The organism is Nocardioides luteus (genome assembly GCF_014648595.1).
Lineage (GTDB): Bacteria > Actinomycetota > Actinomycetes > Propionibacteriales > Nocardioidaceae > Nocardioides > Nocardioides luteus.
On sequence record NZ_BMRK01000002.1, the window covers coordinates 339,736 to 396,606 of the forward strand.

The following is a 56,871-nucleotide window of genomic DNA, read 5'->3' on the forward strand; positions in this document are numbered from 1 at the left end:
ATCTGACATGGGGGACACCGAAATATGAGCAAGCAGCCGCCGAAGCGTGGTCTCGGACGAGGTCTCGGATCGCTGATCCCGACCGCCCCAGCACCTGCCGAGAACGTGGCGACGGACGACGCTCCTGTCCAGCAGGAGGTCCGCCATTCGGACCTTTCCGCTGGAGCGACTTCTGGCGCATCCGTGGACCCCGGGTCCACCGATCCCACGGAAGGCCGCCAGATCGAGAATTCGGCTCTGGCGCCTGTTGACGGTGCCTATTTCGCCGAGCTGCCGGTCAAGCAGATCCACCCCAACCATGTGCAGCCTCGCCAGGTCTTCGACGAGGAGGCGATGGGAGAGCTGGTCCACTCCATCAAGGAGATCGGGCTCCTCCAGCCCATCGTCGTCCGCAAGGTGGCGACCGACTCCTACGAGCTGGTCATGGGTGAACGCCGTTGGCGAGCCACCCAGCAGGCCGGCCTCGACGTCATCCCGGCGATCGTCCGCGAGACCGACGACACCGACATGCTCCGGGACGCGCTCCTGGAGAACCTGCACCGCTCCCAGCTGAACCCGCTCGAAGAGGCGGCCGCCTACCAGCAGCTGCTCAACGACTTCGAGTGCACCCACGACGAACTCGCCCAGCGGATCGGCCGCTCCCGCCCGCAGATCTCCAACACGATCCGTCTGTTGAAGCTGTCGCCGTCGGTCCAGCGGCGGGTCGCTGCTGGTGTGCTCTCCGCGGGCCACGCGCGAGCGCTCCTCGCGGTCGACGGCGAGGCCCAGCAGGACAAGCTCGCTCAGAAGGTCGTCGCCGAGGGCATCTCGGTGCGTGGCCTCGAGGAGATCGTCGCCCTGGGCGACCCTGACGGTGACGCCTTCGCCACCCCGCGGGTCACCCGGCCCAAGCCGAGCGCTCCTGGTCTCAAGGAGATCTCCGACAAGCTCTCCGACCGATTCGACACTCGGGTGAAGGTCGACCTGGGGCGCTCCAAGGGCAAGATCACCGTCGAGTTCGCCACCCTCGAGGACCTGCGGCGCATCGTCGACCTGATGTCTCCTGCGAGCGAATGATCTATTTGTAGATCAGGGGATAAGGCGTTTTGTCGACAAATGGCTAGAGCGCTCCGGTTCGTCGAGCTTGTCGAGATGACTGGGTTCGCCTGGATCGTTCCCTGTGGGGTGGTCTCGACAAGCTCGACCACCGAGGGCTTTCGGTCATCGAGCTTGTCGAAAGGACCAGGGATGCCGAGGTCGTTTCCTGTCGGGTGGTCTCGACAAGCTCGACTACCAGGGTTCCGGCCATCGAGCTTGTCGAGATGACTTGATTCGCCACGATCGGGTCCTATCGAGTGGTCTCGACAGGCTCGACCACCGGGGTCGAGACGACTTCGGGCGCTTTGGGAGGCTTCTTGTGAGCGATTTCGGCGAGTTCGACCACCGTTGCCGAAACTCCGAATTCGCTTAGAAACGCTCTGAGAGAAGATTTCGGCAGCTTCGACCGCCGGAGATCGCCGGATGTCGAGCTTGTCGAAGATGTCGGGTACGGCACGAGGCGTCGCATGGGGTGGTCTCGACAAGCTCGACCACCGAGGGCTTTCGGTCATCGAGCTTGTCGAGATGACTAGGTTCGGCACGAGCGGTTCCCTGTGGAGTGGTCTCGACAGAATCGACCACCGGGGTCGAGAAGACTCGAGGGACCAGCCGCGCTACATGGGGTGGTCTCGACAAGCTCGACCACCGGGGTCGAGTGATTCGAGGGGCCAGGCGCTACGCGGGGTGGTCTCGACAGGCTCGTCCACCGGTGGTCACCGGTGGACGACTACTGCGTGTTCGTGGAGGGGTGCTCGGCGCCGCGGATGGGGAGGCCGGGGATGGGGCCGGTGGCGCCGAAGGTCTCCAGGAGCTCCATCTCGGCCTCGATGACCCCCGCGAGGCGGCGTACGCCTTCCCGGATCCGCTCAGGAGTCGGGTAGCAGTAGGAGATGCGCATCGAGGAGGTGCCGAAACCGTCGGCGAAGAAGCCGGTGCCGGGGACGAACGCGACGCGGGAGGTCACCGCGCGGGGGAGCATCGCCTTGCAGTCGATGCCGGCCGGGAGCGTTAGCCAGACGAAGAAGCCGCCGTCGGGCTTGGTCCAGGTGCAGGCCGCGGGCATGTAGGCCTCGAGCGCGTCGAGCATGGCGTCGCGGCGCTCGCGGTACATCTCCCGCATCTCCTTGATCTGGCCCTGCCAGTCGTGGTTGGAGAGGTAGGCGGAGACGGCCATCTGGTTGAACGGCGGGGGACAGAGCGTCGCCGACTCCTGGGCGAGCACGAGCTTCTCGCGGATCGCGGAGGGGGCCAACGCCCAGCCGACGCGCAGGCCGGGGGAGAACGTCTTGGAGAAGGAGCCGAGGTAGATGACGCCCGGGTCCTGGGCACGCATCGCCGGCCGCGGCTCGTCGTCGAAGCCGAGGAGGCCGTAGGGGTTGTCCTCGAGGACGAGGATGTCGTGGCGCCGGCAGATCTCGAGGATCTCGGTGCGGCGCTCGGGCGTCATGGTGACGCCGGTCGGGTTCTGGAAGTTGGGGATCGTGTAGAGGAACTTCACCTTGCGGCCCGAGGCCTTGGTGGAGACGATCGCCTGCTCCAGCGCGCTCGGGATCAGGCCGTCCGCGTCGACCTCGGCATGCACCACGTCGCACTGGTAGCCCTTGAAGACACCAAGAGCACCGACGTACGACGGGGCCTCACAGATCACCACGTCGCCGGGGTCGCAGAAGACCCGGGTGACCAGGTCGACGGCCTGCTGGGAGCCGACGGTGACGACGACGTCGTCGGGGTGGGCCTCGATGCCCTCGAGCCGCATGACCTCGCAGATCTGCTCGCGCAGCACCGGGTCGCCCTGACCGCCGCCGTACTGCAGCGCGGTCGGACCCTGGCTCATGATCAGGTCCTTGATCGAGTCGCCGACCACGTCCAGCGGGAGGCTGGAGATGTTGGGCATTCCACCAGCGAGCGAGACGACCTCGGGCCGGGCTGCGACTGCGAAGAGTGCGCGCACCTCTGAGACGGTCATGCCTGCCGTGCGCGCGGCGTAGCGGTCCGCGTAGGGGTCGAGGCGGGTTGATGTTGCGCGCTGGGGAAGATCAGTCATGGTGTCACCATCATGAAGGATCGCATACGCTGAAGACAGAGTCTCAACCGAGGATCAGAGGTGAGACATGGCACGTCGCATACTTCCGCTGACGCTCGACCTCTTCGCCGAGGTCCCGGCGCCGTGCCGCGCCTGTCTTTTCTGGGAGCGCGACCCCGTCGGCCATCGTCGCGTCAGCTCCGCGCAGACCATCGCGGTCAAGGAGGCGTGGATCTCCGAGGTGCTCCGCGAGTGGGGGTCGTGCGGGCGGGTGGCCGTGGTGGACGGTACGCCGGCCGGGTTCGTCCTCTACGCACCGCCGGTCTTCGTCCCACGAGTGGCCTCGTTCCCCTCCGGTCCGGTCTCCGGTGACGCCGTGCTGATGACGACCGTCTGGATCGATCCGCGCCATGTCGGCGGCGGCATCGGCCGGATGCTCGTGCAGGGAATGGCCCGTGACCTGGTGCAACGCGGATCCGTTCGGGCGATCGAGGCGTTCGGCGACGTCGGCCCGCAGAGCGGCATCCACGGTCGTCGCTGTGCCGCGCCCGCCGACTTCCTGGGGCGCGTGGGCTTCAAGACCCACCGCGACCACCCCACCGTCCCGCGGATGCGGATGGACCTCAAGCAGACCGTCAACTGGATCGACGACTTCGAGACCGCGTGGGAGCGGCTGCGCCAGGTCGTACGCCCTCGCAGCCACCCCTCACCCGCCTCCACGGAGCTGCACCGCGACAGCGAGTGAATGTTTCCCGTGAAACGGAACGGTGGTCGAGCCTGTCGAGACCCCCACGCACCCGGTGGTCGAGCCTGTCGAGACCACGACCTCGCCCGTCAGAACTGACGCCTCGCACGCCAGAACTGCCATCTCGCCCGACGCAACCGACGTCTCGGCAAAAGAGACGGCGCGCCACTGCGAACAGTGGCGCGCCTTCAGAGGTCAGCTGAGTGTCAGCCGATGAACTCCTGCAGCTCCTTGAGGAGCGCGGCCTTCGGCTTGGCGCCGACGATGGACTTCACGACCTCGCCGCCCTGGTAGACGTTGATGGTCGGGATGCCGGTCACGCGGTAGGTGGAGGGGGTGACCGGGTTCTCGTCGACGTTCATCTTGGTGAAGGTGACCTTGTCACCGTGCTCGCCGGCGAGCTCCTCGAGAATCGGGGAGACCTGGCGGCAGGGGCCGCACCACTCGGCCCAGAAGTCGACCAGGACGGGCTTGTCGGACTTCAGGACCGTCGAGTCGAACTCGGCGTCGGTCACGGCAGAGATGTTGTCAGCCACGATGGGTTCCTTCTTTGTAGGGACGTATTGAGGGAGGTCTGGTGTAAGAACGCCGAGGTCATGCCGCACATTCCCGGCGCCGGTGGTCGAGCCTGTCGGGCGGTGTATCGAGCTTGTCGAGATGACCACCACCGTAGACGACAGGGTCAGACGGCGACGGCAGCCGCTTCGGAGTGGGCGCGGTGAGCCAGGAACCGCTCCGCGTCGAGCGCGGCCTGGCAGCCGGTGCCGGCGGCGGTGATGGCCTGACGGTAGACGTGGTCGACCAGGTCACCGGCGGCGAAGACGCCCTCGAGATTGGTGGCGGTGGAACCGTCCTTGGTGAGGACGTAGCCGTTGGCGTCGAGGTCGACCTGGCCGGCGAGGAGCTCGGACCGCGGGATGTGGCCGATCGCGATGAACAGGCCGGCGCACTCGAGGTCGCGCAGCTCGCCGGTCTTGGTGTCCTTGACGGTGAGGCTCTCCACCGACAGCTCGCCGTTGATCGACTCGACCACGGTGTTCCAGGCGATCTCGAGCTTCGGGTCGGCGAAGGCGCGCTCCTGCATGATCTTGGAAGCGCGCAGCTCGTCACGGCGTACGAGCAGGGTGACCGAGGAGCCGAAGCGAGTCAGGAAGAGCGCCTCCTCCAGGGCGGAGTCGCCGCCGCCGACGACCACGATGGGCTTCTGGCGGAAGAAGAAGCCGTCGCAGGTGGCACACCAGGAGACGCCCTTGCCGGAGAGCTCGTCCTCGCGCGGCAGGCCGAGCTTCTTGTAGCCCGAGCCGGTGGCGAGGATGACGGACTTCGCGTAGTGGGTGTCGGTGGCGGTCTTGACGACCTTGACCGGACCGGTGAGGTCCATCTCGATGACGTCGTCGGGCTCGAGCTCGGCACCGAAGCGCTCGGCCTGGGCGCGCATGTTGTCCATCAGCTCCGGGCCCATGATCCCGTCACGGAAACCGGGGAAGTTCTCCACGTCGGTGGTGTTCATGAGGGCACCGCCGGCGGTCACCGACCCCTCGAAGACGAGCGGCTGCAGTCCGGCGCGGGCGCTGTAGACCGCAGCGGTGTAGCCCGACGGGCCAGAGCCCACGACGATCACGTTGCGGGGGTCTGTCGGGGACGACGGGGTCGGCATCAATGGCTCCTCAGGTGTGGCTGGCGAACTGCACAACAGATCGTAGGCGACGAACATTCCATCGCCCTGAACGCCGACGACGAGAGATCGATCAGGTCAGGCGGCGGGGGTGCCGAGGACCTCGATCTCCTTGATCTCGGCACGGTAGCCGCCGTCACCAGTGGGGAGACCGGTCAACCAGACGAGTACGTAGCTGCCCTCTGGAGCGCCGTCGAGCTTGATCTCGCCCTCGGTGCCGACGCTGCCCTTGGCGGCAGGTGCGCCGCTGGGGTCGTCGTCCCAGGTGGAGTCGCCCACGTAGACCTCGATGTCGGTGGGCTCGCCGATCATTCGGAACTTCAGGGAATCGACGGAGTAGTCACCCTTGAGGTTGAGCACGACGCCGATGCCCGGCTTCAGTGCACGAGGTCCGTTGCCGATCTGGTCGTTATAGGTCGACGTGCGCCAGTTGGTGGCTGGGTCGTCCTTGCCGTCGACCACGCCCGCTACCAGGTCCGGGTACTCGGTGGGCGGGTCACCATGGGGGTCGAGATCCTTGGCGGTGATGCCCTTGATCGGGGTCGGCTTGACCTCGGCGGTGTTGCCGCTGCCCTTGTCGCCTCCGCCGCCACCGGAGTTGCCAGCGGTCGGGTCGGGACTGTCGCTGATGATGTTCCAGGCGATCGAGCCGGCGATCAGGACCAGCACGATCAGGGCGACGCCCATCGCGATGCGCAGCCAGCTGGCGCCGGGCTTGTCGTTGTAGTCGGGCTCCTCGGCGATCGGTACGTTGGCGCCGGTCCACGGGCCCTGCCAGCCGTTGTAGGAGGCGTCGGGAGCCACCGGCCGCCGAGCGGGGGCGGCAGCCGGAGCCTGCTGAGGACGGGCCGGCGGTGTGTAGCCGGGCGTCTCGTCGGCGAAGAGCGGCTTCGACGGCGTCGGGTCGTGGCTCGGCGGCGGCGTGGACGGGCGCTGCCGCTGAGGGCGTACGACCTCGGGGGCGACGCCGATGGCGTTGGAGACCGGAGCCTCGGCCTGCTCGAGCTTGACCGGCGGCGCCATCGCCTGGGTCTCCTCGTCGGCGGCCGCCGGGCGGTTGATCGGCGCGGTGGGCTCGCCGGAGAAGCCGGCCAGCGCGGAGTGGAGCTCGGCGGCGGTCAGCGGCGGTGAGTCGGCACCACTGCCCAGCACCCGGTCGCACAGGTCGTCGAGCGGGCGGGGTACGCCGGCGCGTACCTGACGGGGACGGAGCACGCGCCCGTGGTCGCGGGGCGCGGGCGGCATCGAGGACAGCGTCTCGCCGGCCCACTTGCCGGTCAGGGCGGCGTAGAGGACACCGACGGCGTCGACACGGTCGCGCCGCTGGGAGTCGCGGGTGTCGGGGTCGATCCCGTGGAGCGCGGCGTCGACACCGAAACCGATGACCCGCACCGCGCCGAGGTCGTCGAGCAGCACGGCCTCGGGGTTGAGCCGGCCGTGGGCGTGGCCCTGGTCGTGGGCGAGAACGAGCAGGTCAGCGACCTCGGAGGCGATCCACGCGGCCTGCTGCGGCGGCAGCGGGCCGCCGGCGGCCAGCGCGTTCTCCAGCGACGCGCCCTCACCCCACTCGTTGACGACGTAGGCGACCTGGTCGGTCTGGGCGGCGTCGAGGACACGCAGCATCCGGGGGTCGCCGACGGCGGCCGAGTTGCGGGCAGCAGCCATCAGGCGCGGGGCGCGCTCGTCCCGCGCATCCAGGACGTGCACGGCGACGGGTCGGCCGAGCACCGCGTCCTGGGCGCGCCAGAAGCGTCCCTCACGGGACTCGCTCAGCAGATCCGTCAGCTGGTATCTGCCGGCGAGGACGTCGCCTGATTGCGTGAACTCCATATCGGACCCATTCTTTCAGACCTTGCCAGACAGTTCGGTCGCTGTCCGATGGTGGTCAACGACGCAGCCGTCGAGCAACCTGTTGCACCATCGCTGTCAGCTCCTTGACCTGGGCAGCCTGCGCCCCGAGGAGCAGCATGCCGAGATGCAGCGCCCCGACGATAGCGGCCCCGATCAAGGCCAGCACCATCGTCGGCTCGTCGTTGAGCATGCCCAGGCCGGTGCGCAGCAGCCACGCGGCGGCCGCGGCGACCAGCGTCACCATGATCAGTCGCGCCAGGAACCCGATCAGTCCACGTCCGTCCAGGTCACCGAGGGTGCGCTTGAGCACGACGTACGAGACGACGGAGCCGACCAGGTAGGACAGCGAGTAGGCGGCGGCCAGGGTCGCGGCGGTGTCGTCGAACGCCCGGGTCAGCAGCACCGCGGCCACGATGTTGGTCGCGGCCACCGAGCACTGGATGAAGAAGACGGTGCGGTTGCGCTCGAGCGAGTAGAAGCCGCGCAGCAGCAGGTAGTGGATCGTGAAGAAGATCAGTCCGGCGCCGAAGACCGACAGCGTCGGGGCGTAGGTCCTGAACGCGTCGGCGCCGGCGCCGTAGCCGAACAGGATGTGGGCGATGTCCTCGGCGAGCACCGGCAGCAGCGCGGCGATCGGGATGATGATGGCGAGCGCGTTGCGCAGCTGGTGGGAGAGCGTACGTCCCAACTCGGGCAGCTCGCCGGCGGCGCCGTGGCGCGAGAGCACCGGCAGGATCGCCGTCGCCAGCGAGACGGTGATGATCGAGTGGGGCACCTGGGTGACCAGGAAGCTGTTGGAGTAGACCGTGTAACCGGTGCCGTCCTCGGCCGAACCGCTCGAGGCGAGCCGCGTCACGATCGTGTAGGCCACCTGGTTGACGACCACGAACAGCATGGTCCACATGCCGAGTCGAGCGGTGTGGGAGAGCCCGGACCCGCGGAAGTCGAAGCGCGGGCGGTAGCGGACGCCGACCCGGCGGAGCACCGGCAGGAGCAGCAGGAACTGCAGCACGATGCCGAGCGTCGAGCCCAGGCCGAGCAGCGTCTCCTGGCCCGTGGTGAAGCCGCCGGTGTTGGAGGGGCCGAAGACGACCAGGTAGAGCACCAGGGTCGAGATCGCGATGATGTTGTTGGCGATCGGCGCCCACATCATCGGCCCGAAGCTGCCGCGGGCGTTGAGCATCTGCCCGACCAGCACGAACATCCCGTAGAAGAAGACCTGCGGCAGGCACCAGCGGGCGAAGTCGATGGCCGACTCGAGCTGGTCGCGGTGGTCGGCGGAGTACCAGTCGGCGCCGAGGTAGAGCCGCATCAGAAGCGGCGCCCCGACCACCAGCACGATCGTGACGACACCGAGGAAGAGCCCGGCGAGCGTGATGATCCGGTCGGTGTAGGCGGCGCCGCCGTCCTCGTCGTTCTTCTGCGCCTTCACCAGCTGGGGCACGAGCACCGCGTTGAAGACGCCGCCCGCCAGCAGGATGTAGAGCATGTTGGGGACGGTGTTGGCGATGTTGAAGACGTCGGCGTGCAGCCCGGACCCCAGGGCGGCGACGAGGAGCGCGGAGCGGATGAACCCGCTGGCCCGCGAGAAGAGCGTGCCTGCGGCCATCACGGCGCTGTTCGCCAGGACCGAGCTGCCGCCGGACTTCTGCTCGGTGGTGGTCACATCTCTCCTGACGTACGGGCCTTCTTGGCTTTCATGATGCGCCGGGTGAGTCGCACGGCGATCGCCGCGAAGAGTAGCGCGCACCCGGTGCCGACGAACCACCAGATCACTCCGCTCACCTGCGAGGGGCGGATCGGGACAGAGGCGTGGGCGCCGAGGGGGTTGCCCTTGGTGTCGGTCACCACGATCAGCGCCGTGTGGGTGCCGGTGTCGAGCATGCTCGCGGCGAGGTTGAAGCTCGCCTTGGAGTTGGCGTCGAGCTGGACCGGCTCGGAGGTCGCTACCCGCAGGGACTCGTCGGTGATCGCGTCGAGGCGCACCGTGACCGGCTCGTCGAGCTCGTTGCTCAGGGTGACCTGGAACTCGCCGCCCTTCATGCTGGAGAGGATCACCTTCGGCGGCACGCTCACCGTGATCGAGCTCAGCTCCGCGCTGATCTGGTCGAGCGCGTCGACCGCCGAGTCGGTGTCGCCCTTGCGAGCGAAGTAGGAGGCCGAGGTCAGCGCCTCCCGGGTGATGTCGGCGGCGACCTCGTCGTTGTGGGTGAGTACGCGCTGGAGCAGCTCACCCGCGCCGATGAGCTCGTTGGCGGTGTCGATCTGGGCGGCGGGGATCTCCGCCTTCATCTCGCGGCGGGGGTAGCGGAGCTTGTCGGGGGTGACCGGGGTCGCCGAGTGGCCGGCCATCGCCTCGGTCAGCGTCGAAGGCGAGATCCACGGGGCCTTCGTCCACGGGGTGACGAACGCGTCCGCGGTCTGCGGCGGGTGCCAACCGTCGGGGAGCACGGCCACGAGCGGCTTGCCGGTGCCGCGGAGCAGCGCCGCCTCGGCGGCCAGCCGCTGACGCACGGAGACGGCGTCGATCGGGTCGTTGGGGCCGGGTCCGCCCGCGGCGGCGGCCGAGGAGGTCACGACCATCTCGCTGCCGTCGAGGTCGGCGATGACCGGGGCCTCGCCGCGGAACATCCGGTCGCTGACCAGATGGACGCCGTCGGGTTCGAGGAGGTTGACCGCGGCCCGGTCGAGGTAGCCGGTCGGCGGCGCGACCGCCGCCGTCGCCTTGATACCGAGCTCGGCGAGCACCTCCGCGGTCTGCTCCCGTGCGGTGGCGAGCAGGTCGGGGTCGGTGGTCGCGAGCGCGGACAGGTCGGGGTCGCCGTAGGGGAGGGCGAGCAGGTTGTGGCCGGCGAGCGCGTCCTCGAGGCGGGCGAGCCAGGTGCGCGCAGCGTCCCGGGCCGCCTCGGCCTCCTCGTCGATCGGCTCCTCGTCGGACTCCGCGCTGGCCGAGGGGCTCGGCACCAGCGCCGAGGTGGACGGCGACGCGCTCTGGCTCCCGCTCTCCTCCGGCTCCTCACCGTCGGTCGCCGACAGGTTGCGGCCGGGGTTTCCCTGGGCGAGGTTGCGTACGGCGTCGATCATCGCCGGGTCGATGGCCCAGGTCAGGGCGGGCATCTCCGCGCCCGTCTCGAGCATCCGGTAGAGGCGCCCGCCCTCGCGCAGGTCACGGGTCCAGCCGGGCAGGTAGTCGACGCTGCCGTCGGCGTCGTAGACCACGCTGCGGCGCAGCGGCACCACCAGCGAGACCTTCTGCGCCTTGGCCTTCTTCTTGGGCTGCTTGACCAGCGGGAGGAACGTGCGGGCGCGGCCGTCGGCGGCGTTCGGCGTGGTGGTGCCGAGCGCGTGCACCCCGAACCAGTAGACGCCGGGCTCGCTGATCTCGAGGAGCTTCCGAGGCACCGTCAGCGACCAGGAGTAGGACTCGCCAGGCGCGAGGTCGGGGATCGTCGCGGACGTCTCCTCGGTGACGATCCGCTCACCGACGAGCGCGTCCGCCGGCAGCTCGGCCGCCTCGGCCAGCTCCTCGCTGGTCGTGATCGGTGTGTCGCCGACGAACGGGTAGACCTTGACCCCGCTCCACTCCTCGTCGGTCGTGTTGACGACCTTGCCGCGCAGGTTGATCCGGCCCTTGGTGCGGCCGTCGATGCCGACCGTGTCGAGCTGGTCGATCGTCATCGCCAGCGGGTCCTTCGTCTCGGACTCCGCGGCCCGTGCCGGCGTGGCCGTCGACAGCATCAGCAGAAGAGGTGCCAGCAGCGTGACGACGAGCGCGGCGGCGACTCGTCCACGCGGCCTCGGCGGCTTCGCCTGGTGCTGGCGGACTGGCATGACTTCGAGAATATCTTTCCGGGGGTGCGGTCCTCGTAGACTGCGGCGTTGTGTCCGACAGCCAGCTTCCCCCGATCAGCGTCGCCGATGTTCAGCGATCGGTGACTGCCGAACTGGACCGTATCGCACCCGTCATCGACTCCCTAGGCGAGGCCTTTGCTCGCGCGGGACACGAGCTCGCGCTCGTCGGTGGACCGGTCCGTGACGCGATGCTCGGCCGTCCCCACAACGACCTCGACTTCACCACCTCGGCCCGTCCCGAGGAGACCGAGAAGATCCTGCGTACGTGGGGTGAGGCGCTGTGGGACATGGGCCGTGACTTCGGCACCATCGGCACCCGCAAGGGCCCGTGGCAGGTCGAGGTCACCACCTACCGCTCCGAGGCCTACTCCGCCGACTCCCGCAAGCCGACGGTCGCCTACGGCACGTCGCTGGCCGACGACCTCGTTCGCCGCGACTTCACCGTCAACGCGATGGCGGTGCGGCTCCCGGGCCGTGAGGTCGTCGACCTCTACGGCGGCGTCGTGGACCTGGCGACCCGGGTGCTGCGGACCCCGTCGACCCCGGAGGAGTCGTTCTCCGACGACCCGCTGCGGATGATGCGGGCCGCGCGCTTCGCGGCCCAGCTCGGCTTCGAGGTCGCCCCCGAGGTCGTCGCAGCGATGAAGGACATGGCCGGGCGGATCGAGATCATCTCCGCCGAGCGCGTCCGTGACGAGCTGGTGAAGCTGATCTGCGCGCCCTACCCGCGCCGCGGGCTCACCCTGCTGGTCGAGACCGGCCTGGCCGAGCTGGTGCTGCCCGAGCTGACCGCGCTGCGGATGGAGCGCGACGAGCACAACCGCCACAAGGACGTCTACGAGCACACCCTCACCGTGCTCGAGCAGTCGATCGACCAGGAGGAGCGGCTCGGCGGCGGGCCCGACTTCGTCTCCCGCTTCGCGGCGCTGATGCACGACGTCGGCAAGCCGCGCACCCGCAAGTTCCACGACGACGGCACCGTCTCGTTCCACCACCACGACGTCGTCGGCGCCAAGATGACCCGCAAGCGGATGAAGGCGCTGCGCTTCTCCAACGACGAGATCGATGCCGTCTCGAAGCTGGTCGAGCTCCACCTGCGTTTCCACGGTTACGGCGACGGTGACTGGACCGACTCCGCGGTCCGTCGCTACGTACGCGACGCCGGCGACCAGCTCACCCGGCTGCACGTGCTGACCCGCGCCGACTGCACCACGCGCAACAAGCGCAAGGCCGACCGGCTGGCCCGCACCTACGACAACCTCGAGGCGCGCATCGAGCGGATCTCCGAGGAGGAGGAGCTGGCCGCTCTGCGGCCCGCGCTCGACGGCAACCAGATCATGTCGCTGCTCGGCATCTCGCCGGGGCGCGAGGTCGGCGCTGCGTACAAGTTCCTGATGGAGCTGCGCCTCGACGAGGGCGTCCTCTCCGAGGACGAGGCGGCCAAGCGGCTCCTGGCCTGGTGGGACGAGCGGACCGAGCGCTGAACCACCTCCTTCCGGAGTTGCCATACTGACGGTACGGTTCCGGCCATGACGACGATCACAGATCTCGAGGCCACCACGACCATCAACGCGACGCCGGCCCAGGTGTGGGCTGCGGTCACCGACCTGCCGCGGATGGCGTCGTGGAGCCCGCAGGTGGTGAAGACGTTCGTGCTCGGGCAGGTCAAGAAGGGCACCCGCTTCTTCAACATCAACCACCAGGGCTGGAAGCACTGGCCCACCACCGCCCAGGTCGTACGCTTCACGCCCCACTCCGACTTCGCGTTCCGCGTCACCGAGAACACCACGGTGTGGTCCTTCCAGATCACCGAGTCGCCCGAGGGGTCCGTCGTCACCCACCGCCGCGAGACCCCGACCGGCATCTCCAAGCTGTCGCTGTCTCTGACGAAGGTCGCCTTCGGTGGTCAGGAGAGCTTCACCGAGGAGCTGCGTACGGGCATGGCGACGACGCTCGCCAAGCTCAAGGCTGACCTGGAGGGCTGAGTCCCTCCTGGGTCAGGCGCGTGCCCTGACCCAGCGGCGGACGCTGCTCTGGGAGACGCCGAACCTGTCGGCCACCTTCGAGACCGGGGCGCCGGCGCGCACCAGGATGCGGGCCGCCTCGGTGCGGTCCTCGGGCAGGTTGTTGAGCAGGTCCTCCTCCTCGTCGGGGAAGGTGTCCGGGTAGTCCACCTCCGGCTCCGGGTCGGGGATGTTCTCCGGGAACGGGATGCGGTCCAGGAGGGTGCCGTCGGGCTCGGACGCCTTGGTGGCGCTCCGTCCGTTGCTGAACTGCGGCGTCATCACGGCGGCCGGGGCCGCGTCGGCGGCGGTGCGGACCGCTTCGCTCACCCGGCTCGAGACCCGGCGCCGCGTGTCGGGCGACGCGAGCGCCGAGGCCGTCTCGCGGGTGCGGGCCTCCGTCGTGGTGAGCACCTCGCGGGGCATGTCGGCCAGATCGTTCGGGACCTGCTCGGCGACCGGATCGATCGTGTCGATCTGCTCGATCTGCTCCGCGGCCATCCGCTCCAGCACCGGCACGCTGAGCGCCTCGTGCACGTCGGGCAGCGTGATCGGCAGCCGGTCGGCCTGACGGGTCCCCTCGGCCACCGCAGCGAACGCGTCGACCCACTGGGTGATCTGGTCGCGCATCGCCCCCGGCGCGACCGATCGCAGCGCCACCGCCTCCGCGCGCCAGTAGCGCTTCTGCGCACGCTCGAGCTTCCGCCGTGAGGAGGCCGTACGCTTCCGCAGCGCCGTGTCGCGGGCCCGCCGCCACTCGACCCGGGTCGCGAGCAGCGAGTGCATCCGGGCGCCCATCCGCAGGTCGGACCAGGAGCGCTCCATGGCCAGGTGTCGGTCGCCGACCAGGGCCAGGTGCCACATCAGCGCGGCCAGCAGCGGCACGATGAACCGGAAGGCCGCGGCGGTGACGGCGTGGCCGAGGTGGATCTCGTGCCAGCCGGCGAAGAACCCCGAGGCGGCCGAGAGCAGCCAGGTCAGGGACAGCAGGGTCTGCGCGGGCCGGTCCTGCTGTGCGGCCTCGCGGGCCATCAGCGCCACGGTGACGAGCGAGAGCTCGAAGACGCCCGCGAAGGCGTAGGCGTTGATCGCGCCCATGGCGAGCACGTCTCGCCCGAAGCCGACCATCGCGACGTACGCAGCGGCGGTCGAGATCAGCGCGACCGAGACGGCGCCGAAGAGGATGAGCCCGCGGCCGCTGCCTGTCGGGGTCGTCCGGTCGGGGGTCGTGTCGTTGTCGGGACGCATGGTGGGGGTCTCCCGTACCTGAGGCGGTAGATCATTCGGGCCACGGGAGTCTAGGGGATGGAACACGTGTTCGACGGAAACGTGGAGGGAGTGTTCCCGACTCGTCGATAAGCGACTCGGCGGCCGAGCCTGTCGAGGCCTCCCGGGATCAAGGAGGGGGCTCGACAGGCTCGACCACCGGGGCGAGCGAGGGTCACTCGGCGCGGATGAAGGCCTCCAGCTGGGCGCGACCCTCGGTGTCCTCGATCTGAACCGGCGGGCTCTTCATGAGGTAGGCCGAGGCCGGGATGATCGGGCCGCCGATGCCGCGGTCCTTGGCGATCTTCGCGGCGCGGACGGCGTCGATGATGATGCCGGCGGAGTTGGGGGAGTCCCAGACCTCCAGCTTGTACTCCAGGTTGAGCGGGACGTCACCGAACGCGCGACCCTCGAGCCGGACGTACGCCCACTTGCGGTCGTCGAGCCACTGCACGTAGTCGGACGGCCCGATGTGCACGTTGCGGTCGTCGATCTTGTCGGCCAGCTCGCCGTGGAGGTTCGAGGTGACGGCCTGCGTCTTCGAGACCTTCTTGGACTCCAGGCGCTCGCGCTCGAGCATGTTCTTGAAGTCCATGTTGCCGCCGACGTTGAGCTGGTAGGTCCGGTCCAGCGCGACGCCGCGGTCCTCGAACAGCTTCGCCATGACGCGGTGGGTGATGGTGGCACCGACCTGCGACTTGATGTCGTCACCGACGATCGGGACGCCCGCGGCCTCGAACTTCGCGGCCCACTCGGGGTCGGAGGCGATGAAGACCGGCAGCGCGTTGACGAAGGCGACGCCCGCGTCGATCGCGCACTGGGCGTAGAACTTGTCGGCCTCCTCCGAGCCCACGGGCAGGTAGGAGACGAGGACGTCGACCTCCTTCTCCCGCAGGACCGAGACGACGTCGACGGGGTCGAGGCCGGACTCGGAGATGGTCTGCTTGTAGTACTTGCCCAGGCCGTCGAGCGTCGGGCCGCGCTGGACCTCGACGCCGGTGAACGGCACGTCGGCGATCTTGATGGTGTTGTTCTCCGAGGCGTTGATCGCCTCGGAGAGGTCCTTGCCGACCTTCTTGTCGTCGACGTCGAAGGCGGCGACGAACTCGACGTCGGAGACGTGGTAGTCACCGAACGTGACGTGCATCAGCCCCGGGACGCTGGCCGCCGGGTCGGCGTCCTTGTAGTACTCCACACCCTGGACCAGGGAGCTGGCGCAGTTGCCGACTCCCGCGATTGCTACACGAACCGAACCCATCGGGGCTCCTTCCAATACTCCCGACCAGATGGCCGGGACGTCTTCACTCGTTCTCTTGGCTGCTCTGCGCTGTGCGCGAGACGTTCGCTTCGTCGCGGACGCCATCGTCATCCCCCAGATCCCCCCGACCCGCCGCCTGCTCGTCGTTCGCAGGCTTGGGGTTGCGCTCGGCATCGATCAACGAGGAGAGCCATCGGACCTCCCGCTCGACCGACTCGACACCGTGACGCTGAAGCTCGCGGGCGTAGGAGTCGACCTCTTTCTGGGTCATGGCAAGGTCACGTTGCACCCGGTCGAGCCGCTCCTGGAGTCGGCTGCGACGTCCTTCCAGGACGCGCAGCCTGATCTCCATGTCGGTGCGACCGAAGAACGCGAACCTGATGTCGAAGTTGTCGTCCTCCCAGGCCATCGGACCGACCTCGGACATGAGCTGGGTGAACTCACGCTCGCCGGCCGGCGTCAGCTGGTAGACGATCCGCGGGCGCCGGGTCACCGGCGTCACGGACTGCGCCATCTCTTCGATGAGGTGCTTGCGCAGCATCTTCTTCAGGGCCGGGTAGAGGGAGCCGTACGACAGCACCCGCCCCCAGCCCAGCATCAGGTTGAGCCGCTTGCGCAGCTCGTAGCCATGCATAGGCGACTCGTGCAGCAGCCCGAGGACTGCGAGCTCGATCGTCTCTGCGCGACGTGCCATGCGACCTATCGTACCGATATATCCGTGGCGGCAAATAGAGACCTAAGTCTTGTCTGTCTACGCCTGAAGTGGTTACTCCGACGCAACCGTCACCGAACTGTTGACAACGGGTGACTCGGGGCACGCTGGGCGTGGATGCAGGAGCGCTAGCGTCGATTGCGTACGCTGATGGCTGCCGTTCACCCACCTGAGGAACCACCCGGGAGATGTCCGGCAGCGTCGCGCGTCAGGTTGATGGGATTCCCTCGGGGGCATCCAGCGACGTCGGGGGATTGTCAGTGTCAGCCCGTCCGGTCACGTGCCGGGCAGTCACAGGAGCAGTGCTACACCCGTGAGCGACCCATCTGGCGGCCTTCCTCCAAGGCCACGCCCTCGCAGCGCCAGTCCGCGTAGACCCGATCTCGCCGGACAGCCAGGACGACCCCAGGGCGCGCCGCGCCCGCCGCGGGGTGGTCCGGCAGGCCGTCCGCCGGCACCGCGCCGCCCGCAGGGCGGGCCGCAGGGCGGACGCCAGGGTGGACCGCAGGGTGGGCCGCAGGGTCAGCCTCCGCGGCGTCCTCAGCCGCGTGGCGAGCAGCGCCCGATGCCTCCCGGTGGCCCTCGTCCCGGTCAGCGCCCGCCCTACCCGGGTGGCCCGCGCCGTCCAGGTGAGCCCCCGGTCGACCGGCTCGGTCAGCGTCCCGCTCGTCGTGGTGGCAACGGCGGCGGCAGGGGCGGCGACCCCATGGCCGCCTTCGGCACGGATGACGACGGCCCGCTGGACAAGAAGGCTCTGGCGATCCGCATCGGCAAGATCGCGGCGATCTTCGCGCTGGTGATGGCGCTGATCGGCAGCGCCGCGGTGATCATCTCCTACAACGCGATCTCGATCCCCAGCGCCAACGAGGCCTTCCAGGCCGAGTCGAGCTTCGTCTACTACGCCGGCGGCAAGAAGGAGGTCGGCCGGTTCCAGGCGGGTGACCAGAACCGTGACGCGCTGAGCCAGGAGGAGATGCCCGCGCTCATCAAGGACGCTGCCGTCGCCGCCGAGGACCGCAGTTTCTACGAGAACAACGGCATCGACCTCAAGGGCATCGCGCGCACCCTCTTCACCAACGCCACCACGGGCAGCCAGGGCGGTGCCTCGACGATCACCCAGCAGTACGTCAAGAACCTCTACCTGAGCCAGGAGCGCACCTATTCGCGCAAGGTGAAGGAAGCGGTCATCTCGCTGAAGATCAGCCGGCAGCAGTCGAAGGACAAGATCCTGACCGGCTATCTCAACACCGTCTACTTCGGCCGCGGCGCCTACGGCGTCCAGGCCGCTGCGAAGACCTACTTCCGCAAGCCGGCCGAGAAGCTCGACATCAAGGAGGCCGCGGCACTCACCGCGATCCTCAACAACCCCAACGGCTTCGACCCGGAGAAGGCCGGCGCCGACTCGGGCGGCACCGAGCTCCTGGGGCGCTACCAGTACGTCCTCAACGGCATGGCCAAGCTCAAGGCGCAGGGCAAGGCGCTCAGCGACTACGACGAGGCCACGATCGCCAAGGCGAAGGAGGCGCTGCCGAAGTTCCCCAAGCCGAAGGCCGCGAGTCGTCTCGGCGGCCAGAAGGGCCACGCTCTCACCCTGGTGAAGAACGAGCTGAAGTCGCTCAAGAACGAGAACGGCGAGCCGCTCTTCACCGAGGAGGAGATCGACAGCAAGGGGCTGAAGGTCACCACCACGCTCAGCGCGAAGGCGATGAAGACCGCGGAGAATGCGGTCAGGGACGTACGTCCGAAGGACAAGAAGGCGGTCAGCGCCAAGCATCCCGAGGACGAGCTCCACGTGGGCGCCGCGACGGTCGACGTGAAGACCGGTGCGCTCAAGGGCTTCTACGGCGGCCAGGACTACCTCGAGTCCCAGATCAACTGGGCGGCCTCGGGCGGGATGGCCGGTTCGACGATGAAGCCGTTCACCCTCGCCGCCGCGCTCGAGGCGGGCTACTCGCTGAAGGACACCTGGACCGGTGAGGGTGGTCTGGAGATCCCCGGCACCGACCGGGTGGTCCGCAACTCCGGCCAGACCGATGCCGACCCGACCGGTCACGGCTATGGCGAGCACATCACCGGCATCAAGGCGATGGAGGAGTCGGTCAACACCTCCTTCGTCGAGATGTCGACCGCACTGCCCAACGGCAGCGAGGACGTCTACGACATGGCCGTGAAGGCCGGCCTACCCCCGGACGAGCAGCACGCCGAGGAAGCCCCTGCCGACTACCGTTCGATCCCGGCCTACTCCACCGACTTCGACCCGAAGAACTACCTGCTCACCCTGGGCCGCCAGGCGATCAGCCCGATCAACATGGCCAACGCCTATGCGACCATCGCCAACGGCGGCGTACGCAACACCGTCCACATCGTCTCCAAGGTGGTCGACGCCAAGGGCGAGGTCGTCTACGAGTGGAACCAGCGCGACAACGAGGAGCGGGCGATGTCCGAGGACGCTGCCGACGACACCTCGTACGCCCTGCAGCAGGTCGTGAAGAACGGCACCGGGCGCACGGCCGGCGTGATCAACCAGCCGGCGGCCGGCAAGACCGGCACCGCGACCAACGCCGACGACGACGTCTCCTCCGCGTGGTTCGCGGGTTACACGCCCCAGCTCTCCACGGCCGTCATGTACGTCCGCGGCAAGGGATCCGGCAAGCTCGACGGCTGGTTGGACTCCTACTTCGGTGCGGGCTACCCCGCCGAGACCTGGGCCAAGATCATGGGCACGCTGACCGACGACCTCGAGCTCGAGGAGTTCCCGGAGCCCGCCTGGATGGACGGCGAGGCGCCGGAGGACGGTCACGAGCCGTCGCTGACCCAGAAGCCCGATCCGACCCCGTCGGAGGACTGCTCCAAGAAGGACGAGCGCAAGGGTCTCTGCATCCCGATCGAGGAGCCGGAGGAGACCGAGAGCCCGAGCGGCGACTCCTCCGCGTCGCCGGGCGAGCCCGGCGAGGGCACGACGCCCGACGAGCCGGAGTCGACCGACCCCGTTCCCACGGAGACCGCCTGCGACTGGTTCGGCGACTGTGAGACCACCCCGCCGGGCGACGGCAACAACGGCGGCGGCAACGACCCAGCCACCGAAGAGGGCGCTACTCGGTGACAGACGGTCCAGTGACCGCCCCGGCGGTGGAGGATCCGGTCGTCCGGACGGCCTCCACCGCCGTGGGCGGTCCTCTCGGGGGACACGCACACGGCCGACGGCGCTGGTTCAGCGCGGTCGGCCTGCTGCTGCTCCTGACCTCGCTCACGTTCGCGGTCGGGATGGTCACCAAGCAGGGCTGCTACAACGCGACGTGGACCAACGGCGAGTCCAGGTACACCCAGTTCTGCTACTCCGACCTGCCCTATCTCTACATCGACCGCGGCCTGGCCGAGCACGAGTGGCCCTACTCCTCCGATCCCGAGGTACGGGCGCGTTACCAGCAGGTGATGGAGTATCCGGTCGGCATCTCCTACTACGCCTGGGCGACCTCGTACGTCACAGACTGGCTGACCGACAGTCCGCACGAGGACGACCGCCATCTCGAGGAGGTCTCGAGCTTCTGGGGCCTGCCCGGCATGCACCACGAGATCCGGGTCTTCATCATCGTCAACGTCATCGGCTTCGCGGTCGCGGCGCTGCTCTCGGTCTGGTTCCTGGCACGTACGCACCGCCGACGGCCCTGGGACGCCGCCGCGTTCGCGCTCGCCCCGGTGCTCGCCGCGACCGGCATCATCAATTGGGACATGCTGGCGGTGGTCTTCGTGGCCGGTGCGCTGTGGGCGTGGTCGCGCGACCGGCCGCTGCTGACCGGCATCCTCATCGGGCTCGGCTGCGCGACCAAGCTCTATCCGCTCTTCCTGCTCGGCGGGCTGGTGGTGATCTGCCTCCGCCACCGCCGCTACTACGACCTGGCGGTCGCGAGCCTGGCCACGGTCCTGGCCTGGGTGCTGACGAACCTGCCTGCGATGGCGACCGGTCTGGAGCAGTGGAAGGTCTTCTGGAGCTTCAACTCCGAGCGCGGCCCCGACCTCGGGTCGCTGTGGCTCGTGGCGCAGCAGGCCGGCGACATGGCCATCTCCGCCCAGACGGTCAACCTCGTCTCCTGGGCCTTCTTCATCGCCTGGTGCAGCGGTGTGCTCATCATCGGGCTGACCGCCCGCGAGACCCCACGGTTGGCCCAGCTCGGCTTCCTGATCGTCGCCGGGTTCCTGCTGGTCAACAAGGTCTACTCACCGCAGTACGTCCTGTGGCTGCTGCCGCTCGCCGTGCTCGCCGTGCCGCGCTGGCGCGACCAGCTCATCTGGCAGGCCGGTGAGCTCTTCTACTTCGTCGCGGTCTGGTGGTATCTCGCGGACGTGCTGGCCGGCAGCGGCGGCGACCAGCCGGCGTACTGGTTCGCGATCCTGCTCCGCGTCGGCGTCGAGATCTACCTGATCGCCGTCGTCGTCCGAGAGATCTACGAGCCGTGGCGCGACCCGGTGCGGTGGACCGAGGCGAGCCTGGAGGCAGTGAGCCGCAGGGACCTGCAACCCCACGAGATGTCCGAGTCCTGAGACAGATCGGCGGCCTTGACGGGCACTTTGTGGACTTGATGGGTGTTTCAGTGCCCGTCAAGTCCAGGGATACCCGGTCGACCGGGTATCCCTAGCCCCGGAAAACCTCAGGCATCGAGCACGATCTCGTCGAACGAGGTCGCTGTGTAGCGCACCCGCACGTCGAGCTCCTCGCCGACCTCGGGCACCCGCGCGCCGGAGGGAAGGGTGAGCATCGACTCCTGCATGTGCGGCGGCTCGGCGAACCAGAGCGCCTTGCCGTCGAGCGTGTAGGGCGAGCGGGACTGGCCCATCGCGTCGAGGCCGCCCCGGGCGACCGCGATGGCGCGCGAGCGCAGGTGGGTGTCACCGAGCGGCGCCTCGAGGCCGATCCCGTGGGCGGTGCCGCCGGAGGCGACCACCAGATGACCGGCCCGCAGCGCGGTGCGGCCGCGGTAGCCGTAGGAGTATCCGCGCTCGAGCGGGTGCACGTCCTCGACGGTGGCGGTCACGGTGAGCGCGCCGCGGTCGCCGAGCCACAGGCCGGTGCCGATGCGGGGGCGGAAGATGATGTCGCCGTAGGAGGCGCGCAGCTGGGCCAGCTCGTTGGGGCTCAGGTGGGAGACCCACACCGTCGTCGCCTCGGCGCCGACCACGGCGTCCATCTGGGCGCGCACCTCGGCCAACGAGCCGCCGTCCAGACCGAAGTGCATGGTCACACCCTCGAAGCGGGCGTGCTCGTGGGCGATCGCTGCAGCCGGCCACAGGTCGCTCGGCGTCATCCCGTGGCGACGCATCGAGGTGACCAGCTCGAGGATGACCCGAGCGTTCGGCTGCCGCTCGAGGAGCAGCGGCAGGTCCTCGGGACGGCTGATCGTGTGGATCACCCGGTCGGCGATCTCGGGGTTGAGCTCGGGTGAGTAGGGCCGCCACGGGGTGAGGACGTAGATCGAGCCGCTGAAGCGGGTCGCGACCTCCCACACCTCGTTGTAGGTGCCGACCGCGAGCGTGTCGACGCCGGTGTCGAGGCCGGCGAGCCACTCGGTCTGGTGGGCGAGCTTGCGCAGGGTGAAGCCGTAGCCGTTGCCCTTGGCGACCGGGACCAGCCCAGGGGTGGCCTCGGCGAAGGTCTGGACGTGCTTTCGCCAGCGGTCGGCGTCGACGGTCAGTTTCAACGACATACGGAGATCAGCGCCTCTTCATGTAGAGATCGAAGGCCGTGTAGATCGGCTTGTTCAGCGGCAGGTCCCACTCGCCGGCGTACTCCACCGCCTGGCCTCCGGTGCCGACCTTGAACTGGATCAGCCCCACGTGGGAGTCGTCGGTGGAGAGCGTCGGCGTGATGCCGCGCAGGTCGTAGGTGGTCGCCCCGGCGGCCATGGCGTCCTGGATCATCGCCCACTGGAGGGCGTTGGAGCCGCGTACCTCTCGCTTCTCGGTCGAGGAGGCCCCGTAGGAGTACCAGGCGTACTGGCCGACGCGGACCATGATCGTGGCCGCGACCACGTCGCCCTCGTGGCGGGCGATGAAGAGCTTGATGCGGTCGGGGTCCTCGGCCGACATCGCCGCGAACATCGTCTTGAAGTAGTCACGGCGGCGCGGGGTGAAGTGGTCGCGCTCGGCGGTGTGGACGTAGAGATCGTGGAAGGCGCTCAGGTCGGAGTCGAACTCACCGCCGGCCGGCTTGGTCGGGGTCGCGACCGAGACCTCGACACCCATCTTCGCCGACTTCTTGATGTTGCGGCGCCAGAGCTGGTTCATCCCCTTGAGGACCTCGTCCTCGGTCTTCGGGGTGCCGTCGCCGTGCGCCAGCGGGATGACGAAGTTGTACTGCGGCTGGCCGGCGCCGAAACCGTCCTCCGGGCTCTGCAGCTTCCAGCCGGCCGCCCGCAGCTGGCTGACCACGCGGGCGCCGGTGGAGTCGCGGTGGGTCGGTGTCAGCTGGTTGAGTCGCTGCACGGTGTCGTCGGCGATGCCGTCCTTGACCTGCGCCGCGCTCCAGGTCGCGGTCGTGACCGGCGGCCCGATGCGGATGCCGAAGGCGTGGTTCTTCTTCAGGTACGTCGCCAGCGGCTCGAGCCACGGGGCGAGCTCGCCCGACCAGTCGATGCTCGGACCCTCGGGCAGGTAGGCGAGCGTGAAGCGCTCCAGCTTCGGCACCGGCCGGTGCAGCACCAGCGCGGCGCCGACGAGGGCTCCGCCCTGGTCGCTGTCGAACCAGCCGACCGACTCCGAGCGCCACTCGGTCTTGACCCGAGCCCACGAAGGGGTCTGGAGGAAGCTCACGCTGGGCTGCTTCTCGATGAAGGCGAGATGCTCCGCAGCGGTGATGGGGCGCACGGTGAGACTCACCCGCAGAAGGCTACCCGCTGCTGGTGTGCGAGCTTTCGAGACCACCCGCGCAGTGGGTCTCCTGTGGATGCACGGCGGTTTTCGAGTGAGTCTGTTGCCTGGAACCGCTATTCTCAGCGGCCAGATGTATCACGGCTGAGACGTGGGTCTCCTTGTAGCCGTGACAGCAACCATGACCACCACGATGACGCGTCCGCGTGTCATCGGGCCCCCCTCCGGCTCGGCGCCGAACCGGAGGTCGCCGGTCGAGGAGGGGACTGTGACACGGGTACGACGCGGGATCGGTCATGCCGACGCACCTGCGACCGTGTGGTCCCAGGCCCGGGCCGACTTCGACCGCTGGCTCGGCGGCGACTCCACCGCCCTCGACGACCTCGTCGCCACGATGACCCCGGTCCTGTGGCAGATCGCCCGCTCCTACCGGCTCACCCAGGAGCAGGCCGAGGACGTCGTCCAGAACACCTGGCTCACCTTCGTCCGCAAGCACTCCTCGATCCTCGACACCACGGCCGTCGGCGCCTGGCTCACCCTCACCACGCGCCGCGAGGCATGGCGGGTGGCTCGGCGGTCCGGTCGTGACGTACCTGTGGACGACGAGGCGCTCGAGTCCCGTGCCCCCACCCAGCGCTCGGCGGAGTCGGAGGTCGTCGAGGGCGACCGCAACTCCCGCATCTGGACGGCCGTGGAGAGCCTGCCGGAGCGATGTCGCCGGTTGCTGCGCGTGGTCGCCTTCTCCGCCCGGCCGGACTACGCCGGCCTCGCCGAGGAGCTCAACATGCCCATCGGCAGCATCGGCCCCACCCGCGGCCGCTGTCTCGGGAAGCTGCGGGACGCGCTGCGCGGCGAAGCGCAGTGGGACGAGGGGGTGTCGTGATGGGTCGCTCGGAAGAGCCCTCGCGCGAGGAGCTGTTGGGCCTGGTCAGACAGGCGTACGTCGCGGGCGACCCCGTCCCCGGCGGCCTGATCTCCCGGATGCAGGCGGCTGCTGCCGGCGCCGCCGAGGAGTCCGGTCTCGGCCTCGACCTCGAGCTGATGCTGCTGGTCGAGTCGTCCTCGGGCACCGAGGTCTCCGGCGTCCGCTCCGCCGCCCCCGCCTCGGCCCGTTCCGCCTACACCCTGCGCTTCGCACAGTCCGGCGTCGACGTGCTCGTCCGCGTCGCCTCCGACTCCGACACGACCGCCCGCCTCGACGGCTGGGTCGTCCCGGGAGCACCCATGACCGTCCGCGCGATCCGCGGCGACGACGTGCGTACGCCCATCGTCGCCGTCACCCTCGGCTCCTCCGGCCGCTTCGAGCTCACCTCGTTGCCCGCCGGCCTCATCCGGCTCCGCTTCGAGCCCGCCGACGGCGCCTCTGCCTTCCTGACCCCCACGTTCGAGATCTGATCCAGGAGTAATAGTGCATTCCAAGCGTGAGCCACGACTGTCGATGGCCTATGGACGGTCGGAGGCACGTCTGCTGGATCCCACCAGCGCGATGGCGGTGGACGGTGTCACCGCCGGATCTACGGTCTACTCGTCGACTGTTCTTCTCGTTTCCAAGTCCGTCGACTTCGATCGGACGTTGCGCCACATTCGCGAGGCCGCCAAAGCGTTTGGCTGGCGCGCTGAACCCGAAGACGAGCGTGAGTGCGCGCGCGATCTGCGTTTCGGTGTTCGTCGTGTACGGCTCGGGGTGCGGGCCGGCAAGGCCGCCCAAGCACCTGATGCCTGGACGGTGCTGCAGATGATGCGGGCCGAGTCGAAAGAAGGTACGCGGGGAGTCAGTCTCGAGCATGTGCTGTCTCCGGCTCCGGAGACGGGGGCAGACCCGCACAACCGCCCCAATCCCCACAACCGACCTAATCCGCATAACCGACCCAACCCGCATAACCGGCCCAATCCCCACAACCGGCCGAACCCGCACAACCGTCCTAACCCGGATGGCGGGTACGACCCGCTCGGCACGGGTGGCCGCCAACCGGTCGCCTATGTCGGCGCTCGCCCTGCTCGCCGCCCTGACAGCGAGATGCAGGGTGATCGCCCGGTCGTCGCCATCCTGGACACGGGGTGCGGTGATCATCCATGGCTCGACTTCGTTCGGCGAGACGTGCGACTGGGAGACCACCAGATCGGCTGGCCCGACGGTGTGCCGAACTCTGAGGTCGATGAAGATCAGGTTGGCCCCCTGGACGGAATGATCGACGATCTCGCCGGACACGGCACGTTCATCAGCGGTCTGGTGCATCAGGCGTGTCCTGACGCGGACATCTATTCGTGGCGGATCGTGCCGCCTGAAGGGTCGGTCGCTGAAACCGACTGGATCACGGCACTCGCCCAGATCGCGGAACTGGTTCACCTCTATCGACAGGGCGACCCGCGCGGCCGCCGGATCGACGTCCTTAGCTTGTCGATCAGCTACTACCACGAGACGCCGTCTGATGCCCTCTTCGATCCGACTCTCTATGAGATTCTGGCTGACCTGTCGGCGAACGGAACCCTGGTGGTCTGCTCCGCAGGTAACGACGCGACCACGCGGCCGAGTTTCCCCGCGGCGTTCGGCCCGTGGAGTGACGGTTCTGGACCGATCCCACAGGATCCCGACGTACTTCCGATCGTCTCCGTCGGCGCTTTGAATCCGAACGGCACCACTGACGCGCTCTTTAGCAATGCGGGCCCGTGGGTGCGTGCGCACGAGATCGGTGCCAGCGTCGTGAGCACTCTGCCTACGGTCTTCGACGGTGGGTATCAGTCTGGCGTCGAAACCGAACACCTCGGTCGGACCCGGGCGTCACTCGACCCGGACGATTACTCCGGAGGGTTTGCCATCTGGAGCGGAACTTCCTTCGCCGCGCCACTGCTGGCGGGCAAGATCGCGCAGTGGCTGCTCGACCACGGCCAGCCTGGCGACGAGAAGCAGGACAAGAAGCGGGCGTGGGCGGCGCTTGAGGCGCTGACTACGCTCAAGCCTCCGGTCTAATACGTTGATGAGCAGTGCAGAGGACCTTCATCAGATGGGCGTAGACGCGTCCGTCTCAGGTGACGTATCCAAGGCCCGACGACTGCTCAATCAAGCCCGGGAGCAAGCGGTAGCCGAGGGGGACAATGAGGTCCAGGCGCGGGCGGAGTCAACACTCGCGTACCTTGCAGCGGACGATTCGAACTTCGACACGGCCCTGGATCTACTTGATCAGGCATTGAGCCTCGACGGACTCAGGGGCAAAACGTTCGGCGCCCTCCTTCAACAACGTGCGACGCTTCTGCGCCGCGCGGGGCGAGCTGCGGAGTCGCTCGCGGTGTTCGGGGAGGCGATCAGAGCTCTCGCCGACTATCCCCAAGACCTAGCGGACGCGTACCTCAACCGAGGTACGGTCCACCTCGACCGCTTCGACCTCGAGGCAGCCGTTGAAGACTTTCGAAAGGCCGCGGCCAGCTACCTGGAGACGGGGAACGCCCTAGCGGCGGCCCAAGCGGATCACAACCGTGCCTACGCCCTCTTTCTTTCGGGCGATCTCGTCGGCGCGCTCGCGCTGATGGAATCCTCGTATGAGCCCCAAGCAGCGGCCGGCCCTCTGGTCAAGGCGGTGTGCGACGCCGACCGGGCCGAGGTGCTGATGGCTGCGGGGCTGACGCGGCAGGGCGGCGAGATGCTGCGCCAGGCGGCCGAGGCGTACGAATCGAAGGGTCAGCGCCAACGGCAGGGTGAGGCCGAGTTGGCGCTGGCTTCCCATCTGGTGCCGACGGACCCGGTTGAGGCTGTGCAGGTGGCGCGCTCGGCGTTGAGCCGGTTCGAGGAGGCGCGGGCGCCGGGACTGGCGCTGCGTGCTCGCGCGGTGGCGTTCGAGGCGGCGGTGATGGCCGGGGAGGATCCGAGCGAGGACGGCGAGGCGCTCGCTGCTCCGCTCGACGAGCAGGGACTGAGCTGGCCGGCTCTGCGAGTGCGCCTGCAGTCCCGGTTGGCTCGTATCCGCTCGGCGGACCACGGCGGCCTGCCCACGAGGCCGGCGAGTACGCGGGTGATCGGCCCGGTCCCGCGGGAGGCGCCGATCGACATCCGCCTGCTCGAGCGCGAGCTGCGCGCCGAGCTCGCCGTGATCGCCGGTCGTGGCGGCGCCGGGCTCCGGGAGCTGCGGTCGGGGCTCGACGACTTCCATCTGTGGCAGAGCTCGTTCGGCAGCCTGGACCTGCAGACCAACGTCGCCGGTCACGGCAGGATTCTGGCCAAGCGAGGTCTCGAGCTGGCCGTGCAGTCGGGCAAGACCGATGCACTCTTCGAGTGGTCGGAGCGATCGCGGATGTTGGCGTCGAGGGTCCAGCCGGTGCGGGCGCCCTCCGACCCCCAGCTCGCCGCAGACCTGGCCGAGCTGAGGAGTGGCGTCACGCCTGAGCGGGAGACCGAGCTGCGTGAGCAGATCCGCCAGCGCGCCTGGCGGGTGAAGGGATCCGGCCAGGTCTCGGACCCGGTCTCCCTCCTGGACCTGCAGGACCGTATCGGCAAGCACGCGCTCGTCGCCTACGTCGTCGCGGCCGGCTGCATCGTCGCGGTCGTGGTGACCGACAAGGGCACCACGAGAGTCGACCTCGGCGACCGGGCTGCCCTCGGATCACTCCTCGGCGGCCTGCTTCCCGACCTCGACGTCGCAGCGAGCGACCTGCCGGGGCCGCTGGGCGCCGCTGTACGCGGTGACTTGGCGGCCCGCCTCCAACAGCTGTCCGACCTGCTGGTCACCCCGGTGCTCGAGCAGGTCGGGGATCGACCTGTGGTGCTGACCCCTTCGGCGATCCTGGCGACGGTGCCGTGGACGCTGTTGCCGGGCTTCACCGGCCGACCGGTGACCGTCGCCCAGAGCGCCACCGCATGGTTGAGCCGTGCGGATACGCCACTGCGCACCGCCACCGCCGGGTTCGTCGCCGGACCGCGGGTGATGCGCGCCGCCGACGAGGTGGCCAAGAGCGCCACCGCATGGTCCGGCGCGCGCACCCTGACCGGCTCCGATGCCACCGCGGCCGCCGTGTCCGCGCTGGCGGGCGAGGTCGACGTCCTCCACCTGGCCGCCCACGGTCACCACTCAGCGGACAACCCGCTCTTCTCGGGACTCGAGCTCATCGACGGCACCTGGTACGGCTACGACATCGACGGCCTCGCCGCCGTCCCCGACGTCGTGCTCCTCTCGGCGTGCGAGGTCGGCCGGTCGACGATCCGGTGGGGCGAGGAGCTGATCGGTCTGGTGGGCGCCTGGCTCCACGCCGGAGCCCGCGCCGTGATCGCCTCGCCGGCCGTGGTCGCCGACGAGGCCGCGTACGAGGTGTTCAGCCGACTGCACGGCGCGCTGGCGAAGGGTCTGGGCCCCGCAGAGGCGCTCGCCGAGTCGCTTCCGCCGACGACGACGGAGGCGCCGCCGGCTCCGTTCGTCTGCTTCTCGTAGCGAGCCTGGATCGGCGGGCGCGACGCTGCGTCCACGCCCGCCGATGCTGTGCTCAGTCGGGCTGGTTGTGCGGCGCGGCGAGGGCGTAGATCGCCAGCGCGGTCGGCACGACCGTGGCTCCGGCCAGGTACAAGCGTGCCTTCAGGTCGTTGAAGCCCATCAGTTCCTCCTCTCGTGGGATCGGGCAGATCGGTGCGGGTCACACCGATGGCTGGATCGCCCCGCCCGACGGGGTGGCGGCGTCCGGCTCGTCCTCAGGCTTCGACAGGCAGCAGGCGACGATCAGCAGGACGAGACCGGTCAGCAGGAACAGGTCTCCGAGGCTCAGAACCTTCATCAGCACCGGAACGGGGATCACGTCCGCTATCGGTGTCCAGAGCGGGGACACGGCGCCGAGACGGACATATCCGGGCGCGTCGGTGGCCAAGGCTGCGTCGGTGTACCCGGCGATGCGGGCGCCGGGGAGGCTGTAGGGCATCGCTCCGAGGACCGCGATCGGGATGGCGTTCGACATGGTCCCGAGCGGGATCAGCGACAGTGCCCAGCGCCCGGTCCCCCGGGTCCACAGAGACCTGTTCAACCACGAGAACGTCAGAGCCACCGCGATGACCAGAACTGCGTAGACACGCCGTTCGACTGCGCCTGGAACCTGCTCGGGCCACCACCCCTCGACGTGCACGAACTGGAGAACCGCAGCGATCGCGATCAACCAGGTGCCGCGGAGTCTCGTCAGTGAGGTCGCGACGTTCGGGCGCGCGACGATGATGACGACGCCGATGACTGCGGGCAGCAGCATCAACGTGAGCATTCCCGGACCAGGCATGAGCAGGAGGCTATTAGCGTTCGAGCAGGTCCGGAGAGGATTTCGGGCAACTCGTCCAGGAATGTCCGAGGGTCGTGGGTCAGCCGGAAGGCGGTCGAAGAAAAGCTTCGCGAACGTGTATCAGGCGGGCTGCTGCGTACTCCTTGTGGCTGTCCGGGCCGGTATCGGGGGATTCGGTTCGGACGCTGAACGCCGCGGCCTTCGGGGGAGGGCCTGCGGTTTCGGGGCCGCAGCGCGGGTTGGGCACGAGGGGGATGCCCAACCCGCGTCGGGCCGGGCGTGGCGCCCAGGGCCGGGTGGGGCGGTGAGGGGACTTGACTGCCCCACCCGACAACCTTCGATTCTTCCGCTCCCGCATCGCCACGGCAATGCTTCGGCAGCGCAGAACTGAAATGTGTTCTAGGTGGAACACATTGTTCGGCCGCGGGTCTCGACAGGCTCGACCACCGGTGGGCAGGGTCTAGTCGGAACGCCGTGGTTCGGCCGCGGGTCTCGACAGGCTCGACCACCGGTGGGCAGGTTCTAGTCGGGACGCGATGGTTCGGGAGTGGGTCTCGACAGGCTCGACCGCCGGTCGGCAGATTCTAGGCGGGGCGGCCCAGGCGGCCGAGGCGCTTGCCGAGAGCCGGGGTCACCCGGTTGACCCAGGTCGCGGTGATGTGGGAGTCGTCGTAGTAGGTGACAACGTCACCGACGACGAGCGGGCAGCGCTCGCTGCAGACGAGGTCGACGATGTCGACGTACGCCGCCCTGGTGCCCTCGAGCGCCTCCTGGGTCACCTCGTTGGAGTCGACCTCGGTGCCGTCGGCCTTGACCACGCAGTCCTCGAGGAGGTTGCGGGCGTCGGAGAGGCACTCGCCGGGGTCGTCGTCGACCGATGGGACGTCGGCGAAGACGCGTACGTCCGGAGTGATCTTCTCGAAGGACCGCACGCCGCGGCGTACGCCCTCGCGCCACTGCTGCTCGGTGGAGACGCCGTCGCGCTCCTTCATGTCGAGCATGCCGCGCGCGCCGACGACGATCGTCTCCGGGTCGAGCTTGGTGATCTGCTCGTTCGTCCACTCCCGGAAGTCCTCGCACTCCTCGACGGACATCTTCGAGGAGGTCTGCTTGACGCCGTAGGCCGCACAGGCGAGCTTCACGAACGGCACCAGCCGCACGTGCTGGCGCTCGGCAAGGGTGTCGAGCGCGGGCAGCCACATCCCGATGTGGGAGTCGCCGACGACCGCGACCGTACGCTTCGCCTTCGGGTCGCCGTAGACACAGTCGCCGTCGAGCTTGGTCTCGCCGTAGCCGGCGTAGCAGTAGCCGCCACGCTCAGCCCACGAGTCCTCGGCGTCGAACTCGACCTCGGGCGGCAGCGGCGCGCCGTCCTCGGCGGCCTTGATCGTCTTCTTCAGCACCCCGGTGACCGGCTTGTTCTCGGTCTCGAGGAGTTCGGGGTTGTCGGCGAACCACTCTTCGGCGTTGGCCTTGGCGACGTCGACCTGATAGCCGGCGTACGCCTGCGAGCTCGTGCCCGCGACCAGGGCGAGCGCCGCGGCGGCCGGCCAGAGCGCGAGCGCCCGGCGGCCCTTGGTGAGGTGAGGGATCTTGTGGCGCTGGAACGGCATCTCGATCCAGTGGTAGCTGGCCGCGGAGGCCGCCAGGATCATCGCCAGCATGATCAGCAGCTGGCGGACGCCACCGCCCGGGATCGCCTCGGGGGCGAGGATCAGGATCGGCCAGTGCCACAGGTAGAGGCTGAAGGAGATGTCACCCAGATAGCGCAGCGGCTGCTTGGAGAGCAGCCAGCCGGTCGGGGTGGCGGGGCCGGCGAGCAGGAGCGCGACCGTGGCCAGCACGGGGACGGTGGCGTGCCATCCCGGGAAGTGGGTGGCCTCGCTGAAGCTCATCGTGGCGTAGACCAGGCCGCCGACACCGGCAACACCGAGAGCGGCCGCGCCGACCCGGCGGACGGCGGTCGACGTGGTGGTGACCTGCAGGCGGCCGGCCAGGCAGGCGAGCAGGGCACCGGCGGCGAGCTCGAAGGCGCGGGCCGGGGTGGAGAAGTAGGCCGTGGTCGGGTCGGAGGCCGTGACGTGCACGGACCAGACGAGGCTGACCACGGCGACGAGCGCGGCCAGCGCGGTGATCGCGCGGCGGCGGTGGTGCTTCGGGATCCACAGGGCGACCGCGAGGACGAGCAGCGGCCAGACGACGTAGAACTGCTCCTCGACCGACAGCGACCAGTAGTGCTGGAACGGCGAGGGCGCGGCGTTGTTGAAGTAGTCGACGGCTTCCTTGGCGAAGTGGACGTTCGCCAGGAACACGGCCGCCCAGCCCGCGTCACCGGCGATCTGGTCGGTGCGGGTCTGGGGCAGGACGATCGCGCTGTAGGCCAGCACGACCAGCATCGTTGCGGTCGCCGCCGGCAGGATGCGTCGGGCACGGCGGGCGTAGAACTGGCTGATGCTGACTCGGCCGCTGCGGTCGGTCTCCCGCAGCAGCAGAGTGGTGATCAGGAACCCGGAGAGGACGAAGAAGACGTCGACTCCGACGAAGCCTCCCTCGAACCCGGAGAGCCCCGCGTGCCCTGCGATCACCAGACCGACAGCGACGGCACGGAGACCCTGAACATCGGCGCGCCAATTCGTGCTCATTCGATTAAGAATAAGTCAATGGCCCGGTTGGGTCATAGCCAGCGATCCCACTGGGTGGTCCTTCTTGACCAGTATTCAGGCGCTGTTCAGCGGGTTCTTGCCTCAGCGAGCGGCGCGTCCCGGCGTCCAGCCGAGCATCGGTCCGAGCCGGGTCGCCATGTCGGTGAGGATCTGCACGTAGTCGTCGTGGCCGAAGGTGAACGGGAGCGCGAAAGCGACCTCGTCGACCGCCCGGAAGCCTGCGTGCGCGGCGAGCATCTCGGCCAGCTGCTCGCTGCTTCCGACCAGGTCAGGAGCGAAGAAGGCGCGCTTGTGGGGACCGAGCTGCTGCGGCTCGCGGGTGCGGGGCAGCCGGGCCGCTGCGTACGCCTCGTACCGCTGTCGCTGCTCCGGGGTCGCTGAGTCGGTGGGGATCACCACGAGGCCCTGGGAGACGCGGGCTGCCTCGCCGGCCGGGTGGAGCGAGCGGAAGAGGTCGATCTGGGCGCGCTGGATCTGCGCGAAGTCGTCGCCCTCGGCGTCGATCACGCTCGAGGTGAGCAGGTTGAGGCCGTGCTCGGCGGCCCAGGTGACGCTGCGGGTGGAGCTGCCGCCGTACCAGACCCGGTCGCGCAGGCCGGGCGACTGCGGCTGGATGCTGCGGGAGAAGGTCTCGATGCCGCGGGTGCCCTCGAAGGTCGAGACCGGCTTCCCCTCGAGGTTGTGGAGGAGCCGTTCGACGCGGGTGTAGGTGAAGTCCTCGACGTCGTGGGTGTCCGGATAGAGGTGGTCCTTGAGCGCGTCGTAGTTCATCGGCGGCCCGACGCTGACGCCCGCGTTGATCCGGCCGCCGCTGCCGCGGTCGGAGAGTACGTCGACGGTGCCGAGGTCCTCGGCGAGGCGGAACGGGTTCTCCAGACCGAGCGGGGTCACCGCGGTGCCGAGCTCGATCCTCGACGTGCGCTGAGTCGCCGCGGCCATCACCGCGATCGGCGAGGAGATGCCGTACTGCAGGTGTCGGTGGCGCAGCCAGGCCGAGTCGAAGCCGAGCTCCTCGCCCAGCTCGATGATCTGCAAGGTCTCCTCGTGGCCCGCGGCGGGCGCGGCGGGGTCGAAGAGCCCGATGGTGAGGAAACCGAGCCTGCGCAGAGGCCTCGTAGGCTCCGTGGTCATGGTCCCGGTCAGAGCCGCTCGCGGAGCCAGGCGAAGTCGCTGGCGTGCTGCTCGGCGCCGCCGGGGGTCTCGCAGATCACCGGGGCGCCGGCATCGCGAACCACACCGGCGAGGAGGTCGGGGTCGATGCGGCCGGCGCCGAAGTTGGTGTGGCGGTCGGCGCCCGAGTCGAACTCGTCGCGGGAGTCGTTGCAGTGGACCAGGTCGATCCGGCCGGTGATCTTGCGGACGTCCTCGACGATCGTCTCGAGCGGGTTGCCGCCGGCGTGGGCGTGGCAGGTGTCGAGGCAGAAGCCGACGTCCTCCGCGCCCTCGGCCTTGCTGATCGCCTCCCAGACGCCGGCGATCCGGTCGAGGTAGCGCGCCATCGCGTTGTCGCCGCCGGCGGTGTTCTCGATCAGCAGCGGCACCTTGATGTCGGTCGCCTCCACGGCCTTGCGCCAGTTGTCGAAGCCCTTCGCGGGGTCGTCGTCCTTGTTGACGTGCCCGCCGTGGACGATCAGGCCCTTCGCGCCCACCTCCGCGGCGACGTCCATGTGCTGCTGGAGGAGCTTGCGGCTCGGGATCCGGATCCGGTTGTTCGTGGTGGCGACGTTGATGATGTAGGGCGCGTGGACGTAGAGGTCGACGCCCTCCTCCTCCGCGCGAGCCTTGAGGGCGGCAGCGCCCTCGGCGTACGTCACCACCGGGCCCTTGTAGGACTGCGGGTCGCCCAGGAAGAACTGCACCAGGCTCGCTCCGCGCGCGGTCGCCTCGGCGACGGGGTCGGTCTGGTCTACGTGGGCACCGATCGCAACAGCCATGTGGTCAGTCTAGGACCCGGCACCGACGGCCTCCGACGCAATTCGGATTGACTTCATACCTTACGGGGGTATGGTAGACGCCATGGACGAGCACAGTGGGCACGAAGGCCACGCAGATCACGGATACCTCCACAACAAGAACAAGGAGGCCTATCTGAAGCGCCTCAAGCGCATCGAAGGTCAGGTGCGCGGGCTGCAGCGGATGGTCGAGGACGAGGCCTACTGCATCGACATCCTCACCCAGGTCTCCGCCTCCACGAAGGCGCTCCAGGCGGTGGCCCTCGGGCTGCTCGACGAGCACCTCGGTCACTGCGTCGCCGGCGCCGTGCAGAACGGCGGCGCCGAGGCCGACGAGAAGCTCGCTGAGGCCTCTGCCGCCATCGCCCGCCTCGTCCGATCCTGATTGTCAACAATCCAACAACCTTAGGAACCGTCATGAGCACTCAGAACTTCACCGTCGTCGGCATGACCTGCGGCCACTGCGTCGCCTCCGTCACCGAGGAGGTCACCGAGATCGCCGGCGTGAGCAACGTCGACGTCGACCTGGCCTCGGGCAACGTCACCGTCACCTCTGACGAGCCGGTCTCCGACGACGCCATCCGCGCGGCCGTCGAAGAGGCCGGCTACTCGCTGGCCTGATCGCCATGGCCCCCACCGCCGCCACGCCCACCGAGGAGCAGCTCGAGATCGAGGGGATGACCTGCGCGAGCTGCGTCCGCCGGGTCACCAAGGCCATCAGCCGCGTCGAAGGCGTCGAGGACGCCAACGTCAACCTCGCCACCGAGACCGCCCTGGTGCACTTCGATCCCGCCCGGACCGATCTCGCCGAGATCAGCGCCGCCATCGAGAAGGCGGGCTACCAGGCCATCCTCCGATCGTCGACTGTCGACAATCCGGATGAACCCGAGGCCGAGACAGACGACCGAGAGGCACGCCGCGAGAACGAGCTCGTCCAGCTCAAGCGGCGATGGATCACTGCGCTGGCGGTGGGGCTGGGCCTGATGGCGCTGATGTACGTCCCGCTCCCGGTGAACGCCATGGAGCCGGTCATGTCGATCGTGCTCGTCGTCGCCGCAGTCACCCAGTGGTGGGCGGGCCGCGACATCTATCTCGCCGCGGTGCGGGGCATCCGCCACGGCTCCGTCGACATGAACACCCTGGTCACGCTCGGCACCGGCATCGCCTTCGCCTACAGCGCCTTCGTGACCTTGTGGATGGGGCAGGCCGAGGCCTGGGGGCTGCCGCTCCACCTCTACTTCGAGACCGCCCTGGTCATCGTCGCGCTGGTGCTGATGGGCCGCTGGCTGGAGGCCCGGGCCAAGTCGCGTACGGCTGATGCGGTCAAGGCCCTGGTCGGCCTGATGCCGGAGACGGCGACGGTCGTACGCAACGGCCGAGACGTCACCGTGCCCGTCGCGAACCTGCAGGTCGACGACCGGATCCGGGTCCGCGCAGGCGAGAAGATCCCGGTCGACGGCCGCATCGTCGCGGGCTCGTCCTACGTCGACGAGTCCATGCTCACCGGCGAGAGCGACCCGGTGCGGAAGGTCGAGGGCGACATCGTCATCGGCGCCACGATCAACCAGACCGGCTCGTTCGAGATCGAGGCGACCGCGGTCGGCTCCGAGACCACCCTGGCCCAGATCATCGCGATGGTCGAGTCGGCCCAGGGCTCCGGCACCAAGCTGCAGCGTCTCGCCGACCGGGTCTCCGCCGTCTTCGTTCCCGCTGTGCTGGTCGTCGCCGCGCTGACCTTCCTCGGCTGGCTCCTCCTCGGACCCGACACCGAGCGGCTGACCAGCGCGGTCACTGCTGCGATCGCGGTCCTCATCATCGCCTGCCCGTGCGCGCTCGGCCTCGCCACACCGGCCGCGGTCATGGTCGGCGCCGGCCGCGCCGCCGAGCTCGGCGTGCTCGTCGGCTCGGGCGAGACCCTCGAGCGCGCCCGCTCGGTCACCGCCATCGTCTTCGACAAGACCGGCACGATCACCCACGGCAAGCCCGAGGTCTCGGACATCACCCCCGCTGACGGCTGGACGCCCGACGAGCTGATCCGCATCGCAGCCGCCGCCGAGACCGGCAGCGACCACCCGCTGGCGACCGCCCTCCGCGCCCGCGCCGGAACCCCTGCCGAGGCGTCGGCCCGGTCGGCCGAGCGGTCACCTGGTGACGTCTCGACCGACGTACGCGACGTCTCGACCGACGCGCCTGACGTCTCGGCGTTCGAGGCACACCCGGGGCGCGGAATCAGCGCGATGGTCGACGGTCGACGCGTCCTCGTCGGCAACTCCGCGATGCTCGCCGAAGAGGACATCGAGGCCGCCGACGACGGCTCGGTGCTGATCGCCGTCGACGGTGCGTACGCCGGGTCGATCCGGGTCGAGGACCAGGTGCGGGACGAGGCCAGGGAGACCGTCCGCCTGCTCGAGGAGTCGGGCGTCGAGGTCCACATCCTCAGCGGCGACGCGGCCGAGACGGTGGCGCGGGTGGCCGACGAGGTCGGCGTGAGCCACGCGTCCGGCGGTCTGCTGCCCGAGCAGAAGCTCGCCCGGATCCAGGAGCTTCAGGTCGGCGGCAAGGTCGTCGCGATGGTCGGCGACGGGATCAACGACGCTCCGGCGCTCGCCCAGGCCGACGTCGGGATCGCGATCGGCACCGGCACCGACGTCGCCCTGGCCGCCTCCGACATCACCCTGGTCGGTGGAGACCTCCGCGGCGTGGTCACCGCGCTCGCCCTCTCCCGCCGCACGGTCGCGACGATCAAGCAGGGCCTGTTCTGGGCCTTCGCCTACAACGTCCTCCTGATCCCGGTCGCCGCGCTCGCCCTCCTCGACCCGGTCCTCGCCGGCGCTGCGATGGCGATGAGCTCGGTCAGCGTCGTCACCAACGCGCTGCGGCTGCGTGGCTTCCGCCGCCCCGAGACGCCCGAGGCGTACGCCGGTCGCGGCTTCCTCACCAAGGCCCGCGACGGTGGATACCTGCTGGTCACGGCCGTGATCGCGCTGGCGATCGGCGGCAGCCTGACCTATCTCTCCCGCACCGAGCCGGCCCAGCGCGGCATGAACGGCATCCTCGAGTGGGCGCAGGGGATGAGCCCGATGCGGCCGTCGATGACGGAGATGCACGAGGTCGACATCGCTCCGGTCGCGGCCGAGGACGCCGGGGTCGACGTAGCGATGACCCGCCGCGACGGTGGGCTCCGGTTCCTGGTGACCGACGCCGAGACCGGTGAGCCGGTGACCGACCTCGGTCGCACCCACCAGGCCTGGATGCACGTCATCGTGACCAGCCAGGACCTCTCCTGGTTCCGTCACCTGCACGCGGAACCCACCGGGCGGCCGGGCGAGCTCGAGACCGACGTGGCCTTCCCTGCCGGCGGCACCTACCGCGTCGACACCGAGTTTCGCCGGCGTGCTGACATCGCCGACGTGCTCGATCGGCAGCAGCTCACGGTCGGAGGTACGCAGCCCGCGGCCGTCCCGCTCGAGGCCGGGCCGCGCTCGTCGACCGTCGGCGACGTCACCGTCGAGCTCGAGGGCGATGTGGTGGCCGACCAGGAGACCGACCTGCACTTCCGCTTCACCGACCGAGGCGGCCGGATTGTCGACGATCTACAACCCTATCTGGGAGCGGCCGGCCACGTCGTGGTGATGAGCGCGGACGGCGCGACGTTCGTGCACGGTCACGCCGAGGGCGAAGGCCTGGCAGTGCCCGGCGCGACCTTCGGGCCCGAGCTGGAGCTGCACCTGGACGTACCGAAGGCCGGGCTCTACCGCTTGTGGGCACAGTTCCGGCTGGGCGCCGGCGAGGTCATCACGGTGCCGTTCACGGTCGAAGCCGTGGATTCGGCCGCGGAATCCGCTGGTTGATACCCTGACGCGTCCCTCTCCACAGGCGGAGATGGGACATCGCATCAGCCCTCCTGCCATGGAGAGACCATGGCCGCCGAGTCCGTAGGAGGTGGAGAACGCTATGCGCGCCTATGAAGTAATGGTGATCCTCGAGCCCAGCCTCGATGAGCGCACCGTCGCCCCGACCCTTGACAAGTTCCTGAAGGTCGTCACCAACGATGGTGGCACCGTCGAGAACGTCGACGTCTGGGGCCGTCGCCGTCTGGCCTATGAGGTCAACAAGAACGCCGAGGGCATCTACGCGGTCATCAACCTGACCGCCGAGCCCAAGACGGTTTCCGAGCTGGACCGTCAGTTCGGCCTCAACGAGCAGATCCTGCGTACGAAGGTCATCCGCCCGTCCAAGTGACGCGGATGTCTCCGTCGGAAATGTCGGTAGGTCCGACTATGTTCGGGGCCTGAAGAGGAAACTCTCCTGAACCGACACCGACACCCCAGATCAGACTCAAGGGAGATCTCATGGCAGGCGACACCGTCATCACCGTGATCGGCAACCTCACCGACGACCCGGAGCTTCGCTTCACGCCGTCCGGTGCAGCCGTTGCGAACTTCACGATTGCTTCGACGCCCAGCAGCTTCAACCGACAGACGAACTCGTGGGAGGACGGGGAGACCCTCTTCCTGCGCTGCTCGATCTGGCGTCAGGCTGCTGAGAACGTCGCCGAGTCCCTGCAGCGCGGCATGCGTGTCGTCGCTCAGGGCCGCCTGAAGTCGCGGTCCTACGAGACGCGCGAGGGCGAGAAGCGTACTGTCTTCGAGCTCGAGTGCGACGAGATCGGTCCGTCGCTCCGCTACGCGACCGCCAAGGTCACCAAGGCCAGCCGCCAGTCCGGCGGCCAGGGTGGCGGCGGTTACAACCAGGGCGGTGGCGCTGGTGGTTACAACCAGGGTGGCGGCTACGGCGGCCCCCAGGGCGGAGGCCAGCAGCAGGCTCCGGCCGGCAACGACCCGTGGGCCTCGCCGGCTCCGCAGCAGCCCGCCAACGCGGGCGGCGGCGCGCCGGCCAACGACCCGTGGGCGACCCCGGGCGTGGGCAACGACGAGCCTCCCTTCTGAGCCTGATCCAGCTCAACCCCATCCGAATCCCTCAACCATTCCGGCGCTAGCCGGGCTTCTAGAAAGGAAGCACCACAATGGCCAAGGCAGTGATTCGCAAGCCTAAGAAGAAGGTTTGCCAGTTCTGCAAGGAGAAGGCGACCGGTGTCGACTACAAGGACGCCACCCTCCTCCGTAAGTTCATCTCCGACCGCGGCAAGATCCGCGCCCGCCGCGTGACCGGCAACTGCGTCCAGCACCAGCGCGACGTGGCCATCGCCGTCAAGAACGCCCGCGAGGTCGCTCTGCTGCCCTACACCTCCACCGGTCGCTGAGGAGGATCGACATGGCTACCAAGATCATCCTTCAGCAGGAGGTCACCGGGCTGGGTTCCGCCGGTGACGTCGTCGAGGTCAAGGACGGCTACGCCCGCAACTACCTGATCCCGCGTGGCGACGCCATCCGCTGGACCCGTGGCGCCGAGTCGCAGGTCGAGTCGATCAAGGCCGCGCGCTCGGCTCGCTCCGTGCGCGACGAGGCTCACGCCGCCGAGATCAAGGGCAAGCTCGAGGCCAACACGGTCAACGTGAAGGTCCGCTCCGGCAAGGACGGTCGCCTCTACGGTGCCGTCACCGCCGCCGACATCGCCACCGCGGTCTCCGAGGCCACCGGCGAGTCGATCGACAAGCGCACCATCGCGCTGGGCAACCCGATCAAGGCCCTCGGTGCCCACGAGGTCTCCGTCAAGCTCCACGACGAGGTGTCCGCCAAGCTGGCCCTCAACGTGGTCCCCGCTTGATCTAGGGATTCACGCAGGCCCGCCTCCTTCGGGAGGCGGGCCTCTTCGTTTTCGCCGAGGCGTCACCTACGTCGGCCGAGGCGTCACTCCGGTCGGCCGAGTGGGCACGGCGATGCCGTCTCGGCCGACGTACGTGACGTCTCGACCGACCGGGCTGACGTCTCGACCGACCGGGCCGACGTCTCGACCGACCGGGCTGACGTCTCGGCTCAGAACCTCTCCGCGATCGCGGTCAGCTTCGCGACGTAGGCCGGCCAGTCGTACTCCGACGGGATGTTGTCTCCGGGCTTGCGCCAGCCGACGGAGCCGTCGGTCTCCTCGCGCAGGATGTCGGCCTGGCCGCAGTGACCGGCGAGGTCGGCGAAGAGGTGCACCAGCATGTGGTGGAGAGTGACCTCGTCGTCCTTCCAGTGCGGTACGTGGCCGATAGCGTCGAGCGGGAGTGCATCGATCGTCTCGTCGCCGTGAGCGATGACCCGGCGATAGCGATCGAGGATCATCTCGACCGACTCGTCCTCGGTGGCGTACCAGTCGGCCTGGGGGTCCTCGTCGAAGACCTCGGCTGAGATCAGCTCCTCGGGATGGGGGAACGGGCGGCCGAACGTGTCCCCGAGGTAGACCGCCTCCACCCCGATGACGTGCTTGATGATGCCGAGCAGGTTGGTGCCGGTGGGCGTACGCGGCAGCCGGGCCTCCCGCTCCGACAGGCCCTCCACCTTGGAGATGAGCGCCTCGCGGCGCGCGTCGATGTAGGCCTTCAAGGTGCTCTTCGGGTCGGTGGACATGGGACGACTGTGGCCCCGACCGGATCTCGGCGCAACCGACTATGCGGCCGCGGGATCAGACGCCGGTGACCAGCCAGCGGTCCGATCGCGCGCGCAGGGTCAGCACCACGAACCGCGCCCCCATGAAGCCGAACGCGAAGGTCACCCATACCCACACCAGACCGCCGCCCAGTGCGACGGCCAGCGCGACGAGCGGTACGTAGGCGACCAGCGTCCAGACACCACCCCAGGCCAGATAGCGACCGTCACCCGCGCCGATGAGCACCCCGTCGAGCACGAAGACGACGCCCGCGATCGGCTGGGCGACCGCCGCCACGATCAGCACCGGCACCAACAGGTCCCGTACCGCCTCGTCGCCGGTGAAGAGTGCGCCGAGGAACGGCGAGACGGCGGCCAGCAGTACGCCGACCACGACCCCGATCACGACGCCCCACCACACCATTCGGGCCGTGATCGCCCGGGTCTCCCGGGTGTCTCCCGCTCCGAGCGATCGCCCCGTCAGCGCCTGGGCGGCGATCGCGATCGCATCGAGCACGAAGGCCAGGAACGTCCACAGCGTGAAGGCGATCTGGTGGGTCGCCAGCCCGACGGCCTGATCACCGACGGTCAGGTGGGTGACGGCATAGGTCGTGACCAGCAGTGCCGCCCGCAGGGTCAGCGTGCGCACGACGAGCGCCACACCGGCCCGGGCGGCGGCACGGATCCCGGGAGAGTCCGGTCGCAGCGGCGCGCCCTCGCGGCGGGCGGCCCGCACCACGACGTACGTCAGCAGCCCGGCCGCCAGCACCTGCGCGATCACCGACCCGATCGCGGAGCCGGCGATCCCCAGGCCAGCGCCGTAGACGAGCGCCACGTTGAGAACGATGTTGAGCACGTTGCCCACGACCGCCGCCACCAACGGGGTCTTGGTGTCCTGCAGCCCGCGGAGGACACCGGTCGCGGCAAGCATGATCAGCAGCGGTGTCACGCCGAGGACGGCGATGCGGAGGTAGGTCGTCGCTGGGCCGGCCACGACATCACCGGCTCCGACCGCGCGACTGAACGGCTCGGCCAGGACCATGACCGGGACCGTGACGACCACCCCGATGATCACGGCGAGCCAGAGCCCGTCGATCCCCTGCCGGAGTGCTCCGGCGGTGTCGCCGGCGCCGATGCGACGGGCGACCGATGCTGTCGTGCCGTACGCGAGGAAGACGCAGAGGCCCACGATCGTCTGGAGCACGACGCCGGCGACCCCGAGTCCGGCGAGCTCACGGGTGCCGAGGTGACCGACGATCGCGGAGTCCGCCAGCAGGAAGAGCGGCTCGGCGACGAGCGCCAGGAAGGCGGGGATCGCGAGCCGCCAGATCTCTTTGTCGAGGCCTCGGCGGTCCGCCTTCGTGTGGGTCTTCGCGTCCGCCGGATTTGTCACGACGTCAAGGTTAAACACCGTCGCTCGGAAGCGTTGTTCAGGGCAGGTGGAAAACCTGTGGAAAACGTCGCTGCGGCGCTATGTCGACAAAACGCCCAAGGGGGTACGACGATCGCGGCGCTGAACCGGACCGGGGTGCGAACTTTCTTCCGTCCACAACCCGTGGACGGCAAAACCGCAGGTCAGGGCGGCTTAGTTAACGACGTTTCACTAGTTATGCACAGGCCTTTCCTCAGGCTGTTCACACAGACCAGGCTCTCGTCCACCGCTATCCCCTGGTTATCCCCAGGGCCTGTGGATAACTTGCTGTCGCCGATGCGGCGTGCGACGTAGGGTCGCGGAGACTTGAGGCGTCGTCGAGGCGCGGCCAGGGCCTGTCGGGAGCAGGACTGTCGGTGGTCGCCTCTAGCGTGGGTCCGGAAGGACCGAGTTCACGCCGCCGACGATCCGCAGACCATGGAGGGGCAGAGGAATGAGCGTGACTGAGACCGGCTCGATGGGCGGTCCGGGCGACTTCCCGGAGCCCCCTTACGAGGAGTGGGGCGACGGCCCCGCGGCGTACGAACCGGGCAACGCCCCGCGCGCGGTCAACGACCGAACCCCGCCGCAGGACATGGCCGCCGAGCAGGCTGTCCTCGGCTCGATGCTGATCTCGAAGGACGCGATCGCCGACGTCTCCGAGACGCTGCGCGGCACCGACTTCTACCGCCCGACCCACGAGACCATCTACGACGCGATCATCGACCTCTACGGTCGCGGCGAGCCCGCCGACATGGTCACCGTCGCCGACGAGCTCCGGCGCAAGGGCGAGCTCGACCGCATCGGCGGCGCGCCCTACCTGCACACCCTCGCGTCCAACGTCCCGATCGCCGCCAACGCGGGCTACTACGGCGAGATCGTCCGGGAGAAGTCCGTCCTGCGCCGCCTGGTCGAGGCCGGCACCAAGATCGTCCAGATCGGCTACGCCGGCGAGGGCGAGGTCGACAACATCGTCGACGAGGCCCAGGCCGAGGTCTTCAAGCTCACCGACAAGCGCTCCGGTGAGGACTACTCCCCGCTGGCCGACATCATGGACGGCGTCCTCGACGAGATCGAGGCGATCTCCAACCGTGAGGCGGGCCTCTACGGCGTTCCCACCGGCTTCGCCGACTTCGACGAGCTCACCAACGGCTTCCACTCCGGCCAGATGATCATCGTCGCGGCCCGGCCCGCGATGGGTAAGTCGACACTCGCCCTCGACTTCTGCCGCGCGGCCTCGATCCACAACAACCTGACCAGCGTCTTCTTCAGCCTGGAGATGAGCCGCTCCGAGATCACCATGCGTCTGCTCTCGGCCGAGGCGAAGGTGCCGCTCAACCACATCCGCAACGGCAACATGTCCGACGACGACTGGAACAAGCTCGCCCGGAAGATGGGTGAGGTCTCCAGCGCGCCGATGTTCATCGACGACAGCCCCAACATGACGATGATGGAGATCCGCAGCAAGGCCCGCCGGCTCAAGCAGCGCCACGACCTCCGGCTCATCGTCATCGACTACCTCCAGCTGATGAGCTCCGGCAAGAAGGTGGAGTCCCGTCAGCTCGAGGTCTCCGAGTTCTCCCGCCAGATCAAGCTGCTGGCCAAGGAGCTCGAGGTGCCGATCATCGCGCTCTCCCAGCTCAACCGTGGTTCCGAGCAGCGTGCCGACAAGCGCCCCGCCGTCTCCGACCTGCGTGAGTCGGGATCGCTCGAGCAGGACGCCGACATGGTCGTCCTCCTCCACCGCGACGACGTCTACGAGAAGGAGTCGACCCGACCCGGCGAGGCCGACGTCATCATCGCCAAGCACCGCAACGGCCCCACCCGCGACCTCGTCGTCGCCTTCCAGGGCCACTACAGCCGCTTCGTCGACATGGCCCACTGACAACGCTCGTGTCGTCGAGATGCGGTGAGGATCGCCGCTAACCTCAGGTCACACCCCTGACGGCTCGGCGAAGGAGACGGTGATGCGACGACTGGTTGCGTGGATCTTGGCGGCGGGGCTGACGGCCTCGTTGGCGACCCTCCCGGCGAGCCCGGCCTCAGCGGAGGTCGCACCCAAGAGGTGTGACCTGCCGACGTCGGCAGGGACCTTCGACACCGCGACGCCCGGCCAGCAGCGGCTCGACGCCGACCAGGTCGGACGAGCCGTCGATCTGCTCAGCACGCGCCTGCGCCTCTCGGTCAAGATCTTCCGCAACAACTGCCTCGTCGCCAAGAGCCGGCTCGACGATCTCGGTTCGTCGGTCCACAACAACGCCTGGAGCGTGACCAAGTCGGTGACCTCGCTGCTGACCGGCATCGCGGTCGGCGACGGGAGGCTCCGTCTCGACGACCCAATCGGCCGCCACCTCCCTGACGGGCCGGGCTGGGGCGACAAAGCCCACCGCGCCATCACGGTGCGACAGCTCCTGACCCAGACCAGCGGCGCTCGGCAATCGATCCTCGCCGAGGCCGGCAGCCTCGGCGTGGACCCCAACCTCGCCCGGGAAGCGCTCGCCCAGCCGCTCGTCCACGACCCCGGCACCAGGTTCCAGTACTCCCAGCTCGGCCCGGCGCTGCTTGCGTACGTCGTCCAGCGGGCCGTCGGGGAAGACCTGGTGAGCTTCGCCCAGAAGCGTCTGTTCGGTCCGATCGGCATCACCGAAGACAGCTACTTCTGGCTGCGCGACCGGTCCGGTCTCGCCTACGGCTACAGCAACCTGTTCCTCGATCCGGACCAGCTGGCACGGCTCGGTCTGCTGATGAGCAACGAGGGTCGCTGGCGCGGCACCCAGGTCGTCCCGAAGGCGTACGTCGCGGCCGTCAGCCGCGCGACCACGACCAACGGCTGCTACGGACTCCTCTTCTGGACCAACCGCGGCGAGTCCTGCACCGGGGCCGACATCCCAGGCGCTCAGACCGTGGATCGTCGCGCCATCCCGTCAGCTCCGGTCGACACCTACGAGATGAACGGCACCGGTGGTCAGCTCGTCGTGATGATCCCGAGCCTGGAGATGACGGTGGTGACGACCGGCTACTTCGGCAGCATCGCGCTGGACCCGCCGGTCCTGCTCGGCTCGACACCCGACGAGATGCAGTGGACGTTCTTCCGCGAGCTGATGGCCGCGGTCGAGGACGTCGAGGTCGCCGACCCCGGGCCCTACCCCGGTGATCCGATCAGTCTCGACGTGGACCCAAGGAACTATCTGGACCCGTCGGTGCTGCTCAGCGACCTGGTGACCACCCCCCACTGCAACGTGGTGTTCTGCGACGGCACCGTCCCGACGAAGGGGCTCGTGCAGAACGTCCAGGCTCTTCCGGGCCTCCTTTAGTGGTCGATAAACCGATTGCTTTCCTAGAGCTCCTAGGTTGAGGCTAGAGCCTCAAGGAACTAGGAGGTCGCATGCCGCGAGCGGGATTGACCGTGGAGCGCGTCACGATCGCGGGCGCAGAGCTGGCGGACGAGGCAGGCTTCGATCAGGTGACGATGTCGCAGGTGGCTCGGCGGCTGGGCGTGAAGGACGCGAGCCTCTACTCCCATGTCCGGAACCTGCAGGAGCTGCGTGGCCGGATCGCGCTGCTGGCGGCTGACGAGAAGACGATCCGCATCGCCGAGGCGGTGGCGGGCCGGGCAGGAAGAGATGCGCTCGTCGCGTACGCCAACGCCTGGCGGGGCTACGCCCACGAGCACCCCGGTCGCTACCTGGCGACGCAGACCCCGGTCCCGATCGACCCCGACCTGGCGGCCGACGCGCCCGGGCCACGGCGCGCGATCGAGCTCACCTACGGCATGCTGCGCGGCTACGGGCTCGCCGAGCCCGACCTGACCGACGCGGTCCGGCTGCTGCGAAGCACCTTCCACGGGTTCGTCGCCCTGGAAGCGGCGAACGGCTTCGGGCACTCGCGATCGACGCAGGAGTCCTGGGGTCGTTCCCTCGAAGCGCTGCACGTCCTCCTGGAGCAATGGCCCACGTCTGATCGAGGAGATCACCCATGACCACGCCGACCGTCGACACCCTGCGAGCGAGCGGTGCGACCATCCACTACGAGGTACGCGGAAGCGGCCCGATCCTGCTGCTGATCGCCGGCGGGACCGGAGGAGCGGCCTCGTTCGCCGACGTCGTCGAGGACCTCGCCACCGACCACACGGTCGTGACCTATGACCCGCGCGGCATCGGTCGCAGCCCCTTGGACCACGCCGACGCCGAGCAGCATGTCGCCGAGCATGCCGAGGACGCCTTTCGCCTGCTCGAGCTGCTGGCGCCCGGCGAGGAAGCCCGGGTCTTCGGCAGCAGCTCGGGCGCGATCGCGGCGCTGCACCTGGCCACCGCCCACCCCGAGCGGATCGCCCGTGTCGTGGCCCACGAGCCGCCGGTCGTCGAGGTGCTCCCTGACGCGGCCGACCACCGTGCGCTCGTCGCCCGCGTACGTGAGACGTTCCGCACCGAGGGCCTCCAGCCTGCGATGGCAGTGTTCGCCGCGGGCGTCTCGGGTGACCGCGCCGATGAGCAGCGGCCCCAGCCCGAGCTCCCGCCGCGAGCCGCCGAGCGGGTCGCGCGGTCGATGGCGGATCTGCCGTACTTCGTCGGACAGATCGTGCCCAGGTTCATGTCCTACGTCCCGGACCTGCCTCGACTGGAACGACTCTCGGAACGCCTCGTGGTCGCCGCAGGGGAGGACTCGCACGGCGAGCTGCCCTACCGCGCGGCATCGGTCCTGGCTGAGCGGACCGGTGCGCCGCTGCAGCTCTTCCCGGGCGGACACATCGGCCTGACCACGCATCCCGAAGAGTTCGGTGCGCGTCTCCGGGGAGTGCTCACGACCCCGGCCCGGTAGGGACGGAAGGCGCTGACCCGGTCACGCCGGCCCATGGCGTTGGGTCAGCCATCCCGGCAGATCGCCGACCGGTCCGTCGCCGGCCACCTCGGCGAGCGACTCGACCATCACATCGAACCGGTCGGCGCCGAGCTGGCGCCGCCAGCGCTCCATGACGCGTTCGAAGCCGACCTCGCTCGCCGAGAGGAACGGCTCCGCCCGATCCGTACGCTGCAGAAGCATTGCTCGCCTGTCGCCGGGGTCCGGCTCGCGAAAGACGTAGCCCGCCTTCTCCAGGCTCGCCGCGGTCTTGGCGGCAGCCTGCTTCGAGACGCCGAGGCGCTGACCCAGCTGCGCGCTGGTCAGAGCGGACCGCTGCACACGTTCGACGTCGAGCAGATCTGGCACCTCGAAACTGGGACGGCGACGATCGACGTGGACTCCGATCGTGTCGAGCTCGCGGCAGGCGACACCCTCGTCATCCCGACCGACGTCTCTCGGCGGATCCACTCCGACTCCGACACTACCTTCGTCGTGAGCGGCTCCGCGAGCGGACAGGCGTCCACCTCAGAAGGAGCCGCACCTGTCTCGCCGCCGTGGATCCGGTGATCCTGAGAGGGTCCGCCCTCAGCCGACCGCCCGCTTCACCAGCTCGGTGAGCTTCTCCTCGACAGCCGGGTTCATCGCAGTGACGGCGAAGACGGTCGGCCAGATGTCGCCGTCGTCGAGGTTGGCCCGCTCCTCGAAGCCGATCTCGGCATAGCGCATCTTGAACTTCGCGGCGTACTTGTAGAAGAGCACGATCTTGCCGTCCGCGTTGGCGTAGGCGGGCATGCCGTACCAGGTCTTCGGCGCCAGGTCGGGGGCGTGGGTGGTGACGATGCGGTGGAGCGCCTCGCCGATCTCGCGGTCGGTGCCCTCCATCCCCTCGATCTTTCCGAGGCAGTCCGCGCGGTCGGCCTCGGCCTTCTTGCTGCCGGAGCCGCGCTTGGCGGCGGTCCGGCGCTCGGCCGCCGCCTCCTTCATCGCGGCCTTCTCCTCGTCGGTGAACGTGCTGCTCTTCGCCATCGGTCTTCCTTCCTCTCAGGTCCGTTGGGTCGAGCGTAGAAAGACCGACACCTCGTACGCTTCTTCGTTCCTGATCAGTCGACGGAGCTGCGGAGTCAGCCGCCGTTGACTCCGGCCGCGATCCGGTCGCCGATGGTCTTGTCGATGTTGCGCCAGTAGTCGATCGCGCGGGCGAGCACCTTCTCGGAGACGCCGTCGGAGAGATGGCCGACCACGTTGGAGACCAGGCGGTCGCGGGCGGCGTCGTCGAGCACCTCGCGGACGAGCGTGCCGGCCTGGCCCCAGTCGTCGTCATCGCGCCGCAGCGTGTAGGCCGTACGCACCATCTCGCCGTCGCTGGCCCACACCGCGGCCTCGGGATAGCGCTCCGGGTCGGCCGCGGCGCCGCCGTAGGAGTTGGGTGCGTAGACGGGGTCGGTGACGTTCTGCGTACGCATCGCGCCGTCCTTGGAGTAGCTGTGGATCGGCACCTTCGGCTCGTTCACCGGGATCTGCTGGTAGTTGACGCCGAGCCGCGCACGGTGCGCGTCGGCGTAGGAGAACCCGCGCGCGAGCAGCATCTTGTCGGGGCTGAGGCCGGTGCCGGGGACCATGTTGTTCGGCTGGAACGCGACCTGCTCCATCTCGGTGTGGTAGTCGGTGACGTTGCGGTCCAGCGTCATCTTCCCGACCTCGATCAGCGGGTAGTCGCCGTGCGGCCACACCTTGGTCAGGTCGAACGGGTTGAACCGGTAGGTGGCGGCGTCCTCGTACGGCATGATCTGCATGTGCAGCGTCCATGACGGGTGGTCGCCGGCCTCGATCGAGTCGTAGAGGTCGCGCTGGTGGTAGTCGCTGTCCGCCCCGGCGAGGTGGTCGGCCTCCTCCTGGGTCAGGAACTCGATGCCCTGGTCGGTCTTGAAGTGGTACTTCACCCAGAACCGTTCGTCGGCGGCGTTGACCCACATGTAGGTGTGGCTGGAGTAGCCGTTCATGTGGCGCCAGGTCTTCGGGATGCCGCGGTCGCCCATCAGCCAGGCGACCTGGTGCGCCGACTCGGGGGAGAGGGTCCAGAAGTCCCACTGCATGTCGTGGTCACGCAGGTTGTTCGCCGCGCGCCGCTTCTGGGAGCGGATGAAGTGCTGGAACTTCATCGGGTCACGTACGAAGAAGACCGGCGTGTTGTTGCCGACCATGTCGAAGTTGCCCTCGCTCGTGTAGAACTTCAGCGCGAACCCACGGGGGTCGCGCCAGGTGTCGGGGCTGCCTCGCTCGCCGGCCACCGTGGAGAACCTGGCCACCAGCTCCGTCGTCGTCCCGGGCTGGAAGACGGCGGCCTTGGTGTAGGCACTGACGTCCGCGGTGACCTCGAACCGGCCGTACGCGCCGCCGCCCTTCGCGTGCGGCTGCCGCTCGGGGATGCGCTCCCGGTTGAACTGCGCCATCTGCTCGATCAGGTAGTGGTCCTGGAGCAGGATCGGCCCGTTCGGGCCGACGGTGAGCGAGTGCTCGTCGCTCGCCACCGGGATCCCGGCGTCGGTGGTCGTGGGCTTCTGGTCCGTCATGCTGGTGCCTCCTCGAGCGACATGGAAGTCGCGGCGTCGCACTCGCTCCGTCAGGAGCGTCCACGGTCACTGCCACCGTGCGCCCCCGTCTGACACCTGTCAAGGTACCCAGCCGAGGACGGGACCAGCACCGACGAAAGTCCCATACGCTCGTCCCATACGTTCGTATAGGATCGACCCGTGCACATGGCGAGGTCGACTCGGCGGCTGACGTACGGCCGCGCCCTGGCCGCCATGCTCGTGTTCAGCCTCGCGCTCGGCACCGCTTCGGGACTCGGACTCGGCCTGGCCGAGCGCCTCGGCTGGCCGGATCCGGCGGGAAGCGTGGTCCAGGCGGCACTCTGCACCCTGATCACCCTGGTGGGGATCATTTGGCTCGCCCGCCGCACCGGATCCTCCGCGGAGTCGTACGGATTCCGCCGGGCGCGGATCGGCCGCGACCTCGGGATCGGCTTCGCGGTGGTCGCCGCGGCCGCACTGATGGTGGTCGTCCCGACCGCGGTCCTCGGCGGGATCCGGTTCAGCGGCATCGACCCGGTGCCGCTGCTGATCTACCTGGCCACGACCGTGGTCGTCGCGACCGGGCTGGAGGCGTTCCCGGAGGAGCTCGCCTTCCGCGGCTTCGCCTACAGCTCGCTGCGGGGCCGGCTGCAGCCGACGCTGGCCGCGACCGTCGCGACGGTGATCTTCGTCCTCGCGCCCGGGCTCTCGATGGTCTGGACAGCGCTGATAGCCCGAGCGCTCGGCACCGGACATCCGCAGTGGTACGCGATCGCGCCGCCGGGCGAGGACCCGGTGAGCTACGTGATGCTGCTCGTCCTGTGGAGCATCTGCCTGCTCCAGGCCCGCCAGGTCACCGACAGCATCTGGGTCGGCGTCGCCGCACACCTCCTGCTGCTCGTCGTCAACCGCACCCTGCTCGGCTCCGCCGACGGCAGCGGCGTCGAGCTCGCCCACCCCGACCTGACCCTGATCATCCCTGCGTACGTCGTCCTGGCAACGATCGCGTTCGGGCTGCTCCGCGGGCGGTTCCGGTGACCGGCGAGCGCCGCGGTGGTCACGTCCTCGACGCCGCGATCCGGCTGATCGCCGCCGACGGTCTGGCCGCGGTGTCGATCCGGGCGGTCGCGGCCGAGGCGGGCGTCTCGCTCGCCCAGGTGCAGTACTACTTCCGCTCCAAGGAGGAGCTGGTCACCGCCGCTCTCGAGCAGGCCGAGGACGAGTTCCTGGCTCAGGTGGCTCTCGTGCTGGAACGGCCACGGTCGCGCCGCCGGCTGCGCGCCGCGATCGACCTGTGGCTGCCGCTCGACGAGGAGCGGGAGCGGCGGGTCAAGGTCTGGCTGGCCTTCGTCGGCGCCGCTGCCGCCCGGCCGGCGCTGGCCGAGCAGGCCCGGCAGACCGACGAGCAGCTCCGCGGCTGGTACCGCACCGAGCTCGCCGCCCTCGGCGTCGCCGACCCGGACGCCGCTGCCGCCCACCTGCTGGCACTGGTCGACGGCGTCGCCCTGCAGAGCCTGGCGCTGCCCCGCCGATCGCGGCCGGCGCTGGTCAGGCGCACGGTCGACGCCTGGCTCGACCGGTTGCCCGGCGGCGACGACTGACCGGCTGGGCAGCACACGGCACACTGGCCGAGGAACGACCGTTCTTCTCGGGACGACGTGGGAGCGACCCGAATGACGACGCCTGATCACCCGACCCGAGCCGAGCTCCACGACCGCGCGGGCCAGCCGCGGGGCACCTCCTGGGAGGTCCTCGACGACCCCGGTCGTGGCACCCCGTCGTTCGCGGACGAGCAGAGCGTGGTGGCAGCCGCCGGTCTCGTACAGCTGGGGGAGACGTACGGGCTCGACTATCCGGTCGACGCCTTCGTCCCGGGGGTGGTGGCGGGCGCCGAGCCCCCGAGGCACCTCATCCACGCCGACCACCCGACCCGCCGCGCGGACACGCTGGACGGCTACCACCTGCAGTGCTCGACGCATGTGACCGGTCTGCGCGGCAGCCGTGGCGAGGACGTCGGCTTCTACGCCGGCACCCCCGACGAGCTGATCCTGCCCGGCACCCACGAGATCGGCATCCAGGTCTGGGCCGACCGCCCGATCGTCGGCCGTGGCGTGCTGGTCGACGTCGCCGGACTTCTCGCTCGGCGCGACGAGCCGATCGACCACGAGGCCGGCCAGCCGATCCCGTACGACTACCTCGACCAGGCGCTCACCGCGCAGGCGGTCGAGCTGCGCGCCGGCGACATCGTCATGGTCCACACCGGCTGGTGCGAGTGGTTCCTGGGGCTCAGCACGGAGCAGCGGGTGGCCCAGCAGGCCATCGGTCGTGCCACGGGCGTCGCGCAGAGCGAGGAGATCCTCGACTGGGCCTGGGACACCGGCCTGGCCCTGCTCGCCGCCGACACGTACGCCGTCGAGTGCCTGCCACCGGTCGCCGACTCGCCCTTCCTGCGATCGGCCCCGACCGATCGGGGCCTGATGCGCCAGGAGCTCCTGGCCAAGCTCGGCATGCCGCTCGGCGCACTGTGGCGGCTCGGTCCGCTGGCTCGGCGGATGGACGAGCTGCAGCGGTGGGACGCGTTCGTCAGCGTCAAGCCGCTCAACGTCACGGGGGCGGCCGGCTCACCGGCGAACGCCCTCGCCATCATCTGATCCGGTCAGACGGCCTCTTCGGGCTCCCAGAGCTGCACCTTGTTGCCCTCGGGGTCAACGACCCAGGCGAAGCGGCCGGCCCCCGGTTCGACCTCGATCTCGTCGTCCACCGCCGCTCCGGCGGCCTTGAGCTGGGTGACCATCGCATCCAGGTCGCGGACCCTGAAGTTCACCATCACAGCCTGGTGCGGCCCGGAGAAATGATAGGTCGCGTCGGTGTCGACGGGCGAGAAGATGGTCGGTCCCGAGTCCTGCTGCCACACGTTCTCGTCGAACGCATCCACGCCGAGGTGGTCCCGATACCAGCGCGACAGTGCGAGCGGGTCCTTCGCGCGGAAGAAGACACCGCCGATACCGACAACTCGCTCCATGGTCTTCCTCTCGCTGGCAGGCGCCAGATGGACGCCCTCGCGTCAAACTACACCGGACGCGACCGTCCGGAGGGCGATTCGGCTGCCCGCTAGGTTGGACGGTGAGCCAGACGTCACCGAGCGAGGGGAGTGCCGTGCGCTGGGTGCGTAGGTCCTTGTGGGACGTCGTCCCGCGCGATCATCGCCAGAGCGATGCTGCGCTCCGCCGTCGCCAGGTGGTCACGGTCGCCGTCGTGGTGGTCGGCGCGATCGTGCTCGGTTTCTCGCTGCGCATCGAGGCGGGCAACCCGCTGTTCTACCCGGCGACGCTCGTCCTGGCCGCCGTCTGGGCCGTCGGTGCCTTCGCGTCCGGGCCTCTGCACCTGGGGCGGATCAGCGGCGGTGGCAGGCCGGGAAGGCTGGTACGCCCCGTGCTCGCGCCGATCCTGCTCGGCCTGGGCCTGGCCGCCCTCTTCGTCGTCGGCGGTCTGGTGGTGCGGGAGATCCCGTGGCTGGAGCAGCAGGTGCGCTCGGTGACCGAGATCGCCGACCAGGGCTCGCTCCCGATCCTGCTCGTGGTGACGGCCGTCAACGGCGTGGCCGAGGAGCTCTTCTTCCGCGGCGCCGCCTACGCCGCGCTGCCCCGCCACCCGGTGCTGTGGACGTCGGTCGCCTATGTGCTCGCGACGCTGGCGACCGGCAACGTGATGCTGGCCTTCGCGGCGATCCTGCTCGGCGTGGTGGTCGGGCTCGAGCGTCGCGCCTCCGGAGGTGTGCTCGCGCCGATCCTCACCCACTGCGCCTGGTCGCTGTCGATGCTGGTGGCGCTGCCGCTCCTCTTCGGCTGACCTCCGACCGCAGCGGGGACGGTCAGATCTTCTGGCCCTCGGCGAGCCGCTCGGCCAGTGCGCGCTGGACCGCCTCGCGATAGGGGATCGGGTCACCGGGCACGACCTCGAGGATGCGCCGGTCGCGTACGACGACCTCGGTGCTCATCGAGTCGATCAGGTTGCGGCCGGTGGTGAGGTCGATGTCGGTCACCAGCGAGAGCCAGTAGGACGACAGCCGCGGCGTCAGCACCGGCACCGGGACGATCGGCAGCTTCCGGCCGGTGGCGATCTCGGAGGCGACGGACAGCATGTCGACGTAGGTCATCGCCTCCGGGCCGCCGATCTCGAAGACCTCGCCGAGCGCGGCCTCGTTGTCGATGACGCCGGCCAGATAGCGGATGACGTCGTCGACGGCGATCGGCTGGGTCCTGGTGGAGGTCCACTTCGGCACCACCATCGCCGGGAGGTTCTTGACCAGCTGACGGGTCAGCTCCCAGGAGACGCCTCCGTGACCGACGACGATCGCGGCCCGCAGCGTGGTGACCGGGACGCCGGCCTCGCCGAGCAGGGTCTCGACCTCGCGGCGAGAGCGCAGGTGGGGCGAGAGGTCGCCGTCGTCCTCACCGAGCCCGCCCAGGTAGACGATCTGGCGCAGCCCTGCCGCGGCCGCGGCGGCGCCGAAGGCGCGGGCCGCGTCTGCGTCACGCTTCTCGAAGTCCTCGTGGTCGAGCGAGTGCACCAGGTAGACCGCCACGTCGGCACCCTCGAGCGCAGCCGGCAGCGTGTCGGGGTCGTTGACGTCGGCACCCACCGGCTCCCCGGGGCCGGCGTAGTCGTCCGGCCGCCGGGTCAGCGCCTTCACCGGCAGCCCACGGTCGGTCAGCTCGGCGACCAGGCGCCGGCCGACGAAGCCGGTCGCGCCGGTGACGAGCACGGTGGGTTCGGTCTCCATGGGTCGAGCCTACGGACACCACCACGTCCGTCGAGGCGACTCGCTGGTCAGCCGACCGGACGGCAGTCCTGCCCGCACCCGTCGCCTGACACCGGCTCGGAGGCGTGCGACGTCGGCCGGTGGAGCACGGCACCGGTCGGCGTGACGATGACGTCGGTGCCCTCCACCTGACCGGTTCCGTCGACGATCAGCGCGTGCTCGCGCGGCGTCAGCGGAGCGTACGTCAGGGTGAGCACCGGGTTGGTGGCGAGGTTCGCACGCGTGCCGTTGCCGGGATCCGAGATCCGCAGGGTCGAGCCCTCGACGACCGGGTCCACGACCACGACCTTGATCCGCTCGCCCGCGGTGGTCAGCAGGAAACCGCTGCCGAACCGTTCGAGGGTCGAGGCGAGATCAGGAAGCGCGACCGGGATGCTCACCCCGCCACCATAGATCAGCCGATCAGCCGATCGTCGCGGTGTCGATCACGAACCGGTAGCGCACGTCGGAGGCCAGCACCCGGGCGTACGCCTCGTTGATCTGGTCCGCGGAGATCACCTCGACCTCGGCGCCGATGTTGTGCTCGGCGCAGAAGTCGAGCATCTCCTGGGTCTCCGGGATGCCGCCGATCATCGAGCCGGCGAAGTTGCGGCGGCCGGCGAGCAGCGAGAAGACGTTGACGCTCAGCGGCTCGGACGGGGCGCCGACGTTGACCATGGTGCCGCCGACGGCGAGCAGCCCGAGGTAGTCGTCGACCGGGATCGAGGCGCTGACCGTGTTGACGATCAGGTCGAAGCTGTTGCGCAGCGTCTTGAACGTCGCCGGGTCGGAGGTGGCGTAGTAGTGGTCGGCGCCGAGCCGCAGCCCGTCCTCCTGCTTCTTCAGCGACTGCGAGAGCACGGTGACCTCCGCACCCATCGCGTGGGCGAGCTTCACGCCCATGTGGCCCAGGCCGCCGAGCCCGACGACGGCCACCTTCTTGCCAGGGCCGGCGCCCCACCGCTTCAGCGGGGCGTACGTGGTGATGCCGGCGCACAGCAGCGGCGCGGCGGCCGCGGGGTCGAGGCCGTCGGGCACGGAGAGCGCGAAGTGGGCGTCGACGACGACATGGGTGGAGTAGCCGCCCTGGGTGAACGACCCGTCGCGGTCCTTCGCGGCGTACGTCGAGACCCCGCCGCCCGGGGTCGAGCAGTGCTGCTCGTCGCCGTTGCGGCAGTTGTCACACTCGCGGCAGGAGTTCACGAAGCAGCCGACACCGACGCGGTCACCGACCTCGTGGTCGGTGACGGACGAGCCGACCTCGGTCACCCGGCCGACGATCTCGTGGCCCGGGACGACCGGGAACGGCTGCGGGCCCCAGTCACCGTTGACGGTGTGGATGTCGGAGTGGCAGATGCCCGCGTACTCGATCGCGATGAGGACGTCGTTCGCGCCGACCTCACGGCGCTCGATGGTGATCGGGGCCAGCGGCTCGCCGGCGGAAGGTGCTGCGTACGCGTTGACGCGCAAGATGGTGCTCCTGGGTCTGAGATGGGTGAGTCAGTGGTTCTCGTGGCTGCGGATCCGGTCGGCGACGGCGTGCGCCTGTGCGCCGATCTCCTCGGCACGGGCCTGGTCTCCGGCCGCGACGGCACGCCAGTAGTCGGTCTTGAGACCGACGTAGGTGCGCCGCAGCTCGAGGTGCTCGGCCTCCCGGGCGAGACGCGCTGCGTGCTCGGTGAGCATGTCGACCTGCTCGCTCGCACCGTCGCTGCCGAGGCGGCTGTTGGCGACGTACGTGCGCATGTCGTCGATCGAGAGGCCGATCGCCGCCAGGCAGGCGACGCCGGTCAGCTGGTCCAGGTCGGTCTCGTCATAGACCCGGTGCCCGCTGCTCGCGCCGCGGCTGACGGGTGCGATGAGCCCGATCGTCTCGTAGTAGCGCAGCGTGCTGGCCGGAAGTCCGGTCAGCGTCGCCACCTCCCGGATCGTGTAGGTCCGAGCCGTGGATGCAGTCACACGTTCGACGCTAGGAACTTCGAGTACTCGAAGTCAAAGACGGCGGCGAAGGCCGCTGACGCCCCACGCGACCAGGCCGGAGATCGCTCCGACGATCAACCCGGTGAAGACGCTGGAGACGGCTGCGAACGAGCGGATGATCACCGACTCCACCGTCGGGTCCAGCCCGGAGAGGTTCCCGCCGAGCCGGGGCGGGTCGTCTCCGAAGCTCTCCGTCCACAGGAGCTGATGCCCGAGGGCGAGCAGGATCCCGTAGCAGGCCCCGACCGCGAGCAGCGTCAGCAGCGGGTTCGGCACCTGCTTGATCACCGCGACCGCGACCCAGACGAGCGGTGGCACGAAGACGAAGAGCGCATTGACGAAGGTGCCCTCCTCGATGATCCCCAGGTCGTGCAGCGGCACCCGAGGTGCCGCCAGCAGGGCGAGCCCGAGGATCGCGGTCAGCGGGAGGCCGAGCGTCGTGCGTCGCGTCGCCTCGGTGGATGTGGCATGTGGTTCGGACATGACCACGAGGCTAGGGAAGTTCGAGGCGCGGGCCATCCGTCCACGATCTCGATCCGGGTACGCCGCGGCGCGACGTCCGCTG

Annotated in this window: 52 protein-coding genes; 26 read left to right on the forward strand and 26 right to left on the reverse strand. The window is 69.1% G+C overall.

Annotated features, from left to right (window positions below; translation table 11 throughout):
* Positions 1-24: 24 nt before the first annotated feature.
* Complete coding sequence (locus IEY81_RS04065; protein WP_189117162.1) at positions 25-1,056, forward strand: ParB/RepB/Spo0J family partition protein; 1,032 nt, start codon at positions 25-27, stop codon at positions 1,054-1,056.
* Positions 1,057-1,804: 748 nt separating this feature from the next.
* On the opposite strand, the gene IEY81_RS04070 is transcribed toward IEY81_RS04065, so the two are convergent.
* Positions 1,805-3,121: an aminotransferase-like domain-containing protein gene (locus tag IEY81_RS04070; RefSeq protein WP_189117163.1), complete on the reverse strand. Its 1,317-nt coding sequence runs from the start codon at positions 3,119-3,121 to the stop codon at positions 1,805-1,807.
* Positions 3,122-3,188: 67 nt separating this feature from the next.
* Here IEY81_RS04070 and IEY81_RS04075 point away from each other — a divergent pair, with 67 nt between their 5' ends.
* The gene (locus IEY81_RS04075) at positions 3,189-3,845 is read left to right on the forward strand and encodes a GNAT family N-acetyltransferase (RefSeq protein WP_189117164.1); all 657 of its coding nucleotides are present in this window, start codon (positions 3,189-3,191) and stop codon (positions 3,843-3,845) included.
* 206 nt (positions 3,846-4,051) lie between these two features.
* Here IEY81_RS04075 and trxA read toward each other — a convergent pair whose 3' ends face one another.
* From trxA to IEY81_RS04100, 5 genes are all read right to left on the reverse strand, one after another.
* On the reverse strand, positions 4,052-4,381 hold the full coding sequence (gene trxA / locus IEY81_RS04080) for a thioredoxin (protein ID WP_271188326.1): 330 nt from the start codon (positions 4,379-4,381) through the stop codon (positions 4,052-4,054).
* Between the two features lie 146 nt (positions 4,382-4,527).
* On the reverse strand, positions 4,528-5,502 hold the full coding sequence (gene trxB, locus IEY81_RS04085; protein WP_189117165.1) for a thioredoxin-disulfide reductase: 975 nt from the start codon (positions 5,500-5,502) through the stop codon (positions 4,528-4,530).
* Positions 5,503-5,598: 96 nt separating this feature from the next.
* Complete coding sequence (locus IEY81_RS04090; protein WP_189117166.1) at positions 5,599-7,350, reverse strand: protein kinase family protein; 1,752 nt, start codon at positions 7,348-7,350, stop codon at positions 5,599-5,601.
* A 55-nt stretch (positions 7,351-7,405) separates the two neighbouring features.
* Entirely contained in the window at positions 7,406-9,037 is a 1,632-nt protein-coding gene (murJ, locus tag IEY81_RS04095; RefSeq protein WP_189117167.1) for a murein biosynthesis integral membrane protein MurJ, read from the reverse strand.
* On the reverse strand, positions 9,034-11,202 hold the full coding sequence (locus IEY81_RS04100; RefSeq protein WP_189117168.1) for a DUF6049 family protein: 2,169 nt from the start codon (positions 11,200-11,202) through the stop codon (positions 9,034-9,036). The genes murJ and IEY81_RS04100 overlap by 4 nt, the downstream gene beginning before the upstream one ends.
* A gap of 101 nt (positions 11,203-11,303) precedes the next feature.
* Here IEY81_RS04100 and IEY81_RS04105 point away from each other — a divergent pair, with 101 nt between their 5' ends.
* Positions 11,304-12,707 (forward strand): CCA tRNA nucleotidyltransferase, encoded by a 1,404-nt coding sequence (locus IEY81_RS04105; RefSeq protein ID WP_306341449.1) that lies wholly within the window; start codon positions 11,304-11,306, stop codon positions 12,705-12,707.
* Between the two features lie 45 nt (positions 12,708-12,752).
* Positions 12,753-13,208 carry an SRPBCC family protein gene (locus IEY81_RS04110; RefSeq protein WP_189117170.1) on the forward strand — a complete coding sequence of 152 codons (456 nt, stop codon included), beginning with the start codon at positions 12,753-12,755 and terminating at the stop codon, positions 13,206-13,208.
* A 12-nt stretch (positions 13,209-13,220) separates the two neighbouring features.
* Here the strand turns inward: IEY81_RS04110 and IEY81_RS04115 are convergent, their stop codons facing one another.
* The 3 genes from IEY81_RS04115 to IEY81_RS04125 form a co-directional block, all read right to left on the reverse strand.
* On the reverse strand, positions 13,221-14,474 hold the full coding sequence (locus IEY81_RS04115; RefSeq protein WP_189117171.1) for a helix-turn-helix domain-containing protein: 1,254 nt from the start codon (positions 14,472-14,474) through the stop codon (positions 13,221-13,223).
* Positions 14,475-14,667: 193 nt separating this feature from the next.
* Positions 14,668-15,750: an inositol-3-phosphate synthase gene (locus IEY81_RS04120; RefSeq protein WP_189117172.1), complete on the reverse strand. Its 1,083-nt coding sequence runs from the start codon at positions 15,748-15,750 to the stop codon at positions 14,668-14,670.
* A 43-nt stretch (positions 15,751-15,793) separates the two neighbouring features.
* Positions 15,794-16,444 carry a PadR family transcriptional regulator gene (locus tag IEY81_RS04125; RefSeq protein ID WP_189117173.1) on the reverse strand — a complete coding sequence of 217 codons (651 nt, stop codon included), beginning with the start codon at positions 16,442-16,444 and terminating at the stop codon, positions 15,794-15,796.
* Positions 16,445-17,027: 583 nt separating this feature from the next.
* Here IEY81_RS04125 and IEY81_RS04130 point away from each other — a divergent pair.
* Positions 17,028-19,565, forward strand: a complete 2,538-nt coding sequence (locus IEY81_RS04130) for a transglycosylase domain-containing protein (protein ID WP_189117174.1) — start codon at positions 17,028-17,030, stop codon at positions 19,563-19,565.
* Positions 19,562-21,001 (forward strand): glycosyltransferase family 87 protein, encoded by a 1,440-nt coding sequence (locus IEY81_RS04135; RefSeq protein WP_189117175.1) that lies wholly within the window; start codon positions 19,562-19,564, stop codon positions 20,999-21,001. The genes IEY81_RS04130 and IEY81_RS04135 overlap by 4 nt, the downstream gene beginning before the upstream one ends.
* Positions 21,002-21,108: 107 nt before the next feature.
* Here the strand turns inward: IEY81_RS04135 and IEY81_RS04140 are convergent, their stop codons facing one another.
* Together IEY81_RS04140 and IEY81_RS04145 are read right to left on the reverse strand one after the other, a co-directional pair.
* Complete coding sequence (locus IEY81_RS04140) at positions 21,109-22,161, reverse strand: alanine racemase (protein WP_189117176.1); 1,053 nt, start codon at positions 22,159-22,161, stop codon at positions 21,109-21,111.
* A 7-nt stretch (positions 22,162-22,168) separates the two neighbouring features.
* Entirely contained in the window at positions 22,169-23,332 is a 1,164-nt protein-coding gene (locus IEY81_RS04145) for a lipid II:glycine glycyltransferase FemX (RefSeq protein ID WP_189117177.1), read from the reverse strand.
* A gap of 259 nt (positions 23,333-23,591) precedes the next feature.
* On the opposite strand from IEY81_RS04145, the gene IEY81_RS04150 reads away from it, so the two are divergent.
* The 4 genes from IEY81_RS04150 to IEY81_RS04165 all read left to right on the forward strand — a co-directional run bounded on the left by IEY81_RS04150 (position 23,592) and on the right by IEY81_RS04165 (position 28,737).
* The gene (locus IEY81_RS04150; protein WP_189117178.1) at positions 23,592-24,206 is read left to right on the forward strand and encodes an RNA polymerase sigma factor; all 615 of its coding nucleotides are present in this window, start codon (positions 23,592-23,594) and stop codon (positions 24,204-24,206) included.
* The gene (locus tag IEY81_RS04155) at positions 24,206-24,718 is read left to right on the forward strand and encodes a hypothetical protein (RefSeq protein ID WP_189117179.1); all 513 of its coding nucleotides are present in this window, start codon (positions 24,206-24,208) and stop codon (positions 24,716-24,718) included. The genes IEY81_RS04150 and IEY81_RS04155 overlap by 1 nt, the downstream gene beginning before the upstream one ends.
* 13 nt (positions 24,719-24,731) lie before the next feature.
* Positions 24,732-26,291 carry a S8 family peptidase gene (locus tag IEY81_RS04160; RefSeq protein ID WP_189117180.1) on the forward strand — a complete coding sequence of 520 codons (1,560 nt, stop codon included), beginning with the start codon at positions 24,732-24,734 and terminating at the stop codon, positions 26,289-26,291.
* Between the two features lie 553 nt (positions 26,292-26,844).
* Entirely contained in the window at positions 26,845-28,737 is a 1,893-nt protein-coding gene (locus tag IEY81_RS04165) for a CHAT domain-containing protein (RefSeq protein WP_189117181.1), read from the forward strand.
* 199 nt (positions 28,738-28,936) lie between these two features.
* Here IEY81_RS04165 and IEY81_RS04170 read toward each other — a convergent pair whose 3' ends face one another.
* The 4 genes from IEY81_RS04170 to IEY81_RS04185 form a co-directional block, all read right to left on the reverse strand.
* On the reverse strand, positions 28,937-29,560 hold the full coding sequence (locus IEY81_RS04170; protein WP_189117182.1) for a DUF5317 family protein: 624 nt from the start codon (positions 29,558-29,560) through the stop codon (positions 28,937-28,939).
* A gap of 584 nt (positions 29,561-30,144) precedes the next feature.
* Positions 30,145-32,202, reverse strand: coding sequence for an acyltransferase family protein (locus IEY81_RS04175; RefSeq protein WP_189117183.1), 2,058 nt, complete (start codon positions 32,200-32,202; stop codon positions 30,145-30,147).
* 102 nt (positions 32,203-32,304) lie between these two features.
* Complete coding sequence (locus IEY81_RS04180; protein WP_189117184.1) at positions 32,305-33,354, reverse strand: LLM class flavin-dependent oxidoreductase; 1,050 nt, start codon at positions 33,352-33,354, stop codon at positions 32,305-32,307.
* Between the two features lie 8 nt (positions 33,355-33,362).
* On the reverse strand, positions 33,363-34,157 hold the full coding sequence (locus IEY81_RS04185) for a deoxyribonuclease IV (protein ID WP_189117185.1): 795 nt from the start codon (positions 34,155-34,157) through the stop codon (positions 33,363-33,365).
* 82 nt (positions 34,158-34,239) lie between these two features.
* Here IEY81_RS04185 and IEY81_RS04190 point away from each other — a divergent pair, with 82 nt between their 5' ends.
* The 7 genes from IEY81_RS04190 (at position 34,240) to rplI (ending at position 39,902) form a co-directional block, all read left to right on the forward strand.
* Entirely contained in the window at positions 34,240-34,560 is a 321-nt protein-coding gene (locus tag IEY81_RS04190) for a metal-sensitive transcriptional regulator (RefSeq protein ID WP_165112733.1), read from the forward strand.
* Between the two features lie 32 nt (positions 34,561-34,592).
* Positions 34,593-34,796: a heavy-metal-associated domain-containing protein gene (locus IEY81_RS04195; protein WP_189117186.1), complete on the forward strand. Its 204-nt coding sequence runs from the start codon at positions 34,593-34,595 to the stop codon at positions 34,794-34,796.
* Between the two features lie 5 nt (positions 34,797-34,801).
* Positions 34,802-38,026, forward strand: a complete 3,225-nt coding sequence (locus tag IEY81_RS04200; protein ID WP_189117187.1) for a heavy metal translocating P-type ATPase — start codon at positions 34,802-34,804, stop codon at positions 38,024-38,026.
* A gap of 103 nt (positions 38,027-38,129) precedes the next feature.
* Positions 38,130-38,417 (forward strand): 30S ribosomal protein S6, encoded by a 288-nt coding sequence (gene rpsF, locus IEY81_RS04205; protein ID WP_189117188.1) that lies wholly within the window; start codon positions 38,130-38,132, stop codon positions 38,415-38,417.
* A gap of 110 nt (positions 38,418-38,527) precedes the next feature.
* Entirely contained in the window at positions 38,528-39,124 is a 597-nt protein-coding gene (locus tag IEY81_RS04210) for a single-stranded DNA-binding protein (protein WP_189117189.1), read from the forward strand.
* Between the two features lie 77 nt (positions 39,125-39,201).
* On the forward strand, positions 39,202-39,438 hold the full coding sequence (gene rpsR, locus IEY81_RS04215) for a 30S ribosomal protein S18 (RefSeq protein ID WP_008355445.1): 237 nt from the start codon (positions 39,202-39,204) through the stop codon (positions 39,436-39,438).
* An 11-nt stretch (positions 39,439-39,449) separates the two neighbouring features.
* Positions 39,450-39,902, forward strand: a complete 453-nt coding sequence (gene rplI / locus IEY81_RS04220; RefSeq protein WP_189117190.1) for a 50S ribosomal protein L9 — start codon at positions 39,450-39,452, stop codon at positions 39,900-39,902.
* Positions 39,903-40,111: 209 nt separating this feature from the next.
* Here the strand turns inward: rplI and IEY81_RS04225 are convergent, their stop codons facing one another.
* The gene (locus IEY81_RS04225; RefSeq protein ID WP_189117191.1) at positions 40,112-40,687 is read right to left on the reverse strand and encodes a DinB family protein; all 576 of its coding nucleotides are present in this window, start codon (positions 40,685-40,687) and stop codon (positions 40,112-40,114) included.
* 55 nt (positions 40,688-40,742) lie between these two features.
* Positions 40,743-42,098, reverse strand: a complete 1,356-nt coding sequence (locus IEY81_RS04230) for an MATE family efflux transporter (RefSeq protein WP_189117192.1) — start codon at positions 42,096-42,098, stop codon at positions 40,743-40,745.
* Positions 42,099-42,570: 472 nt separating this feature from the next.
* On the opposite strand from IEY81_RS04230, the gene dnaB reads away from it, so the two are divergent.
* The 4 genes from dnaB to IEY81_RS04250 all read left to right on the forward strand — a co-directional run bounded on the left by dnaB (position 42,571) and on the right by IEY81_RS04250 (position 46,934).
* Positions 42,571-44,001 (forward strand): replicative DNA helicase, encoded by a 1,431-nt coding sequence (gene dnaB / locus IEY81_RS04235; RefSeq protein WP_189117193.1) that lies wholly within the window; start codon positions 42,571-42,573, stop codon positions 43,999-44,001.
* Between the two features lie 82 nt (positions 44,002-44,083).
* Complete coding sequence (locus IEY81_RS04240) at positions 44,084-45,430, forward strand: serine hydrolase domain-containing protein (RefSeq protein ID WP_189117194.1); 1,347 nt, start codon at positions 44,084-44,086, stop codon at positions 45,428-45,430.
* A gap of 71 nt (positions 45,431-45,501) precedes the next feature.
* Positions 45,502-46,095: a TetR/AcrR family transcriptional regulator gene (locus IEY81_RS04245; protein WP_189117195.1), complete on the forward strand. Its 594-nt coding sequence runs from the start codon at positions 45,502-45,504 to the stop codon at positions 46,093-46,095.
* Positions 46,092-46,934, forward strand: a complete 843-nt coding sequence (locus tag IEY81_RS04250) for an alpha/beta fold hydrolase (RefSeq protein WP_189117196.1) — start codon at positions 46,092-46,094, stop codon at positions 46,932-46,934. The genes IEY81_RS04245 and IEY81_RS04250 overlap by 4 nt, the downstream gene beginning before the upstream one ends.
* Positions 46,935-46,955: 21 nt before the next feature.
* Here the strand turns inward: IEY81_RS04250 and IEY81_RS04255 are convergent, their stop codons facing one another.
* Positions 46,956-47,321, reverse strand: coding sequence for a MarR family winged helix-turn-helix transcriptional regulator (locus IEY81_RS04255; protein ID WP_229787320.1), 366 nt, complete (start codon positions 47,319-47,321; stop codon positions 46,956-46,958).
* On the opposite strand from IEY81_RS04255, the gene IEY81_RS24595 reads away from it, so the two are divergent.
* Positions 47,313-47,522, forward strand: coding sequence for a cupin domain-containing protein (locus tag IEY81_RS24595; protein WP_373292216.1), 210 nt, complete (start codon positions 47,313-47,315; stop codon positions 47,520-47,522). The genes IEY81_RS04255 and IEY81_RS24595 overlap by 9 nt on opposite strands.
* 18 nt (positions 47,523-47,540) lie before the next feature.
* Here IEY81_RS24595 and IEY81_RS04260 read toward each other — a convergent pair whose 3' ends face one another.
* Both IEY81_RS04260 and IEY81_RS04265 read right to left on the reverse strand, forming a co-directional pair.
* Positions 47,541-47,981 (reverse strand): iron chaperone, encoded by a 441-nt coding sequence (locus IEY81_RS04260; RefSeq protein ID WP_189117197.1) that lies wholly within the window; start codon positions 47,979-47,981, stop codon positions 47,541-47,543.
* A 95-nt stretch (positions 47,982-48,076) separates the two neighbouring features.
* Positions 48,077-49,525: a catalase gene (locus IEY81_RS04265; protein ID WP_189117198.1), complete on the reverse strand. Its 1,449-nt coding sequence runs from the start codon at positions 49,523-49,525 to the stop codon at positions 48,077-48,079.
* Between the two features lie 186 nt (positions 49,526-49,711).
* Here IEY81_RS04265 and IEY81_RS04270 point away from each other — a divergent pair, with 186 nt between their 5' ends.
* The 3 genes from IEY81_RS04270 (at position 49,712) to IEY81_RS04280 (ending at position 52,176) form a co-directional block, all read left to right on the forward strand.
* Positions 49,712-50,563, forward strand: coding sequence for a CPBP family glutamic-type intramembrane protease (locus IEY81_RS04270; RefSeq protein WP_189117199.1), 852 nt, complete (start codon positions 49,712-49,714; stop codon positions 50,561-50,563).
* On the forward strand, positions 50,560-51,126 hold the full coding sequence (locus IEY81_RS04275; protein ID WP_189117200.1) for a TetR/AcrR family transcriptional regulator: 567 nt from the start codon (positions 50,560-50,562) through the stop codon (positions 51,124-51,126). Before IEY81_RS04270 ends, IEY81_RS04275 begins: the two co-directional genes overlap by 4 nt.
* A 72-nt stretch (positions 51,127-51,198) precedes the next feature.
* Positions 51,199-52,176, forward strand: coding sequence for a cyclase family protein (locus IEY81_RS04280; protein ID WP_189117201.1), 978 nt, complete (start codon positions 51,199-51,201; stop codon positions 52,174-52,176).
* Positions 52,177-52,181: 5 nt separating this feature from the next.
* Here the strand turns inward: IEY81_RS04280 and IEY81_RS04285 are convergent, their stop codons facing one another.
* The gene (locus IEY81_RS04285) at positions 52,182-52,547 is read right to left on the reverse strand and encodes a VOC family protein (protein WP_189117202.1); all 366 of its coding nucleotides are present in this window, start codon (positions 52,545-52,547) and stop codon (positions 52,182-52,184) included.
* Positions 52,548-52,648: 101 nt separating this feature from the next.
* Here IEY81_RS04285 and IEY81_RS04290 point away from each other — a divergent pair, with 101 nt between their 5' ends.
* The gene (locus IEY81_RS04290) at positions 52,649-53,374 is read left to right on the forward strand and encodes a CPBP family intramembrane glutamic endopeptidase (RefSeq protein WP_189117203.1); all 726 of its coding nucleotides are present in this window, start codon (positions 52,649-52,651) and stop codon (positions 53,372-53,374) included.
* A 22-nt stretch (positions 53,375-53,396) separates the two neighbouring features.
* Here IEY81_RS04290 and IEY81_RS04295 read toward each other — a convergent pair whose 3' ends face one another.
* Genes IEY81_RS04295 through IEY81_RS04315 form a run of 5 tightly spaced genes read right to left on the reverse strand, consistent with a single transcriptional unit; the run spans position 53,397 to position 56,789 of the window.
* Positions 53,397-54,308 (reverse strand): NAD(P)H-binding protein, encoded by a 912-nt coding sequence (locus tag IEY81_RS04295; protein WP_189117204.1) that lies wholly within the window; start codon positions 54,306-54,308, stop codon positions 53,397-53,399.
* Between the two features lie 47 nt (positions 54,309-54,355).
* The gene (locus IEY81_RS04300; protein ID WP_189117205.1) at positions 54,356-54,727 is read right to left on the reverse strand and encodes a pyridoxamine 5'-phosphate oxidase; all 372 of its coding nucleotides are present in this window, start codon (positions 54,725-54,727) and stop codon (positions 54,356-54,358) included.
* A gap of 22 nt (positions 54,728-54,749) precedes the next feature.
* Positions 54,750-55,796, reverse strand: a complete 1,047-nt coding sequence (locus IEY81_RS04305) for an NAD(P)-dependent alcohol dehydrogenase (RefSeq protein WP_189117206.1) — start codon at positions 55,794-55,796, stop codon at positions 54,750-54,752.
* A gap of 30 nt (positions 55,797-55,826) precedes the next feature.
* Positions 55,827-56,285, reverse strand: coding sequence for a MerR family transcriptional regulator (locus IEY81_RS04310; RefSeq protein ID WP_189117207.1), 459 nt, complete (start codon positions 56,283-56,285; stop codon positions 55,827-55,829).
* Positions 56,286-56,318: 33 nt separating this feature from the next.
* Positions 56,319-56,789, reverse strand: a complete 471-nt coding sequence (locus IEY81_RS04315) for a hypothetical protein (RefSeq protein ID WP_189117208.1) — start codon at positions 56,787-56,789, stop codon at positions 56,319-56,321.
* Between the last annotated feature and the right edge of the window lie 82 nt (positions 56,790-56,871).

Bases quoted from the DNA above. Each gene is read 5' to 3' on its own strand.
- IEY81_RS04270 (WP_189117199.1), top strand. From the start codon at position 49,712: ATGGCGAGGTCGACTCGGCGGCTGACGTACGGCCGCGCCCTGGCCGCC.
- IEY81_RS04295 (WP_189117204.1), bottom strand. From the start codon at position 54,308: ATGGAGACCGAACCCACCGTGCTCGTCACCGGCGCGACCGGCTTCGTC.
- IEY81_RS04110 (WP_189117170.1), top strand. From the start codon at position 12,753: ATGACGACGATCACAGATCTCGAGGCCACCACGACCATCAACGCGACG.
- IEY81_RS04115 (WP_189117171.1), bottom strand. From the start codon at position 14,474: ATGCGTCCCGACAACGACACGACCCCCGACCGGACGACCCCGACAGGC.
- IEY81_RS04185 (WP_189117185.1), bottom strand. From the start codon at position 34,157: ATGGCTGTTGCGATCGGTGCCCACGTAGACCAGACCGACCCCGTCGCC.
- IEY81_RS04140 (WP_189117176.1), bottom strand. From the start codon at position 22,161: ATGTCGTTGAAACTGACCGTCGACGCCGACCGCTGGCGAAAGCACGTC.
- IEY81_RS04285 (WP_189117202.1), bottom strand. From the start codon at position 52,547: ATGGAGCGAGTTGTCGGTATCGGCGGTGTCTTCTTCCGCGCGAAGGAC.
- IEY81_RS04130 (WP_189117174.1), top strand. From the start codon at position 17,028: ATGCCTCCCGGTGGCCCTCGTCCCGGTCAGCGCCCGCCCTACCCGGGT.
- IEY81_RS04165 (WP_189117181.1), top strand. From the start codon at position 26,845: ATGGAATCCTCGTATGAGCCCCAAGCAGCGGCCGGCCCTCTGGTCAAG.
- IEY81_RS04075 (WP_189117164.1), top strand. From the start codon at position 3,189: ATGGCACGTCGCATACTTCCGCTGACGCTCGACCTCTTCGCCGAGGTC.
- IEY81_RS04245 (WP_189117195.1), top strand. From the start codon at position 45,502: ATGCCGCGAGCGGGATTGACCGTGGAGCGCGTCACGATCGCGGGCGCA.
- trxB (WP_189117165.1), bottom strand. From the start codon at position 5,502: ATGCCGACCCCGTCGTCCCCGACAGACCCCCGCAACGTGATCGTCGTG.
- IEY81_RS04250 (WP_189117196.1), top strand. From the start codon at position 46,092: ATGACCACGCCGACCGTCGACACCCTGCGAGCGAGCGGTGCGACCATC.
- IEY81_RS04170 (WP_189117182.1), bottom strand. From the start codon at position 29,560: ATGCCTGGTCCGGGAATGCTCACGTTGATGCTGCTGCCCGCAGTCATC.
- dnaB (WP_189117193.1), top strand. From the start codon at position 42,571: ATGAGCGTGACTGAGACCGGCTCGATGGGCGGTCCGGGCGACTTCCCG.
- IEY81_RS04225 (WP_189117191.1), bottom strand. From the start codon at position 40,687: ATGTCCACCGACCCGAAGAGCACCTTGAAGGCCTACATCGACGCGCGC.
- rpsR (WP_008355445.1), top strand. From the start codon at position 39,202: ATGGCCAAGGCAGTGATTCGCAAGCCTAAGAAGAAGGTTTGCCAGTTC.
- IEY81_RS04195 (WP_189117186.1), top strand. From the start codon at position 34,593: ATGAGCACTCAGAACTTCACCGTCGTCGGCATGACCTGCGGCCACTGC.
- IEY81_RS04065 (WP_189117162.1), top strand. From the start codon at position 25: ATGAGCAAGCAGCCGCCGAAGCGTGGTCTCGGACGAGGTCTCGGATCG.
- IEY81_RS04155 (WP_189117179.1), top strand. From the start codon at position 24,206: ATGGGTCGCTCGGAAGAGCCCTCGCGCGAGGAGCTGTTGGGCCTGGTC.
- IEY81_RS04100 (WP_189117168.1), bottom strand. From the start codon at position 11,202: ATGCCAGTCCGCCAGCACCAGGCGAAGCCGCCGAGGCCGCGTGGACGA.
- IEY81_RS04120 (WP_189117172.1), bottom strand. From the start codon at position 15,750: ATGGGTTCGGTTCGTGTAGCAATCGCGGGAGTCGGCAACTGCGCCAGC.
- IEY81_RS04090 (WP_189117166.1), bottom strand. From the start codon at position 7,350: ATGGAGTTCACGCAATCAGGCGACGTCCTCGCCGGCAGATACCAGCTG.
- IEY81_RS04240 (WP_189117194.1), top strand. From the start codon at position 44,084: ATGCGACGACTGGTTGCGTGGATCTTGGCGGCGGGGCTGACGGCCTCG.
- rplI (WP_189117190.1), top strand. From the start codon at position 39,450: ATGGCTACCAAGATCATCCTTCAGCAGGAGGTCACCGGGCTGGGTTCC.
- IEY81_RS04265 (WP_189117198.1), bottom strand. From the start codon at position 49,525: ATGACGGACCAGAAGCCCACGACCACCGACGCCGGGATCCCGGTGGCG.
- IEY81_RS04315 (WP_189117208.1), bottom strand. From the start codon at position 56,789: ATGTCCGAACCACATGCCACATCCACCGAGGCGACGCGACGCACGACG.
- IEY81_RS04125 (WP_189117173.1), bottom strand. From the start codon at position 16,444: ATGGCACGTCGCGCAGAGACGATCGAGCTCGCAGTCCTCGGGCTGCTG.
- rpsF (WP_189117188.1), top strand. From the start codon at position 38,130: ATGCGCGCCTATGAAGTAATGGTGATCCTCGAGCCCAGCCTCGATGAG.
- IEY81_RS04180 (WP_189117184.1), bottom strand. From the start codon at position 33,354: ATGACCACGGAGCCTACGAGGCCTCTGCGCAGGCTCGGTTTCCTCACC.
- IEY81_RS04260 (WP_189117197.1), bottom strand. From the start codon at position 47,981: ATGGCGAAGAGCAGCACGTTCACCGACGAGGAGAAGGCCGCGATGAAG.
- IEY81_RS04210 (WP_189117189.1), top strand. From the start codon at position 38,528: ATGGCAGGCGACACCGTCATCACCGTGATCGGCAACCTCACCGACGAC.
- IEY81_RS04280 (WP_189117201.1), top strand. From the start codon at position 51,199: ATGACGACGCCTGATCACCCGACCCGAGCCGAGCTCCACGACCGCGCG.
- IEY81_RS04190 (WP_165112733.1), top strand. From the start codon at position 34,240: ATGGACGAGCACAGTGGGCACGAAGGCCACGCAGATCACGGATACCTC.
- IEY81_RS04200 (WP_189117187.1), top strand. From the start codon at position 34,802: ATGGCCCCCACCGCCGCCACGCCCACCGAGGAGCAGCTCGAGATCGAG.
- IEY81_RS04175 (WP_189117183.1), bottom strand. From the start codon at position 32,202: ATGAGCACGAATTGGCGCGCCGATGTTCAGGGTCTCCGTGCCGTCGCT.
- IEY81_RS04070 (WP_189117163.1), bottom strand. From the start codon at position 3,121: ATGACTGATCTTCCCCAGCGCGCAACATCAACCCGCCTCGACCCCTAC.